Consider the following 57,671-nt stretch of genomic DNA (forward strand, 5'->3'; position numbering starts at 1 on the left):
TACGGGTGGACTTGAAATCTACAGGGCCTGAAGCATGCCGCAACCGTTCATATTCCGCACCGTCGATCTGGATGGCCAGACCCTTCGCACGGCGGTGCGTCCCGGCAAGCCTCATTTGACGCCTCTGCTGATTTTCAACGGCATCGGCGCCAACCTGGAGCTGGTGTTCCCGTTTGTCGCGGCGCTCGACCCGGATCTGGAAGTGATCGCCTTCGACGTCCCCGGGGTCGGCGGGTCGTCGACGCCGAACCGACCGTATCGCTTCCCCGGCCTGGCCAAACTGACGGCGCGGATGCTCGACTATCTCGACTACGGTCAGGTCAATGTGATCGGCGTGTCGTGGGGCGGCGCCCTGGCGCAGCAGTTTGCCTACGACTACCCCGAGCGCTGCAAGAAACTGGTACTGGCGGCGACCGCGGCCGGTGCGGTGATGGTCCCGGGCAAGCCGAAAGTGCTGTGGATGATGGCCAGCCCGCGCCGCTACATCCAGCCATCCCATGTGATCCGCATCGCGCCGATGATCTACGGCGGCTCGTTCCGCCGCGACCCGACGCTGGCGGCCAGCCATGCGGCGAAAGTGCGCTCGGCGGGCAAGCTCGGCTACTACTGGCAGCTGTTCGCAGGCCTCGGCTGGACCAGCATCCACTGGCTGCACAAGATCCATCAGCCAACGCTGGTGCTGGCCGGCGATGACGACCCACTGATCCCGCTGATCAACATGCGCATGCTCGCCTGGCGCATTCCCAATGCGCAGTTGCACATCATCGATGACGGCCATCTGTTCCTGATTACCCGCGCCGAAGCGGTGGCGCCGATCATCATGAAGTTTCTCGAAGAGGAGCGTCTGCGCGCAGTCATGCACCCGCATCCGACCCCGCTGGGCGGCTGATCGCGGCGGCCTGCTTTATGCAGCACTTTCCAAATCAAGCGCGCGGCAGGACGCCGCGCAGGCAGCAACCGGTAACAGCGTCTATGGTGTTCTGGTTCGGTGAGTGTGTTTTTGCCCTGAAGACGAAGGAGTGTTGAGTCATGCGCGAAAAACCAGCGACGGGCGTGGTGCCCAGCCCCGCCGTGTTTATCAACGCCCAGAGTGCGATCGCCGGTCTGCGTGGCAGGGACCTGCTGTCGACACTGCGCAGCGTCGCCGCCCACGGCTTGCGCAATCCGTTGCACAGCGCAAAGCATGCGCTGAAGCTTGGCGGACAGTTGGGCCGCGTACTGCTCGGCGAAACCCTGCACCCGACCAATCCGCAAGACAGCCGCTTCGCCGATCCGGCGTGGAGCCTCAACCCGTTCTACCGACGCAGCCTGCAGGCTTATCTGGCCTGGCAGAAACAGGTCAAGAGCTGGATCGATGAAGGCGACATGAGCCCTGAAGATCGTGCCCGTGCGCACTTCGCTTTCACCCTGCTCAATGACGCTGTGGCGCCGTCCAACACTCTGCTCAATCCGCTGGCGGTCAAGGAGTTGTTCAATTCCGGCGGGCAGAGTCTGGTGCGTGGCCTGAGCCATCTGTTCGATGATCTGCTGCACAACGACGGCCTGCCACGGCAAGTGACCAAGCAGGCGTTCGAGGTCGGCAAAACCGTGGCGACCACCAGCGGATCGGTGGTGTTTCGCAATGAAATGTTCGAGCTGATCCAGTACAAATCGATGAGCGAAAAGCAGTACGCCAAACCGCTGCTGGTGGTGCCACCGCAAATCAACAAGTACTACATCTTCGATCTGAGCCCGCAGAACAGCTTCGTCCAGTACGCCCTGAAAAACAGCCTGCAAACCTTCATGATCAGTTGGCGCAATCCTGATGTGCGCCATCGCGAGTGGGGCCTGTCGAGTTACGTCGAAGCGGTCGAAGAAGCGATGAACATCTGCCGGGCGATTACCGGCACCCGCGAAGTCAACCTGATGGGAGCCTGCGCCGGCGGCCTGACCATCGCCGCCCTGCAAGGGCATTTGCAGGCCAAACGGCAACTGCGCCGGGTCGCCAGCGCGACGTATCTGGTCAGTCTGCTCGACAGCCAGATCGAAACCCCGGCCACGCTGTTCGCCGACGAGCAAACACTGGAAGCGGCCAAGCGTCGCTCGTATCAGCGAGGCGTGCTCGAGGGTCGCGACATGGCCAAAGTCTTCGCCTGGATGCGCCCCAACGATTTGATCTGGAGCTATTTCGTCAACAACTACTTGCTGGGCAAGGAGCCGCCCGCTTTCGACATTCTCTACTGGAACAATGACAACACCCGCCTGCCGGCGGCGCTGCACGGCGATCTGCTGGACTTCTTCAAGCACAACCCGCTGATCCACGCAGGCGGTCTAGAAGTGTGCGGTACGCCGATCGATCTGCAGAAGGTCAATGTCGACAGCTTCAGCGTCGCCGGCATGAACGACCACATCACGCCATGGGACGCGGTGTATCGCTCGACCCTTCTGCTCGGTGGCGAACGACGTTTCGTGCTGTCCAACAGCGGCCACGTGCAGAGCATCCTCAACCCGCCGAGCAACCCGAAAGCTGCCTACGTCGAAAACGCCAAACTGAGCAGTGACCCGCGCGCCTGGTACTACGATGCCAGACACGTCGACGGCAGCTGGTGGCCGCAGTGGCTGGAATGGGTCGCGCAGCGCTCCGGCGCCCTTAACGAGACCCGCACAACACTGGGTAACCCGAACTATCCACCGATGGAAGCGGCACCCGGCACCTATGTGCATGTGCGCTGACGCTCAACCGAAATTTTCTAAGAAGACTGGATGAAAACCCGCGACCGGATTCTCGAATGTGCACTGCAACTGTTCAACGAAAAGGGTGAGCCGAACGTTTCCACCATGGAGGTGGCCAACGAAATGGGGATCAGCCCGGGCAATCTCTACTACCACTTCCACGGCAAGGAACCGCTGATTCTCGGTCTGTTCGAACGCTTCCAGCACGAACTCGCACCCCTACTCGACCCGCCGCCGAACGTGGAGCTTGCACCGGAGGATTACTGGCTGTTTCTGCATTTGATCGTCGAGCGATTGGCGCAATACCGGTTCCTGTTCCAGGACCTGTCGAACCTCGCCGGGCGCCTGCCGAAGCTGGCCAAGGGAATTCGCAATCTGCTCAATGCGCTGAAGCGGACGCTAGCGTCGTTGCTGGCGCGCTTGAAGGCTTCGGGGCAACTGGTCAGCGATACCCAGGCGCTGGGGCAACTGGTCGAGCAGGTGACCATGACGCTGCTGTTCTCGCTGGATTACCAGCGGATTATTGATCGTGAGGGAGAGGTCAGGTTGGTGGTTTATCAGATCATGATGCTGGTGGCGCCGCATTTGCTGCCGCCAGTGAAGGTGGCGACAGAGCGGATGGCGCTGCAATACCTTGAGGATCACGACTGACCCGAAAAGCCCCTCACCCTAACCGTCTCCCGGAGGGGAGAGGGGACTGATTGGGGGATGTTCGCTAGCTACGCCGACCTGAGCGAGCTTCTTTGAATCGATAATCGACTCGATTTGTTCAGGTCGACGTATGACGCAGGAGACCTCGGTCGGCTCCCTCTCCTTGGGGAGAGGGCTGGGGTGAGGGGCCGCTTGGAATGCACAAACAAAAAACGCCCGACCTTCACAGGCCGGGCGTTTTTGATTTGCCCTGAAATCAGGACTGACTGGATGGCGTCGACGGTGTCGATGCTGCAGTCGGGGTAGCGGCTGCCGTAGGTGCCGCAGCGGAGTTTGCCGCGTTGGCCGGAGCTGTTGGAGCAGTCGACGGCGCGGCGGCCGGTTTCGGCGCAGCGGCTTTCGGCGCGGCCGGCTTTTTCACTGCAGGCTTTTTCGCCGCAGCCGGTTTGGCCGCAGGCTTCGCCGCGGGTTTGGCGGCAGCGGTCTTCGCTGCTGGCTTGGCCGCTGGTTTCGGCGCAGCCTTAGCCGCAGGTTTTGCTGCTGCTTTGGTTGCCGGTTTGGCAGCGGCTTTGGCGGCAACCGGTTTGGCTGCCGCTTTGGCCGCAGGCTTGGCTGCTGCAGTTTTGGCCGCAGCTTTCGCAGCCGGTTTTGCCGCCGCTTTGGCCAGTGGCTTGGCCGCGGTTTTCGCCGCAGGTTTGGCCGCTGCAGTTTTAGTGGCAGGCTTCGCCGCAGCGGTTTTCGCCGCCACAGGCTGAGCTTTCAGACCGGTGAGTTTTTCGATCTGCTTGGTCAGCGTGTCGACCTTGGCGTTGAGTGCCTTGACCTCATTGCGGCTCGGCACACCCAGGCGCGAAATCGCGCTGTTCAGGCGCTTGTCGAACGCGCCTTCCAGCTCGTCCCACTTGCCCATGGCGCGGTCTTTCACGCCGCTGATGCGCGACTTGGCCGAGGAGGTCGAGTCCTCGACTTTCTTGCCGACGGCAGTCTTGGTGAGCTTCTCGGCTTTCTCGCCGTCTTTGACCAATGCATCGAAGAGTTTGCTGCCGTCAGTGTCGATCTTCGAGTACACGCCTAAACCAGCCAGCCAGATTTTGCGGGAGTAGGACTCGACCTTCCCGACCCACGAGCTGCTTTCTTTATCGGTGTTCTTTTTGCCAGCCATCCCGTTCTCCTTAAGATTTTCGCGCGACGCGTTCGAGCAATGCCGTCAGCTCATCGAGCTTAGCAGAGAGTGCCTCAACGTCATGTTTAGACGGAATGCCGATCCGATTCAAGGCGCTGGCCACACGGTTGTCGAAGGCCTTCTCAACCTTGTCGAGCTGAACTTCAACGCGCCCCTTGAACGAGCTGACCTGAGTGGCCGCGTCATCGATCTCGGCGTTGGCCGCGAGGAGTTTTTCACTGACGGCTTTTTTGCCTTTCTTTTCAACGGTTTGACCGGCGGCGACGAGTTCTTGAAAGTACTCGCTGCCCTCCTGGCCAACCTTGGTGTAAGCGCCCAGGCCTGCCAGCCAGATCTTGCGGGCATAGGATTTGACGTCGCTCAGAGTGGAAGTCGGAGCGTCGATTTTTTTCTTCAAAATGACTTTGGCCATGGTGCACCTCACGCGCAGAAGGTTTGAGGAACTGCCGGACGAGTGTCGGGCTCAGGCACAAAGTAGGGAGAAAAATTAGAAAGGGCACCCTAACAACTGATGTGAATCGGTGGTGCCTGAATGAAAAGATCGCAGCCTTCAGCAGCTCCTACAGGGGTACGCATTCCCATGTAGGAGCTGCCGAAGGCTGCGATCTTTTGCTGTTCAGGCCAGGGCTTTGTCTAGGGCCTTCTCGATCTCGGCTTTGATCATGCCGCTCATGGCCGACATCATCAGGCCCAGTTCGACGTCGACCCTGATCGAATCGTCCGCCACATGCACTTCACCTTTCACGCCAGAGCGCTTGAGGTTCAGGGTGTCGCCCGACCACTGCGGCTCAAGGCCGTATTGTTCGTTGAGCTTTTTGGCCAGTTTGTCGGCCTTTTCGCGGGCGGCGTCCTTGCCCAGGGTGTGGGCGCGCTCAACACTGATTTTGGCCATGGAATGACTCCTGATGATTGAATGGCTGACGTTGAATCTTGACCGCATCTGCGGCAAATCGTCCCGAAGGTTGCCCATCTTACCTTTAGCCATTCCAAGACAAAGCATGGCTTGGGGATTAGAATGTCGCGCATTCTCTTTTGGTGACAGCGATATGACTGATCAGCGCAAAGGCAGCGATGCCGAACCCACCACTCACTTCGGCTTCAAAAACGTTCCGGAAAGCCAGAAAGCGGAAAAAGTCGCTGAGGTTTTCCATTCCGTAGCCGCTAAATACGACCTGATGAACGACCTTCTGTCGGGCGGCATGCACCGTCTGTGGAAGCGTTTCGCGATCGAGCTTTCCGGCGTGCGCAGCGGCAACCGCGTGCTCGACATCGCCGGTGGCACCGGCGACCTGACCCGCAAGTTCTCGAACCTCGTCGGCCCGACCGGCCAGGTCGTGCTGGCCGACATCAACGAGTCGATGCTCAAGGTCGGCCGTGATCGTCTGCTCGATCTGGGCGTTGCCGGCAACGTCGAATTCGTTCAGGCCGACGCGGAAAAACTGCCATTCCCGGACAACCATTTCGACTGTGTGACCATCGCCTTCGGTCTGCGCAACGTGACGCACAAAGAGGACGCGCTGCGTTCGATGCTGCGCGTGCTCAAGCCCGGCGGACGCCTGCTGGTGCTGGAATTCTCCAAGCCGACCAACGCGCTGATGTCGAAAGCCTACGACGCCTACTCGTTCGCCTTCATGCCGCTGATGGGCAAGCTGATCACCAACGATTCGGAAAGCTATCGCTACCTTGCCGAATCGATCCGCATGCACCCGAATCAGGAAACCCTGAAGTCGATGATGGTCGAGGCCGGTTTCGACCGCGTGACCTATCACAACATGACCGCAGGCATCGTCGCCCTGCATCGCGGCATCAAGCCCTGATGTTGCTTACCGGGCTGCTCGCCAGCGTCGAACTCGGCCTCAACCGGGTGCTGCGTCTCGACAGCACGGCGCTGCCGCGCCTGGCGCATTTGGCCGGCAAGGTGATTGCCGTTGACTGCCGCAGCCCGGCGCTGCAACTGTTCATCCTGCCCAGCGACGAAGGCTTGATGCTCGCCTCGCAGTGGGCAGCGGATGTCGATTGCACGTTGCGTGCACCGGCCTCAAGCCTGGTGAAACTGGCCCTGAGCAAAGACAAGACCGCGGTGCTGCACGCACCCGAAGTCGAGCTCGATGGCGACAGCGGTGTGTTGCTGGAGCTGGCCGGCGTGCTGCAGGATCTTGAGCTGGACTGGGAGTACGAACTCTCGCGCTGGCTCGGTCCGGTCGCCACGCAATTGCTCGGTGGTCACCTGCGCAGCCGCGCGCGCTGGTATCAACAAGGATTTGCCAGCCTCAACCAGAATCTTGCCGAATACCTCGCCGAAGAATCGCGCACCCTCGTCGGGCAGCGCGAAGCGGAAGCGCGATTCAGCGAACTGGACCGGATCAAACTTGATCTGGAACGACTCGAGGCGCGTTTCGAGCGCCTTTCCCGATCCCTCGACCCAAGCGATAACGCATGAAGCTGCTTGCCGTCCGCCGTCTGTTGCGCATCCAGCGCGTCGTGATCCGCTACCGCCTCGATGACCTGCTGTTCGATCTGCCGCTGCCCTGGTTTCTTCTGGCCGTGCGCTTTTTGCTGCCGTGGCGCTGGCTGCCGCGCAAGCCGCTGGAGCTCAACCGTGGTGCGCGCTTGCGTCTGGCGTTGCAGGATCTGGGGCCGATCTTCATCAAGTTCGGGCAGATTCTTTCGACCCGCCGCGACCTGTTGCCGGAAGACATCGCCGATGAGCTGATGCTGCTGCAGGACCGCGTGCCGCCGTTCGATTCGCAAGTGTCGATCAAGCTGATCGAAGAACAGCTGGGCAAGAAAATCAGCGAAGTGTTCAGCCGTTTCGACGTCGCCCCGCTGGCCTCGGCCTCGGTAGCGCAGGTGCATGCGGCGCAGCTCAAAAGCGGCGAAGAAGTCGTGGTCAAGGTCATTCGCCCGGGCCTGAAACCGATCATCGCGCAGGATCTGGCATGGCTGTTCATCCTCGCCCGCGCGGCGGAAAAATTCTCCGCTGACGCGCGCCTGCTGCACCCGGTCGACGTGGTGCAGGATTACGAAAAGACTATTTACGACGAACTCGATCTTTTGCGCGAGGCGGCCAACGCCAGCCAGTTGCGCCGCAACTTCGAAGGCTCGCAGCTGCTTTATGTACCGCAAGTCTATTGGGACTGGTGCCGGCCGAAAGTGCTGGTGATGGAGCGCATCTACGGCATCCAGGTCACCGATCTGGCGACCCTTGCCGACCAGCGCACCGACATGAAGATGCTCGCCGAGCGCGGCGTGGAGATTTTCTTCACTCAGGTGTTCCGCGACAGTTTCTTCCACGCCGACATGCACCCGGGCAACATCTTCGTCAGCACAGTCAATCCGTGGAGCCCGCAGTACATCGCGATCGACTGCGGCATCGTCGGCAGCCTGACCCCGGAAGACCAGGATTATCTGGCACGCAACCTGTTCGCTTTCTTCAAGCGCGACTACCGCCGTGTGGCGCAGTTGCACATCGATTCGGGCTGGGTGCCGGCGGAAACCAAACTCAACGAATTCGAAGCGGCGATCCGTACGGTGTGCGAACCGATCTTCGAAAAACCGTTAAAAGATATTTCATTTGGCCAGGTGCTGATGCGCCTGTTCCAGACCGCTCGCCGTTTCAACATGGAAGTGCAGCCGCAACTGGTGCTGTTGCAGAAGACCTTGCTGAACATCGAAGGCCTCGGTCGTCAGCTGTACCCGGATCTGGATCTGTGGAACACCGCGCAACCGTTTCTCGAGCGCTGGATGCGCGAACGCGTCAGCCCGAAAGCCTTGCTGGGCAACGTGCAGAGCCAGCTGGAGCAGATTCCGCACCTGTCGAACATGGCCCGCGATCTGCTCGAACGCATGTCGCAACCCCACGCCAAAGACCCACCGCCGCCGTGGCGCAAACGCAAGGACGACTGGTTCCTGCGCCTGCTCGGCTGCGCGCATCTGGCCGGCGGCGCGATCCTCGCTGCGGGTGGTCCGCTGACCGAGTGGGCGCACTGGCCCGCCGGAATCATGATCGCGGTCGGTTTGTATCTGGTCGTTCGCCGATAGCACGAATCAGCTGCAAGTTATAAGCTGCCAGCTGCAAGCTTGACGACACCGGAACACCGCAACCTGCTTTTACTTGCAGCTTGAAGCTTGAAACTCGAAGCTGCTTTTCAGGAATTGAAGATGAAAAACTGGCTGGACGAGATCAAGTGGGATGCTGACGGCCTGGTGCCGGCGATTGCCCAGGATCACAAGACCGGGCGCGTATTGATGATGGCCTGGATGAACCGCGAAGCGCTCGAACTGACCGCTGCGGAGAATCGTGCAATCTACTGGTCACGTTCCCGTGGCAAGCTGTGGCGCAAGGGCGAAGAGTCCGGTCATGTGCAGACACTGCATGAGATGCGCCTGGACTGTGACGCCGACGTGATCATCCTGATGGTTGAACAGATCGGCGACATCGCCTGCCACACCGGCCGTCAAAGCTGCTTTTACCGGGTCTTCGAAAACGGCGACTGGAAAACGGTCGACCCGGTACTGAAAGATCCGCACGCTATCTATTCCGCAGGACACACACATGAGTGACACCCTGACCCGCCTCGCTCAGGTACTTGAAGAGCGCAAAGGCGCAGCCGCCGACAGTTCGTATGTCGCCAGCCTGTATCACAAGGGGCTGAACAAGATTCTGGAGAAAGTCGGCGAAGAGTCGGTCGAAACCATTATTGCCGCCAAGGATGCCGCGATCAGCGGCGATTGCAGTGATGTGATCTACGAGACCGCCGACCTGTGGTTCCACAGCATGGTCATGCTCGCCCAACTGGGGCAGCATCCGCAGGCCGTGCTGGATGAACTGGACCGTCGCTTCGGCCTGTCCGGACACGTCGAGAAAGCCTCGCGTCCGTCCGCCTGAACAACTTTTAGAGAGGAATCGCCACATGGGCATTTTTGACTGGAAACACTGGGTCGTCATTCTGATTGTCGTGGTACTGGTGTTCGGTACCAAGAAACTGAAAAACCTCGGCACCGACGTTGGCGAATCGATCAAGGGCTTTCGCAAAGCCATGAACGACGACGAAAAACCGGCCGAACCGAGCGTGACCCCGCCGGCCCAGCCTGTGCCACCGGTGCAGCCGCAAACCACCGCTCAGGCCAACCCGCCGCACACCATCGACGTGCAGGCGCAGAAAGTCGAAGAGCCGATCCGCAAAGACGTGTGAGCACTGACTAATGTTTGGTATCAGCTTCTCTGAACTGCTGCTCGTCGGCCTCGTCGCCCTGCTGGTGCTCGGCCCCGAGCGTCTGCCGGGCGCTGCGCGCACCGCCGGTCTGTGGGTCGGCCGCCTGAAGCGCAGCTTCAACGCGATCAAACAGGAAGTTGAACGTGAAATCGGTGCCGACGAGATCCGTCGGCAACTGCACAACGAACATATTCTGTCGCTGGAGCAAGAGGCGCGGAAGATTTTCAATCCGAACCAGCAGGAGCCGACGCCGGTCGAGCCTGTGGGCGAGCAGACGATTCACAGCGCTGCCGTTCCCACTGCACCTGCACCTGTTGTAACACCGCCAGGACCTTCGCCGGTTACCACAGACACATCGGTTGAACACGTAGCGCCCTCCGCCGCGCCGACTACACCAGCGCCTCAAGACCCTACACTGCCGCCGCGAGCCCCATGAGCGATCTTCCGGAAAACGACCAGCACATGCCGCTGGTTTCGCACCTCACCGAGTTGCGCACCCGCCTGCTGCGTTGCGTGGCGGCGATCTTCATTATCTTTGCCGGGCTGTTCGCGTTTACCCAGCAGATCTACACCTTCGTCTCGACGCCGCTGCGCCAGTACCTGCCGGTCGGCGCGACGATGATCGCCACCGACGTGTCGTCGCCGTTCCTGACGCCGCTGAAACTGACGATGATGGTTTCGCTGTTCCTTGCGATTCCAGTGATCCTGCATCAGATCTGGGGCTTTATCGCACCGGGCCTGTACAAGCATGAAAAACGCGTTGCGGTACCGTTGCTGATCTCCAGCATCCTGCTGTTCTACATCGGCATGGCGTTCGCCTATTACTTCGTTTTTCCGCTGATCTTCAAGTTCTTCGCCGCTGCCACCCCGGCCGGCGTGGAAATGATGACCGACATCGCCAGCTACCTCGATTTCGTCATGACGCTGTTCTTCGCCTTCGGCGTGGCGTTCGAGATCCCGGTGGCCGTGGTCCTGCTGGTGTGGATCGGCGTGGTCGACGTCAAATACCTGAAGAAGATCCGCCCGTACGTGATCATCGGCTGCTTCGTGGTCGGCATGATCCTGACCCCGCCGGACATCTTCTCGCAGACCCTGCTGGCTGTGCCGATGTGGATGCTGTTCGAGATCGGCATTCTCTTCGGCGCGCTGGTCAGCAAGCGCGAACGCCCGGACGAAACCCCGGCCGACGACCACAACGACCAGCCGCCAGCGACCCAGGCATGAACCTGCTGCTGCTCGAAGAGGCCGACTTCATTGCGGCCGACCGCGTGATCCTGCGCGACCGGCGCCTTACGCACATGCAGGAAGTGCATCGTTCGGAAGTCGGCGACAGCCTGCGCGTCGGGCGCATCAACGGGCTGATGGGTTCGGCCGAGTTGCTGCGCCTCGAAGCGGGCGAAGCGGAGCTGCGCATCAGCCTCGATCAGCCACCGCCGGCCAAACTGCCGCTGACCCTGGTGCTGGCCCTGCCCCGGCCGAAAATGCTCCGCCGCGTGTTCCAGACCGTCGCGACCATGGGCGTGGCCAAGGTGATTCTGGTCAACAGCTATCGCGTGGAGAAAAGCTTCTGGCAGACGCCGTTTCTGGAGCCGGAAGCGATTCGTGAGCAGTTGATTCTCGGGCTGGAGCAGGCTCGCGATACGGTGCTGCCAGAGATCGTCATCGAAAAGCGCTTCAAGCCTTTCGTTGAAGATCGCTTGCCGGCGATCGCCGAGGGCACCCTCGGCCTGGTAGGCCACCCCGGCAACTTCCCGCCCTGCCCGCGCGCTCTGAGCGAACCGGTGACCCTGGCCATCGGCCCCGAGGGTGGCTGGATTCCCTACGAAATCGATCTGCTGGCCAGATCCGGCCTGCAACCGGTGCAACTGGGCGAGCGCATTCTGCGCGTCGAAACCGCCGTCACCGCCCTGCTTGCACGCCTGTTCTAGCGCGACACCGATCCTGTGTAGGAGCTGCCGAAGGCTGCGATCTTTTGATCTTGTTTTAAAAGCAAGATCAAAGGATCGCAGCCTCGTTGCACTCGTCAGCTCCTACAAGCTTCTACGGTCGCGGACAAGTGGCGTTACAGATTGCCATCACCCAGCCGATACAACCCCTATAAGTCCAATTTAGTGGTCCGAAGGGAGTGGTCGCATGTACCGTTGGTTAGCCGAGAGTCTTGGAAACGTCAGCGTCAAACGCAAGCTGGGCATCGGTTTCGGCCTGGTGCTGTTGCTGACGCTGTTGATCACTTTCACCGGCTGGACCGGCATGAGCGGCATCATCAGCCGTGGCGACAAGCTCGGTTTCATTTCCAGCCTCAATGAGCTGACCAAAGACCTGCGCCTGGCGCGCATGGACTACGACATGCGCCGTGGCGAACAGGGCCCGGGCGCGGTCAATGGATACCTCAACCAACTTGAAAGCGGTCTGCAATCGGCACGCGGCATGATCGAGCAGCCATCCGATGTGGCGATGGTCGACCAACAGCTTGCTGCGGTCGCCGAATACAAACGCGCCTTCGGCGAAATGACCCAGGCCACCGTCCAGCGTGAAGACGCGCGGAGCAAGCTTGGCGCCAACGCCGATAATGCCGTGGCCAAGGTTGGCGAAGTTGAAAGTGCGCTACTGCAAGGCGACAGCGTCGCCCAATACAACGCGGTGATCGAGCTGAGCAAACTGTTGCAGCAGGCGCGCTATCAGGTGCGCGGTTACACCTATAGCGGCAAGGCCGATGCCGAGCAACCGGCGCTGACTGCCATCGACAACGCCCTAAAAAATCTCGAGAGCCTGCCGACCCGCGTGCCGGAGCAACACATCGCCAACCTGCAGCAAGCCACCGACTCGCTCAAGGCCTATCGCGCCGCCGTCGCTCAGTTCCGTGATTCACAGGTGAAGAACGCCGCTGCACTGGCCAGCATGTCGGCTCAGGGCGACATCCTGATCATGGCCAGCAAGAAGCTCACCGAATCGCAAACCGTGGTGCGCGACACCGACGCCGCCCACGCCAAGAACATGCTGCTGATCGCCACTGTGTTGGCGCTGATGTTCGGTTTGCTGGCAGCGTGGATCATCACTCGGCAGATCATCATTCCGCTGACCCAGACCCTCAAAGTAGCCGAGCGCGTGGCCGCCGGTGATCTGACCCACAACCTGGTTTCCCTGCGCCGCGATGAGCTCGGCCAATTGCAGCGCTCGATGCAGAGCATGACTCAAGGCCTGCGCGAATTGATCGGTGGCATCAGCGACGGCGTCACGCAGATCGCCAGCGCCGCTGAAGAGCTATCCGCGGTGACCGAGCAGACCAGCGCCGGGGTCAATAATCAGAAGGTCGAGACCGATCAGGTCGCCACCGCCATGAACGAAATGGCTGCTACCGTGCAGGAAGTCGCGCGCAACGCTGAAGAAGCTTCCGAGGCCGCTGTCGCCGCTGATCAACAGGCCCGCGAAGGTGACAAGGTCGTCGGCGAAGCCATCGCCCAGATCGAACGTCTGGCGGTCGAGGTGGGGCATTCCACCGAAGCCATGGGCGAACTCAAGCGCGAAAGCGACAAGATCGGCAGCGTCCTCGACGTGATCAAGTCGGTGGCCCAGCAAACCAACCTGCTGGCCCTCAACGCCGCCATCGAAGCGGCCCGCGCCGGTGAAGCCGGACGTGGTTTCGCCGTGGTTGCCGATGAAGTGCGCAGCCTCGCCCAGCGCACGCAGAAGTCCACCGAAGAGATCGAAGAGCTGATCGTCGGTCTGCAAAACGGCACTCAGCAAGTGGCGACGATCATGGACAACAGCCGCAGCCTGACCGACAGCAGCGTCGAACTGACCCGGCGTGCCGGTGGCTCACTGGAGAGCATCACCCGCACCGTCTCGGCGATCCAGGCGATGAACCAGCAGATCGCCGCAGCCGCCGAGCAGCAGAGCGCCGTGGCCGAAGAGATCAACCGCAGCGTACTGAACGTGCGCGATGTGTCCGATCAGACCTCGGCGGCGAGCGAGGAGACTGCCGCATCCAGCGTTGAACTGGCGCGACTGGGCACGCATCTGCAGATGCTGGTAGGCCGTTTCAAAGTCTGAGTTGATGCACAACCTCGGTTCGCCTGTAACCGAGGTGATGCCATTCGCGAGCAGGCTCGCTGCCACCTTGGAATGCGTTTCCCTGTGGGAGCGAGCCTGCTCGCGAAGGCAGCGGCGCGGTCTGCGCGTCGTAGGTAACGGGCGCGCCAATTCGGCGACGGATGCTTTGCACTGGTTTTAGGTTTGATCGGTGTTTGTTCGCAGCTCAACAGCGGACATAAAAAAACCCCGCTGAATCAGCGGGGTTTTCTCATCAGGCCGGCTGAGTCTGCAGGCTCACCGGTCGCAGCGGCAGCAACGGCGCGTGCGGATCGGCTTTCACCGAAGCGCGCCAGGCGTCCAGCCACTCAGCGTGACCTTCGGCCCAGACCTGCTCGTGCAGGCGTGCCAGTGCAACAGGGTCGCTGAGCAGTTGCAGGCGATCATGGTTGTTCAGCCCGGCCGGGCCGACCTTGATCGCGTGACGCACACGTTCCTGACGCAGCCACTCGATCGGCTCGGCCTGGCCATGACGCGAGGTCGCCAGCGAGCACGCCAGGGCGTTCTGCTGAGGATCGACCACGGCGCGGACGAAGCCGTCGTTGAGGGCGTGGTAACGGTTCTCGTGGGTGTACTGATCGGTTGCCAGCAAGGCCTGTGGCGGATTGTATTCCTCAGGGATGAGGAACAGACTCTCGTCACGGGTCTTCAGGCCCAGGCCGACACGGCTGGAGATCACCGATACCGGGATCGACAGCATCAGCGAACCGACGATCGGCACCAGCCACCAGAGGAAGCTCGGGTTCAGCCAGATCACCAGCAGCGCCCACAAGAAGCCCAGCAACGTCTGCGGACCGTGGCGCTTGACCGCTTCGCTCCACGGCGTCGAGTCGTCGTCACGCTGCGGCGAGTTCCAGGTCGCGGCCCAGCCGAGGAACGCGGCGAGGACGAAGCGGGTGTGGAAAATCATCCGCACCGGCGCCAGCAGCATGGAGAACAGCATCTCCAGCAGCATCGACAGGGTCACCTTGAACTTGCCGCCGAACTCTTTCGCGCCCTTGGCCCAGATCAGGATGATGCTCAACAGCTTCGGCAGGAACAGCAGCACGATGGTCGTCGAGAACAGCGCGATGGCCTTGTCCGGGTGCCATTGAGGCCACAGCGGATAGAGCTGACGCGGTTCGAGGAAGTACTGCGGCTCCATCAGCGTGTTCACCGCCAGCAGCGCGGTCGACAACACCAGGAAGAAGAACCACAACGGCGCCGACAGGTAGGACATCACGCCGGTGAGGAACACCGCGCGGTGCACCGGGTGCATGCCCTTGACCAGGAACAGGCGGAAGTTCATCAGGTTGCCGTGGCACCAGCGGCGGTCACGCTTGAGTTCGTCGAGCAGGTTCGGCGGCAACTCTTCGTAACTGCCCGGCAGGTCGTAGGCAATCCACACGCCCCAGCCGGCACGGCGCATCAGCGCAGCTTCGACGAAGTCGTGGGAAAGGATCGCACCGGAGAACGCGCCCTTGCCCGGCAACGGCGCCAAAGCGCAGTGGTCGATAAACGGCTTCATGCGGATGATCGCGTTGTGACCCCAGTAGTGGGATTCACCCAACTGCCAGAAGTGCAGACCGGCGGTAAACAGCGGGCCGTACACGCGGGTCGCAAACTGCTGCATCCGCGCATACAGGGTGTCCATGCCCGACGCACGTGGCGCGGTCTGGATGATCCCGGCGTCCGGCGTGGCTTCCATCAGACGTACCAGACTGGTCAGGCACTCGCCGCTCATCACCGAGTCGGCGTCGAGCACGACCATGTACTTGTAGTCACCACCCCAACGACGGCAGAAGTCGTCGAGGTTGCCGCTCTTGCGTTTTACACGACGGCGACGACGGCGATAGAAGATCTTGCCGAAGCCCTTGGCCTCGCGGCAGACATCCAGCCAGGCCTGTTGCTCGGCGACGCAGATATCGGTGTCGTTACTGTCGCTGAGGACGAAAAAGTCGAAGCGATCCAGATCACCAGTGGCCGCTACCGATTCGAACGTCGCACGCAGACCGGCGAATACACGCGGCACGTCTTCGTTGCAGATCGGCATTACCAGCGCAGTACGCGCATCTTTGGGAATCGGCTCGTTACCGGCGCTTTTCCCGGAGATACGGTATTTATCGTGGCCGGTGAGCAACTCGAGGAAGCCCATCAGCGCGGTCCAGAAACCCGCCGAGACCCAGCAGAACAGAATCCCGAACAGAATAAGGATGCTGGTTTGCAGCGCGTACGGCAGCACTTGCGTGGCGGTTTGCAGCAGCGGCTGATGCAGGACTTCATCGAGATCGACGAACGACCAGCCCTGGTACGGCATGATGCCTTTCATGTACCAACCGGCAACGATGGTCTGGCCGAGCATCAGCAGCAACAGGATATAGCGGCGGATCGAACCGACGGTGCGCCAGCGCGCGGCCGGCAGGACATTGGCGTCCTTCGGCGGCTGCGGCGGGTTGGTGCGCCCGGTCAGACGGCGCCAGCCACGCACCAGGATATTGGTGCGCCATGGCTCCGGCACGACCTTGGTGCGGCGGATCGGCGGGGTCGCCTTGAGGCTGACCCGACCACTGGCGTCGAGCACCAGCATTTCCGCTTCAGCGAGTTCTTCGGCAGTGCTCAGGGTCAGACGCTTGCCCACCGAAGCCTGGGCGGCTTCGGCAGGAGCGTCGAATGTCGAGGACGACAGGCGTTCATGCAGCTCGCTGAACGACTGGCAACCCGCGAGTTCCGCGCGTTGCTCGTCGGTCATCGGCAGATGCGCCAGATACTCGGACAGAGTCTCTGGCTGTACTGGTGAATTACTCATCGGCAGGCAACTGATAGCTCCAGGTCTCGGTCAGGACTTCTTCAGTCGGCGCCGATTCCGGTGTGGCTGGGGCCGCGTCGGCAGCGACTGGCTGCTTGGCGTCTTTGTTGGCCTTGTCCTTGGCGTCGGCTGCAGGCTTGGCTTCAGCCTGTTTGGCTTCGGCGGCCTTGGCTTCCTTGTCGAGTTTTTCCTGTTGCTTGGCGGCAACCTTGTCAGCCTTGGCGACCGACGAATTGGACGCCGGCACCGATTTGCCCAGATCTGCTGTGACCACTGGCTGAACCAGGGCGGCACGCATTTCGGTCGCTTTGCTCGGATCCTTGATCTTCATCCGCAGGGTCAAGCGCCAGCCCTTGGTTTCCGGGTTGTAGCGCACGCTGTTCTCGACCAGTTCGGCGTTGTCACCGACGCTGACCTGACTGCGCACGTCGGCATCCGGCGTCAGTGCCGCCAGCGATGGACCTTCGAAGTCGACCAGATAGGCCACGCTGCCATCGGGCTGACGGATCAGGTTCGATTGCTTGACGTCACCGGTCGAACGCAGGGTCTGTGCCACCCAGGCGCTGTCCGGCGCGTGGAGTGCTGCTTCGTCCATGGTCCAGTGCATGCGGTAGGCGAAGTCCAGCGGCTGGCCTGGCTCCGGCATTTTTTCCGGGCTCCAGAACGCAACGATGTTGTCGTTGGTTTCGTCAGCGGTCGGAATCTCTACCAGATCGACAGTGCCCTTGCCCCACTCGCCCTTCGGCTCGATCCAGGCGCTTGGGCGCTTGTCGTAGCGGTCGTCGAGGTCTTCGTAGTGGCTGAAGTCACGGCCACGCTGCAGCAGACCGAAACCACGCGGGTTCTCGACGCTGAAGTTGCTCACGGCCAGATGTTTCGGGTTGTTCAGTGGGCGCCAGATCCACTCGCCGTTGCCGGCATGAATCGACAGACCGCTGGAGTCGTGCAGTTCACGACGGTAGTTGAGCACTTTCGACGGCTGGTTGGCGCCGAACAGGAACATGCTGGTCAGCGGCGCGATACCCAGTTTGCCAACCTTGTCACGCAGGAACATCTGCGCTTTGACGTCGACGATGGTGTCGCTGCCCGGACGCAGGATCAGACGGTAGGCACCAGTGGCACGCGGCGAGTCGAGCAGAGCGAAGATCACCAGGTGCTTGTCGCCCGGCTTGGGCTGCTGAATCCAGAACTCGCGGAAACGCGGGAACTCTTCACCCGACGGCAGCGCAGTATCGATCGCCAGACCACGGGCCGACAGACCATAGGTATGGCCCTTGCCGACGACGCGGAAGTAACTCGCGCCGAGCATGGTCATGATCTCGTCTTGCTTGTCGGCCTTGTTGATCGGGTACAGCACACGGAAACCGGCATAGCCCAGTTGCTCGGTGGCTTTCGGATCGAATTTCAGATCGCCGAAATCGAAGCGGCTCGGATCGTATTTGATCTCCGAGACGGTGTTCGCAGTGATTTCGTTGATTTTCACCGGTGTATCGAAGTGCATACCCTGGTGATAGAAGGAGAGCTTGAACGGCGTCTTCTGATCGGCCCACTCAGCCTTTTCGGTGAGGAAGCGGATCTTCTGGTAGTCCGCGAACTTCATTTCGCGGAATTCGTTCGGCAGGTTGCTGCGCGGGGCTTCGAACTTCTGCCCGGCCAGCTCTTTGGCCTTGGCCGATACGTCGTCAAGATTGAACGCCCAAAGCTGACCGGCGCTGAGCAGGCACAGGAGCGCCGAACCCGCTACCAGAGCACTTCGCATGCGTTTGGCAGACATTTTTGCTGCATTACAGGGACTAACAATCACGAGCAACCCTCGCCGAAAACAGATCAATAAACCAACGGCCAGCTATCTTTATGCCAGGTTGGCGAGCAATGTTCCGACTCCGCCGGGGCAAAATGATTCCCCAATCGGATCCAGACAAGTCTCTACCTAAGTCAAAACGGATCAACGAATGTCGATCCCCGCAGCGCGCGATTATCTAGTAGCCCGGATGACAACGCATCAGGGGTAACAAAGTATTTATCGCGAAAACAGCCTAAAAACAGTCGAAATTGCCGAAAAACATGTTTCAGGCACTGTCAGGTCTGTAACAGGAAGGTTACCGGGCCATCGTTGACCAGGTGCACCTGCATATCGGCGCCGAATCTACCTGATGCCACAGTGCCATGCACCTGTTTCGCCTGACTCAATAAATAGTCGAACAATTCTTCACCCAGCGCCGGCGGTGCGGCCGTGGAAAAGCTCGGACGCAGGCCGCTTCTGGTGTCTGCGGCGAGGGTGAACTGAGAGACCAGCAGCAACCCGCCACCCACATCCGCCAGGGACAGATTCATCTTGCCCTCGGCGTCACTGAATACCCGATAGTTAAGCAGCTTATGCAGAAGTTTGTCGGCGCTGGTACGCGTGTCGTCGGGTTCTACCGCCACCAGCACCAGCAAACCCTGATCGACCGCGCCGACTACCTCGCCGGCGACCTCTACCCGCGCGCCGCGTACGCGTTGCAACAGCGCCTTCATGCTTCTTCGAGCGGCAGGTCGAGCAGGCGCTGGGCCATTTTGCTCGCGGCGCGCACCAGCGCATCGGTGATGCCTGGCTCGGATGCGGCGTGGCCGGCGTCGCGGATCACCTGCAATTCACTGTTCGGCCAGGCCTGGTGCAATTCCCAGGCGTTGTCGAGCGGGCAGATCACGTCGTAGCGACCGTGAATGATCACGCCGGGCAGATGAGCGATCTTGCCCATGTCGCGAATCAGCTGGTTAGGTTCAAGGAAGGCATTGTTGGTGAAGTAGTGGCATTCGATCCGCGCGATCGACAGCGCGCGTTGCGGCTCGGAGAAACGATCGACCACCAGCGGGTTCGGGCGCAGGGTCGCGGTGCGCCCTTCCCAGGTCGACCACGCCTTCGCTGCATGCATCTGGGCGATCTGATCGTTGCCGATCAGGCGTTTGTGGAAAGCGTTGAGCAGGTCGTCGCGCTCGTCCAGCGGGATCGGCGCGATGTAGTCCTGCCAGTAATCGGGGAACAGACGGCTGGCGCCGGCCTGATAGAACCATTCGATTTCCTGCGGACGGCAGAGAAAGATCCCGCGCAGAATCAGGCCATGCACCCGCTCCGGGTGGGTTTGCGCGTAGGCCAGCGCCAGGGTCGAACCCCAGGAGCCGCCGAACAACACCCATTTTTCAATGCCAAGGTGTTTGCGGATGCGCTCCAGGTCCTCGACCAGATCCCAGGTGGTGTTGTTTTCCAGGCTGGCGTGCGGGGTGGAGCGACCGCAGCCGCGCTGGTCGAAGGTGACAATGCGATACAGATTCGGATCGAAATAGCGCCGGCTCTGGGCGTCACAGCCGGCGCCGGGGCCACCGTGGATGAACACCACCGGTAAACCCTCCGGCGAGCCGCTTTCATCGACGTACAGCGTATGGGTGTCATCGACAGCCAGATCGTGCCGGGCGTGGGGTTTGATCTGCGGAAACAAAGTCTGCATTGCGCGCTCCGTAAGGGGTCGAGGTCATCCCTGGGGGGACTCGTATTATTCTGCCGTTGGGCATCATAAACCCGATTTGCGTCAATGAGCATGCCTGTGCGCTGTCACCGTTTGTCAGCCATCACCCTCACGGGCTGAGCGCGATCCTGTGGGAGCGAGCCTGCTCGCGAACGCGGTGTGACATTCGGCCTGGTTGTCGGCTGAACGGACGCCTTCGCGAGCAGGCTCGCTCCCACAGCGGTCAGGCGCTGTAGTGAGATTTTGCCCAGGCCAGATAGCCCTGCAGCAATTCCCTGAGCACCACCCGCGTCGGTTCGGCCAGATCGGCGCGGTAGCGGAACGGTTCGAACTCTTCCATGTAGGTGGACTGACACAGTTCCAGCTGCACGGCGTGGATGTTCTGCGCCGGATCGCCGTACTGGCGGGTGATGTGCCCGCCTTTGAAGCGACCGTTGAGCACATGAGTAAACTGCTCGTGCCGCGCGCAGATCACTTCCAGTTCAGCAGCCAGTTGCGGATCACAACTGGCGCCATTGAAGGTGCCGAGGTTGAAGTCCGGCAGTTTGCCGTCGAACAGGTGCGGGATGATGGAGCGGATCGAGTGCGCATCGAACAACAGCGCGTAGCCGAATTCGGCTTTCAGTCGCGCCAGCTCTTGCTGCAAGGTGCGATGGTACGGCGTCCAGATCTGCTCCAGGTAAGTCGCGCGCTCCTCTTTCGACGGTTCCAGACCTTGCTGAAACAACGGAATGCCGTCGAACAACGTCGCCGGGTACAAACCGGTGGTTGCCCCGGCATACAACGGCTTGTCGTCGGACGGCCGGTTGAGGTCGATGACGAAACGCGAATACTCGGCGGCCAGGGTGCTGGCGCCCAGCTCCTCGGCAAAATCGTAGAGCTGCGGGATATGCCAGTCGGTGTCCGGCAGACTCTTCGCAGCGGGGATCAGCCCGGCTTCGACCGCCGGGGTCAGACGCAAACCGGCGTGGGGCATGCTGATCAGCAGCGGCACGCGCCCTTGTTTGAAATTCAGTACTTTGTCCACAACCGCTCTCCTACAGATTCGATTCGACGCCGTGACGCACGACACGCTTGTCCAGATCGCCACCGAGCCAATAGGCCAGATCCGCCGGACGCTCGATGTCCCACGCCACGAAATCAGCGACCTTGCCGACCTCCAGCGAGCCGTGGGTGTCAGCCATGCCCAGCGCCTGCGCGGCATGAAGGGTCGCCCCGGCCAGGGCTTCTTCCGGAGTCATGCGGAAACAGGTGCAGGCCATGTTCAGCATCAGACGCAACGACAGCGCCGGCGAGGTGCCGGGGTTGAGGTCGCTGGCGATGGCGATCTTCACCTTGTGCTTGCGCAGCGCGTCCATCGGCGGCAATTGGGTTTCGCGCAGGAAGTAGAACGCGCCCGGTAGCAGCACAGCGACGGTGTCGGCGGCGGCCATGGCGATGGCATCGTCCTCGTCCATGAATTCCAGATGATCGGCGGACAAGGCTTTGTAGCGTGCGGCGAGGCTGGAGCCGTGCAGCGAGGACAATTGCTCGGCGTGCAGCTTCACCGGCAGTCCGAGTTGTTGCGCGGCGACGAAGACCCGCTCGACCTGCTCCGGCGAAAACGCCAGGTATTCGCAGAACGCATCCACGGCATCGACCAAACCTTCGGCGGCAAGGGCCGGGAGCATCTGCTCGCAGACCAGATCGATGTATTCGTCGGCGCGATCCTTGTACTCCGGCGGCAACGCGTGCGCCGCCAGGCAAGTGCTGCGCACGCTGATCGGCAGCTCTTCGGCCAGGTGCCGGATGACTCGCAGCAGCTTGCGCTCGTTGGCCAGATCGAGACCGTAGCCCGACTTCATTTCCACCGTGGTCACGCCGTCGCGCATCAGGCTTTTCAGGCGTTTGGCGGCGCTGGCGAACAGCTCGTCCTCAGTGGCTTCGCGAGTGGCGCGCACGGTGCTGGCGATGCCGCCGCCCTGCGCGGCGATCTCGGCATAGCTGACGCCTTGCAGACGCTGCTCGAACTCACCGCTACGGTTGCCGCCGAACACGGTGTGGGTGTGGCAGTCGATCAGACCGGGGGTGACCCACGCACCCTGCAAATCATTGACCGCCGGGTATTCGCCGGAAGGCAATTGAGTGCGCGGGCCGATCCACTCGATGAGCGCGCCGGACGTCACGATCGCGGCATCCTCGATGATCGAATAGGCGCCGTTGGCCATGGTTGCGACGTGGCAGTGTTGCCAGAGGGTTTTCATCCCGGTTCCTCTTATAGTGATCGTTCCCACGCTCTGCGTGGGAATGCAGCCCGTGACGCTCCGCGTCACTGTACGCGGAGCGTCCCTTGAGGCATTCCCGCGCAGAGCGTGGGAACGATCAGTGGGTAGGGTTAAAGGCTCGGCAAAAGCTTCGCCGGCACCAGCTCGGTCAAGCACCGCGACGCCAGCAATTGCGTCGCAGCATTGATGTCCGGCGCAAAGAAGCGGTCCTTCTCATAGAACGGCACTTCCTTGCGCAAAATCGCCCGTGCCTGTTCAAGCTTCGGCGAGGTCTTCAGACCGTTGCGCAGATCCAGGCCCTGCACCGCCGCCAGCCATTCCACGGCGAGAATGCCGCGAGTGTTCTCGGCCATTTCCCACAAACGCTTGCCGGCGGCCGGGGCCATCGATACGTGATCTTCCTGGTTGGCCGAGGTCGGCAGGCTGTCCACCGAATGTGGATGGGACAACGCCTTGTTTTCGCTGGCCAACGCCGCAGCGGTGACCTGGGCGATCATGAAACCGGAGTTCACCCCGCCATTGGCCACCAGGAACGGTGGCAGTTGCGACATGTGCTTGTCCATCATCAGCGAGATGCGCCGCTCGCTCAGCGAGCCGATTTCGGCGATGGCCAGGGCCATGTTGTCGGCGGCCATGGCCACCGGTTCAGCGTGGAAGTTGCCGCCGGAAATCACGTCGCCTTCGGCGGCGAATACCAAAGGGTTATCGGAAACCGCGTTGGCTTCCACTGCCAGCACTTCAGCGGCCTGACGAAACTGGGTCAGGCAGGCGCCCATGACTTGCGGCTGGCAGCGCAGCGAGTACGGGTCCTGGACCTTGTCGCAATTCTGGTGCGAGGCGGAGACTTCGCTGCGCTCACCGAGCAGATCGCGGTACGCGGCAGCGGCATCGATCTGACCTTTCTGCCCACGTGCGGCATGAATGCGCGCGTCGAACGGCGAGCGCGAACCGAGCACGGCTTCAACAGTAAGACTGCCCAGCGCCACTGCACCGGCAAACAGATCCTCGCCTTCGAACAAACCGCGCAGCGCAAACGCCGTGGAAACCTGGGTACCGTTGAGCAGCGCCAGACCTTCTTTAGCCGCTAACGTCAGCGGCGCCAGGCCGGCGACTTTCAGCGCTTCGGTGGCCTCAAGCCATTCGCCCTTGTAGCGGGCCTTGCCCTCGCCCAGCAGCACCAGCGACATGTGCGCCAACGGCGCCAGATCGCCCGACGCACCGACCGAACCTTTCAACGGAATATGCGGATAGACCTCAGCATTGATCAGCGCGATCAGCGCATCGATCACCTGCCGACGGATCCCGGAAAAACCACGGCTGAGACTGTTGACCTTGAGCACCATGATCAGTCGCACAAGGTCATCACTGATCGGCTGGCCGACGCCGGCCGCGTGCGAGAGCACCAGCGAACGCTGCAGGTTCTCCAGGTCTTCGCTGGCGATGCGCGTCGAGGCCAGCAGACCGAAACCGGTGTTGATGCCGTAGGCGGTGCGGTTCTCGGCAAGGATCTGCTCGACGCAGGCGACGCTGGCCTCGATCTGCGCGCTGGCGCTGTTGTCGAGAGTCAGTGTGACCGGATGCTGGTAGACGTCACGCAGTTGGGCCAGGCTCAGTTGGCCGGGGATCAGGTTCAGCGCAGTCATTAAAATGCTCCTGTTAGGCATTGTTATTAACTACCAGTCGCTCCGGAGCATTCCGTTATCCGTCGCTTCTCGTCTTGTGAACGATCCACGCCTTGGCACGCTGGTATGGGTAGTTGTCAGTGCAAATTCGGGAGAACGTTGTGCGGCAGATTCGGGTTTTTCAACACGGTCGCAGCGGCAGCGATATCCGGCGCCAGCCAGCGATCCTGATCGTAGGCCGGGACCGTTTCGCGCAGCAGTTTCCACGCGCGGTCAGTGCCCACGCCAAAGCGCTGTTCCTTGAGGAATTCAAACGCCTGCGCCGCCAGCAGGTATTCAATTGCGAGGATCTGCGTGCAGTTTTCCAGCGCACGATGCAGCTTCAGCGCGGCGTTGGTGCCCATGCTCAGGTGATCTTCCTGCAGGCCCGAGGTGATGTAGTTGTCGAGCACCGCCGGTTGCGCCAATTGACGGTTTTCCGCACACAGCGAGGCGGCGACATATTGCACGATCATCATCCCCGAGTTGACCCCGGGATTGGCCACCAGAAACGCCGGCAGACCGCTGACGTGCGGATTGACCAAACGGTCCAGACGGCGCTCGGCAATCGAGCCGATTTCGGCCATGGCAATCGCCAGCAGATCCGCCGCCATCGCCACGGATTGACCGTGGGGGTTGGCCTGCGACATCACCCGGAAATTGTCCGGCGTGCCCAGCAGTAACGGGTTGTCGGTGCAGCCGTTGAGTTCGGCTTCGACCTGTTTGATCGCATGCTCCAGTTGATCACGGGCGGCGCCGTGAACCTGCGGGATCGAACGAATGCTCAGCGCATCCTGAGTGCGAATGCCTTTGCTCGCGGCGATCACTTCGCTGCCATCGAGCAAGGCGCGCAGGTTGTTGCCGACCTGCTGCATGCCCGGATGCGGCTTGAGCGCAATGATCTCGGCATCGAAGGCATCGATCTGGCCGCGCTGGGCTTCGAAACTCATCGCACCAATGACATCGGCCCATTGCAACAGCCGCGTGGCATCGGCAATCGCCAGACAACTGAGGCCGGTCATGCACGGCGTGCCGTTCACCAGACACAAGCCATCCTTCGCACCGAGTTGCACTGGTTGCAGGCCTTCTTCGGCCAACGCCTGTAGCGCCGAGGTGATCTTCCCGCGATAGCTGACGTTACCGACGCCGAGCAACGCGATGCCGATGTGCGCCATGTGCGTCAGATAACCCACCGAACCCTGCGACGGCACCTGCGGAGTGATGCCGCGATTGAGCAGCGCCAGCAGCCCTTCGACCACGCGCCGATGCAGGCCGGATTTGCCGTGGTTGTAGTTGTGGATCGCGGCACAGATGATTGCGCGGGTCTGTTCATCGCTGAGCACCGGGCCGACACCACAGGCATGGGTGAGCAAGGTATTGCGCGAGAGTTGGCTGAGCTGTTCGTCTTGCAGCGATACGTTGGACAGACCGCCGAGACCGGTGTTGACACCATAGGCGCGCTCGCCGCTGGCGACGATGCGCTGAACGATGGCCTGAGCGTTGTCGATGCGCGCCCAGGTGTCGCTGGAAAGATCCAGCGGCGCACCGTGACGGGCGACAGCGACCACGTCCTGCCAACGTAGAGGGCTGCCTGTGATAACGATTTTTTCAGCCTGGGACATCTCTAACCTCATACCAATTCTGTTGATGCCGGTAACCCTGTGGTGAGGGGATTTATCCCCGTTGGGTGGCGAAGCCGCCCCAAACCATGCCCGCAAATCCGTCAGACAGACCGCAGTGGCCGGTTTTACGACTGCTTCGCAGCCGAACGGGGATAAATCCCCTCACCACAACGGCCACTCAGCGTCACACCACCGCCGCGCGCCGCTGCACAAACCGGTCGACATACTCATCCGCCGGCGAATGCAGGATCTCTCTTGGCGTGCCCACCTGAATCAACCGGCCATCCTTGAGAATCGCGATGCGATTGCCGATGCGCACGGCTTCGTCGAGGTCGTGGGTGATGAAGACGATGGTTTTGTGCAGGGTCTTTTGCAGCTCCAGCAACTGGTCCTGCATCTCGGCGCGGATCAGCGGGTCCAGCGCACTGAACGCTTCGTCCATCAGAATGATGTCGGTGTCCGCCGCCAATGCACGGGCGAGGCCGACGCGCTGACGCATGCCGCCGGAGAGCTGGTGCGGGTATTTGTTTTCGTAGCCTTTGAGGCCGACGGTATTGATCCAGTGCAGCGCGCGTTCGGCGCAGACCTGCTTGCTCTCGCCGCGCACTTTCAGGCCATAGGCGACGTTATCGAGCACGGTCTTGTGCGGCAGCAGGCCGAAGCTCTGGAACACCATGCTGATCTTGTGTCGACGAAATTCGCGCAGGGCGTCCATGTCGTACTGCAGGATGTCCTCGCCATCGACCAGAATCGCCCCGCTGGTGGGGTCGATCAGGCGATTGAAGTGCCGTACCAGGGTGGATTTGCCCGAGCCGGACAGGCCCATGATCACAAAGATTTCGCCGGTGCCGATGCTCAGCGACAAGTCGTTCACGCCGACCACGCAACCGGTTTCGTTGAGCACCTGATCCTTGCTCTTGCCCTGGCCGACCATGGCCAGCGCGTCCTTGGCGCGGTTGCCGAAAATCTTGAAGACGTTGCGTACTTCGATCTTGCTCACGCTTGCATTGCTCATTTGCTCACCTCATGGCGTGGCCGACCGTACGCTTGAGTGATGCGGTCGATGACCACCGCGAGAATCACGATCGCCAGCCCGGCTTCGAGGCCACGGCCGACGTTGAGGGTCTGAATCCCCACCAGTACGTCTTCACCGAGGCCACGGGCGCCGATCATCGAAGCGATCACCACCATCGACAGGGCCATCATCGTGGTCTGGTTGATCCCGGCCATGATGCTCGGCAGCGCCAGCGGCAGTTGCACGCCAAACAGTTGCTGCCAGCGATTGGCGCCGAAGGCGTTGATCGCCTCCATCACTTCACCGTCGACCTGGCGAATACCCAGATCGGTCAAGCGAATCAGCGGCGGCGCGGCGTAGATCACTGTGGCGAAAATCGCCGGCACCTTGCCCAGGCCGAACAGCATCAGCACCGGAATCAGGTACACGAAACTCGGCATGGTCTGCATGATGTCGAGCAGCGGCATCAGCACCGAACGCAGGCGATTGCTGCGCGCCGAGAGAATCCCCAGCGGGATGCCGATCAGCACCGAAATGATCGTCGCGACCATCATCAGCGCCAGGGTCTGCATGAGTTTGTCCCACAGGCCAACGGCGCCGACGAGGAACAGCAGACCGACAATGACTGCCGTGGTCACGACTTTGCGCGTGGCGTGCCAGGCGATGACACCGACGATTGCCAGCATCAACCACCACGGCGCCGCACGCAGCAAACCTTCGAGACTGACGATGGCCCACAGCAGCGTGTCGGAGATATGCCGGAACACATCGCCGTAATTGGTCACCAGCGAATCGACCCAACCGTTGACCCAGTCGGCGATGGAAAAGGTAAAGCTTTCGGGAAACATAAGGGACTCTCAATCAAGGGGTTGCGATCAAGCGTCCGGCTGCCGTACTGGCAGCCGGGAAACCTGACCTACAAGGCCGCGTCGATTTTCTTGGCTGCGTCGTCGCTCACCCATGCGTGCCAGACTTCAGGATGTTCCTTGAGGAAGATTTTCGCCAGTTTTGCCGACTCGATACGTTCCTTGGCCATGCGCCCGAGGTTCTGATTAAGCAGATCGATCGGCAGGTTGACCTTTTCCAGCACGGCGACCAGTTCCGGGGCTTCGTCGTGGAAGGTTTTCGACAGGCCGACCTTGATGCTAATGGTCTTGTTGCCCTGCGCCTGGTCTTCAAGCCTGACCGCGTCGATCTGGCCCATCAGCGGCGTCGGCGACCAGTAGTAGAAAAGGATCGGCTCGCCACGCTTGTAGCTCGACAGCACTGCCGCATCCAGCGCAGGTCCTGTGCCTGGGCGGAAGTTGGTGTAACTGTTTTCCAGGCCATAACTCTTGAGCATTTCGCTGTTGTCGAGCTCGCAGGTCCAGCCGGCCGGGCAGTTATAGAAGCGGCCCTTGGACGGCTCTTCGGCGTCCTTGAACACGGCGGAATACTTGCCCAGGTCAGCGATATTTTTCAGGTCCGGGGCTTTCGCCTCGAGCTTGCGCTTGGCGTCGCCTTCGATCACGTAACGCGGCACGTACCAGCCTTCGACAGCACCCACCACTGGCGCGCCGACACCGATGACCTTGCCGGCCTTCTCGGCCTTGTTCCAGACCTCGCTACGGCCGACCCACTCTTCGGCGAACACTTGAATATCGTTGCTGCTCAGGGCGTTTTCCATGGTGATGGAATTGCCCGGCAGGCTGTCGGTCTTGCAGCCGTAACCTTTCTCCAGCACCACTTGCAGCACGTCGGTCAGGAGCATGCCGCTCTCCCAGTTCAGCCCGGCGAATTTCACCGGTTTGCCCGATTCGCACCAGCCGGCGGCTTGCGTCGCACCGGCACTGGCCAACAGGCCCATGGACAGCAATGTGGTCAGCAGGGTCTTGTTCGATTTCATTGTCGTGACGCTCCTAATCATGAATGGGCTTACGGCAGTTCAAGAGGCATCCAGCCTGGTCCACGTCCAGATCAGGCCTGCGCCGCAGCGCGACCGGCCCCGCTCGTTTTTGCTTGTTGGGTGCTGTTCTGCTCGACCGGCAGAATCAGGCGATCGGGCACTGCGCTGTGCCATTTCTTTGCGCAGAAGTAATAGACGGCGGCCGGGAGAACCAGGCCGATGATCCAAGAGATATCCACATCCCCCAGCGCTGCTACCAGCGGCCCGGTGTAGAACTTGGTCGAGATGAACGGCAGCTGCACCAGCACGCCGAACACATAGACGCTGATGCCGAGCAGGTTCCAGCGGCCGTAGCGGCCGTTCGGATCGGCCAGCGCCGGCACGTCGTAACGCTCGCGGGTGATGCAGTAGTAGTCGACCAGATTGATCGCGCTCCACGGGGTGAAGAAGGCGAGCAGAAACAGGATGAACGACTTGAACGCACCGAGGAACGAGTGCTGCCCAAGCAGGGCAATCAGTGTCGCCGCGCCGACGATGAACAGCACGAAGATCAGCCGCTGCATGCGGGTAACCGTCAGGTGCCCTTTGAAGCCACTGATGATGGTGGCGATGCACATGAAGCTGCCGTAGGAGTTCAGCGTCGAAATGGTCACCTTGCCGAACGCGATGCTGAAGTACAGCAGCGCGGCGGTGGCGCCGGTGCCGCCGAGGCCGACGATGTAGGCGACTTCATGGCCAGCGAATTGACCGTTGGCCGATGCGGCGGCAAACACGCCGAGGATCATCGCCACCTGCGCGCCGATCACCGAGCCTGCGCCAGCGGCGAAAAAGGTTTTCACCGATGAAGTGGCGCTCGGCAGGTAGCGTGAATAGTCCGCCACATACGGGCCGAAAGCGATCTGCCAGGACGCCGCCAGCGACACCGCCAGGAGGAAACTGCTCCAGCTGAAATGACGAATCTGCAGGAGCGCACCAACGTCGGTCTGGCTCATCAGCCGCCAGAACAGGAACACAAAAGCGATCACGCCAATCACGCTGGCGACGCGGCCGATCCAGTGGATTACCCGATAACCGAGCACCGTGACCAGCACGATGACACTGGCGAAAATCAGGATGCCGACACTGTCGCTGACACCGAACAACTGCCCCAACGCCTGCCCGGACAGCACTGTCCCGGTTGCGGTGAAACCCAAGTACATCAGGCATACCAGCACGATCGGAATCGCTGCGCCATAAACGCCGAATTGCACACGGCTGGAGATCATCTGCGGCAAGCCCAGTTTCGGCCCTTGCGCGGCATGCAGCGCCATCACACCACCGCCGAGCAGTTGGCCGATCAAAAGACCGATCAACGACCAGAACACATCACCGCCAAGCACCACGGCCAGGGCCCCGGTGACGATCGCGGTGATCTGCAGGTTGGCGCCCATCCACAGGGTGAACTGGCTGAACAGACGACCGTGTCTTTCCGCTTCCGGGATGTAGTCGATCGAACGCCTTTCGATCAACGGTGTACTGCCTGCACGTTCGTTGTTAACCGCCATGATTCAACCTCTGTGGATTGCTATTCGGGTTCACTGAAATTCCTCTGTGGGAGCGAGCCTGCTCGCGAATCGGGTGTATCAGGCACAGCAGTAGCGACTGACACGACGCCTTCGCGAGCAGGCTCGCTCCCACATAAACCAGAGCGTGTTACCCGCCAGTAATCATCGGCAGATTCAGCCCCTGCTCTTTCGCGCAGTCGATGGCGATCTGGTAACCGGCATCGGCATGGCGCATGACGCCAGTCGCCGGGTCGTTGTGCAGCACGCGCGCGATGCGCTCGGCCGCTTCGTCAGTACCGTCGCAGACGATCACCATCCCCGAATGCTGCGAGAAGCCCATGCCGACGCCGCCGCCGTGGTGCAGCGACACCCAGGTCGCGCCGCTCGCGGTATTCAGCAAAGCATTGAGCAGCGGCCAGTCGGAGACGGCGTCGGAACCGTCCTGCATCGATTCGGTTTCGCGGTTGGGACTGGCCACCGAGCCGGAGTCGAGGTGGTCGCGGCCGATCACCACCGGGGCCGACAGCTCACCGCTACGGACCATTTCGTTGAAGGCCAGGCCGAGCTTGGCGCGCTGGCCCAGACCGACCCAGCAGATACGCGCCGGCAGACCCTGGAAGCTGATGCGCTCGCGGGCCATGTCCAGCCAGTTGTGCAAATGCGCGTCGTCGGGGATCAACTCTTTGACCTTGGCGTCGGTTTTGTAGATGTCCTGTGGATCACCCGACAGCGCCGCCCAACGGAACGGGCCGATGCCACGGCAGAACAGCGGACGGATGTAGGCCGGCACGAAGCCCGGGAAATCGAAAGCGTTTTCGACGCCTTCTTCCTGAGCCATCTGGCGGATGTTGTTGCCGTAGTCGAAGGTCGGGATACCCTGCTTCTGGAACTCCAGCATGGCTTTCACATGCACCGCCATCGACTGCTTGGCGGCTTTGATCACAGCGGCTGGTTCGGTCTTGGCGCGGGCGCGGTATTCATCCCAGCTCCAGCCGGCTGGCAGGTAGCCGTTGAGCGGATCGTGGGCGCTGGTCTGGTCGGTGACCATGTCCGGGCGCACGCCACGCTTGACCAGCTCCGGCAGAATTTCCGCCGCGTTGCCGAGCAGGGCGATGGAAATCGCTTTGCCTTCTTTGGTGTATTTGTCGATGCGCGCCAGAGCGTCGTCGAGGTCTTTGGCTTGCTCATCGACGTAACGGCTTTTCAGGCGGAAATCGATGCTGACCTGCTGGCATTCGATGTTCAGCGAGCAGGCGCCGGCCAGGGTGGCGGCCAGCGGTTGTGCGCCGCCCATGCCACCGAGGCCGGCGGTGAGCACCCAGCGCCCCTTGAGGTCGGCGTTGTAATGCTGGCGCCCGGCTTCGACGAAGGTTTCGTAGGTGCCCTGAACGATGCCCTGGCTGCCGATGTAGATCCAGCTGCCGGCGGTCATCTGGCCGTACATGGCCAGGCCTTTGGCGTCGAGTTCGTTGAAGTGTTCCCAGCTCGCCCAGTGCGGCACCAGGTTGGAGTTGGCGATCAGCACGCGCGGCGCGTTGCTATGAGTCTTGAATACGCCGACCGGCTTGCCCGACTGCACCAGCAGGGTTTCGTCGTCATTCAGGTTGGTCAGGCTCTCGACGATCTTGTCGTAGCACTCCCAGTTGCGCGCGGCGCGACCGATGCCACCATAGACCACCAACTCTTTCGGGTTCTCGGCGACTTCCGGGTCGAGGTTGTTCATCAACATGCGCAGCGGCGCTTCAGTCAGCCAGCTCTTGGCGGTCAGCGTGTTACCGCGTGCGGCGCGGATCTGCACGTCACGAAACTTGTTGCTGTTCTGGGTATTGTCAGTCACGAAAAAGACTCCTCAGCGATCAATTCAAACCAACCCTGGCAGTGGGCAGCAGCCTGCGCGCTGTGCTGCGCGACAAGCGAATCAGTGGACGCTGCGGAGAGTCTCGGACGACTCATACGCATACGTCTTTACTTGTACATACAAGCATATGCAATCGAGCGGCCAACTTGCTGGAGGAGTGTTCAGGAAAAATCACGGGCATGGCTGGAGAGCGCCTGAATCGAGGGTTCTGGCGGGGATGAAATTTTTACGGGGTGTGATTGAGGACGGTGGGGCCTGGCTGGGTGGGCCGGGTTTTGCGCCACGCTGGGGCGTTCGGTAACAAGTTGGTGCGTGGAGGGAAACAAGAGTGGGGATGGATTTTGTGGCGAGGGGATTTATCCCCGCTGGGCTGCGCAGCAGACCGCTTTTTTTAATCAGGAATGGGGCCGCTTCGCGACCCAGCGGGGATAAATCCCCTCGCCACAGGGGTCAGCTTTGGAGAAGTTCGACTATGCAGCAAGCGCCATGGGTGGAGACTTCGACCAGCCCGCTGTTGCCGTCCAGTTGCAGACAATCATGCCGCCCGAGCTGCGAAACGCCGTCGCCAACACGCACGTCCATCCGCTCACTGACACTGAACACCAGCACCGTCGATGCCGAGCTGAAGAACCGCTGCTCGCCGTCCAGCCACTGCAATCGCGCGCTGTAACGTTGCGGCGCGTAGATCAGATTGAAATCGCGAATCGCACCGCCGAGCAAGATGCAGGACACTTGGCTTTCGCCGCTGAAAGCAAACGGGTCCAGGGGTAACAATGGCCGGGTATCGTCACCGTCGACGCACAAGGTCATGCCGTCGCCCTGCAACACAGTGATGACTCGCTGGTAACCGGCGAATGTCGAGAAACCGCCCGATTCGGTGATGTCGGCAATCGACAGACGCCAGCCGAAACCGTCCAGGCCAGCGCCGGCATCACGGGTGATTTCCTCGGTACTGCCGCCGCCGTTTTTCCACGGCATGCGCGGGTAGCCTTCGGCGCGTAGAACCTTCACTTGATAATTCATTTATGAAAGCGCCCTTCCAGACGATGACGCGAGCCCGGGTGGATCAAACGCGCCGCCGTCACCGGTTGACGCCCCGACCAGGTTCGCCGGCGGATCAGCAAGCACGGCTCGCCCTTTTCGATCTGCAGCAACTTGCACTCCGACGGCTCGGCAAGGATGGCTTCGACCACATGTTCGCCCTCGGTCAGCGGCGCGACCTGATTGAGATAGGCATAAGGCGTTTGCAGGGTGAAATCCTGCTTGAGGTATTCCGGCGCGACCAGGGCGTTGACGAAACGGTCTTCGATTTGCACCGGAATGTCGTTTTCGTAATGCACGATCAGCGAGTGGAAGACCTTCTGACCTTCGCGCATGTCCAGCGCCAAGGCGCGTTCGGAGCCGGCAGCTTCTTCTTCGAGGGTGATGACCTGGCAGGTGTGGCGATGGCCGCGCGAGGCGATTTCGTCGGCAATGTTATGCACCTCGAACAGCGCAGACTGGCTCTTCGGTTCGGCGACAAACGTGCCCACGCCTTGCATGCGCACCAACAGGCCGTCGGCGGTCATCTCGCGCAGGGCGCGGTTGATGGTCATGCGGCTGAAGCCGAGCTGGCTGACCAGTTCGCTTTCGGACGGCACGCGGTAGTGCGGCGGCCAGTTACCGCTGTCGATCTGCTGGGTAATCATCTGTTTGACGCGGGCGTACAAAGGCGCCGGACTGTCGCCCATGTTCGCGGCCAACGGAGAAACTGGAGGCGGAGTCGGCACGGTTGATCCCTGTTCATTGGATGAAAGTGACTAGCTTGCCGGAGTTTACCGGGCAGGCAAACGTCTGTATATGTATATACAAATAACACACGATGGGGTGCCGAACGATGTCCGCCTTCTTTGCCGAACGCGCACTGCTGCCTGAGGGATGGGCCAACAATGTACGTCTCGAGGTCAGCGCCGATGGCCTGTTGACCCGAATCCAGGCCGATTCCAGCGCAGACGGCGCCGAACGGCTGCGCGGGCCGTTGCTGCCGGGAATGCCCAATCTGCACTCCCACGCCTTCCAGCGCGCCATGGCTGGACTGGCCGAAGTGGCCGGCAACCCCAACGACAGTTTCTGGACCTGGCGCGATCTGATGTACCGCCTCGTCGGAAAAATCAGCCCCGATCAGCTCGGCATCATCGCCCGTCAGCTGTACATCGAAATGCTCAAGGCCGGTTACACCTCGGTCGCCGAATTTCACTACGTGCACCACGACAGCAACGGCCAACCGTACGCCGATCCGGCGGAACTGGCGTTGCGCATCAGCCAGGCCGCCAGCGAAAGCGGAATCGGTCTGACCCTGCTGCCAGTGCTCTACAGTCATTCCGGTTTCGGTGGCCAGACGCCAAATGATGGCCAGCGCCGCTTTATCAACAGCACTGAAAACTATCTGAATCTGCAAGCGCGGTTGCAGCCGTTACTGGCGCAGCAAAAGGCGCAATCGCTGGGCCTGTGTTTCCACTCGTTGCGTGCGGTGACGCCGCAGCAGATCAGCGAAGTGTTGGCGGCCAGTGACAAACAATGCCCGGTGCACATCCATATCGCCGAGCAGCAGAAAGAAGTCGACGATTGCCTGAGCTGGAGCGGTCGCCGTCCGTTGCAATGGCTGTATGAAAATACTGAAGTCGATCAGCGCTGGTGTCTGGTCCACGCCACCCACGCCAACCCGGAAGAAGTCACGCTGATGGCCAACAGTCGCGCGATCGCCGGGCTGTGCCTGACCACTGAAGCGAATCTGGGTGACGGGATTTTCCCGGCGGTGGATTTTCTTGCCCAAGGCGGGCGCATGGGTATCGGTTCCGACAGCCATGTGTCGCTGAGCGTAGTGGAAGAGTTGCGCTGGCTGGAATATGGCCAGCGCCTGCGCGATCAGCGGCGTAATCGCTTGTATGGCGCGCAGCAGCCGATGGTCGGGCGCACCCTGTATGACGCGGCGCTGGACGGCGGTGCACAGGCACTGGGTCAGCCGATCGGCGCGCTGGAAGTGGGCAAGCGCGCGGACTGGATTGTGCTCGATGGTAACGATCCATATCTGGCGACTGCCAATGGCGACGGCATTCTCAATCGCTGGTTGTTCGCCGGCGGCGATCGCCAGGTGCGCGATGTGCTGGTCAATGGTCAGTGGGTGGTGCGCGATGGCCGGCATGCTGGCGAAGAGCACAGCGCCCGAGCCTTCACCCAGGTCCTGCGTGATCTTTTAGGGTAAGAAAAGCAAAAGATCGCAGCCTTCGGCAGCTCCTACACGAATGCATTCTCATGTAGGAGCTGCCGAAGGCTGCGATCTTTTCGCTCTTAATTAGAGGTCTTGGCCATCTGCCGGTCCGACGCCCGCCAGATCAGGCGTGTGGTGTCGTAACCCTGCTGACGCGCCTTGCTCAGCAATTCTTCGCGCACTACACCGTTGACGGTCGGAGTGCGTGACAGCAGCCACAGGTACTTGCGACTCGGATCGCCGACGATGGCGGTCTTGTAATCGTCGCTGACGTACAACACCCAGTACTCGCCCTTTGCCACACCCGGCACCAGGCGCGAGAACCAGTTATCGAATTCGACCCAGAGCTTGTCGGTCTTGCCCGGCACTTGTGGGTAAGCCGTGCCCTTTGCCTCTTCCCACTGCCACTCCGGGGTCAGGCAACGATTGAGCACGCCGACATTGCCGTCAGGCTTGAGTGTGTAATGGGCTTCGGATTGCGCGCAGTGGCGCTGGAAGTACATCGGCAAGCGTGCCAGTTCATACCAGGTGCCCTGATAACGCTTGAGATTGACGCTGTTGACGGTCTTGGGCGCCAACGGGTCGACGCCGGAAGTGGCGCAGCCAGCCAGTACCAGGCCAGCAAAAAGGATCAGCAATAACCGCTTCATTTTTTTCTCCGTGGGCGCGAAGCCCCGGTTTACTTCAGGCCTTGGCCGGAAAACATCAGCACTTTGTCACCGGCGTATTGCACGCTGATAAAGCTGTTCTTGTCGCCCCAGGTGCAGCTGGACATACCGAGCGCGCCCGAGCAATCAGTGGGCTTGCCGAGAAGGGTTTCCACTTCGGACTTGGCCATGCCGGCCGAGAGCTTGGAGTAGTTTTCCTGATTGACCTTGCTGCATGCGGCCAACAGCACGCAAAACGACAGCAGGGCGATAGATCGCAGCGACATGGTGAAACTCCTGGAACGAGGGGGGATGGCATGGTGCCAACCAGAAGCTTAGAAGAGAAAAGTGTCATCTGGTTCCGTGACCGAACGCCTATTTATCAGCCCGCCCGTCCGGCTTTTGTCGGTAAATCAAAAACTTTGTGAAGCCGACGAGCATTTCGTCGACTTTCCCTGCAAGCGCCTAATCTTTGGCGCGGCGCGGTCGAAATAAGAGCAGCGCAACGCTGCCGATTATGGCAAATTGCCGCCCTTTCCTGACCAGCCCCTTCGCGGTAGTTCATTCGATGACCAGAAACATGAAATTCAGCCACAAGATTCTGCTGGCTGCTGCCCTTGTGGTGGCCGTTGCGTTCGCCTGTTTCATCTTCTTCAACGACTATCGCCAGCGTCAGGCCTTGAGCAGCAGCACCGAAGCGACCATGCAGGAGCTGGGCAGCCTGACCACCAGCAACATTCAGACCTGGCTGGAAAGCCGCATTCAGCTGCTGCAATCGCTGTCGCAGCAAGTCGCCGTCGATGGCAATGCGCCCGCCAGCCTCAAGCGCATCATTGACCTGCCCGCCTACACCGGCAATTTCCAGCTCAGCTATTTCGGTGGCGCTGACGGTGTGATGTTCTCGGTGCCGGCCGGCAACCGTGCGCCGGACTACGATCCACGGGCGCGCGGCTGGTACAAAGCGGCCAACAGCGCGCAGCAGACCATCGTCACCGAACCGTACATTGCCGCTTCGTCGGGCAAGCTGGTGATCACCGTCGCCACGCCGGTGCAGCGTCAGGGCCAGATGCTCGGCGTGGCCGGGGCCGACATTGACCTGACCAGCGTCAGCGCGATCATCAACTCGCTGAACTTCGGCGGCCACGGTCATGCGTTCATCGTCAGCGCCGAAGGCAAGATCCTGATTCACCCGGACAGCAAACTGGTGCTCAAGACCCTCGCCGAGGCCTATCCGAACGGCGCGCCTCAAGTCAGTCCGGGTTTGAAAGAAGTCGAGTTCGACGGCAAGACCCAGTTGATTTCCTTCACTCGCGTCAACGGCGTGCCATCGGCTGACTGGTACGTGGCGCTGGTGCTCGACAAAGACACCGCGTTCTCGATGCTCAGCGAATTCCGCACCTCGGCGCTGATCGCCATGGTCATCGCCGTGCTGATCATCATCGGCCTGCTTGGCATGCTGATTCGCGTGCTGATGCAGCCACTGCTGACCATGGGCCGCGCGATGCATGACATCGCTGAAGGCGAAGGCGACCTGACCAAGCGTCTGGTGATTCACGGCAACGATGAATTCGGCGCGCTGGGCACTTCGTTCAACCGCTTCGTCGAACGCATTCATACGTCGATCCGCGAAGTGTCCTCGGCCACCGGCCAAGTCAACGAAGTCGCCCTGCGTGTGGTCGCTGCCTCGAACTCGTCGATGTACAACTCAGACCAGCAGGCCAGCCGCACCAACAGCGTCGCCGCCGCGATCAATCAGCTAGGCGCCGCCGCTCAGGAAATCGCCCAGAACGCCGCCCTCGCCTCGCAGCATTCCAGCGATGCGCGCAGCCTCGCGGTCGACGGCCAGCAGGTGGTGGATAAAACCATCAACGCCATGCAACAGCTGTCGGCAAAGATCAGCGATTCTTGCGGCAACATCGAAACGCTTAACAGCAACACGGTGAACATCGGTCAGATTCTCGAAGTAATCACCAGCATCTCCCAGCAGACCAACCTGCTCGCACTCAACGCCGCCATCGAAGCCGCGCGCGCCGGTGAAGCCGGACGCGGATTCGCCGTGGTCGCCGACGAGGTGCGCAACCTCGCGCACCGCACCCAGGATTCGGCGCAGCAAGTGCAGAAGATGATCGAAGAGTTGCAGGTCGGCGCACGTCAGGCAGTAACCATCATGACCGAGAGCCAGCGTGAGAGCGAAAGCAGCGTCGGCATCGCCAACCAGGCCGGCGAGCGTCTGGGCAGCGTGACCCAGCGCATCGGCGAAATCGACGGCATGAACCAGTCGGTGGCCACCGCGACCGAAGAACAGACCGCCGTGGTCGAGTCGATCAACGTTGATATCAACGAGATCAACACGCTGAATCAGGAAGGGGTAGAGAACTTGCAGGCGACGTTGCGCGCCTGTTCGGATCTTGAGCAGCAGGCGGCGCGGTTGAAGCATCTGGTCGGCAGCTTCAGGATCTAAGCTGCGGCCTCAGGCCTCTTCGCGAGCAGGCTCGCTCCCACAGGTATCTCCGGTGGTTACACAATTTGAGTGCACCACCAAATCCTGTGGGAGCGAGCCTGCTCGCGAAGGCGGCCTGCATCACGCAGAATGTCTTCAATACAAACATCGGGAATTTGCCAGATGAACAAGAAACACAACGGGGTTCATCCAGATCAAATCACATTATTGGCAATCCTTGCGCTGGGTAGCGAGGAAATCGATCGCGGAAACTATACAAACGCTGAAGACGTATTTCTTGCGCTAGATGAACTGGATCCAGCCCAGCAAACTAGAACCGTGATCCAGGTTCGGAAAGAAATACCAACTCTTCAGCCGTAGACTCCCGCCCCAACACCGCATTGCGATGCGGAAATCGGCCAAACCGGGCAATCACCTTCCGATGCCGCTCGGCATAGTCCAGGTTATCGGCAAATACCGCCCGCTCCGACTCTGGCTGTTCAGCCACCAATTCAATAAATCTGGAAACGGCTTCATTCTGCACCGCGAGGTTTTCGCAGTGTTCGAATACCAGATAAATGAATACCCGCTGAATCGGTTTCAATTGCCGATCGAAATCCGCTGCAATGCCTTGGGCGACGAGCTTCTGTGCGCGCAGATCACCGGAAAACGCTTTGGGGGTTTCGCGATAGATCATGCGTGGCAGTTGATCGAGCAACAGCACCACCGCCAGCAAGCCTTCGGGACATTGCGTCCACTCGGTCAATTCGCCGGCAAGGGCCTGATCGACAAAGACCCCGAAACGCGTCTGCGCTTCGAGGTCTTGGCTGTTTCGCTTGCCGAACCACAACTTGCCCTTTTCGGCCGCTACTTCGCTGGCTGATTCGGCGTGTCCGAACCACCAGTCGAGCAACGGCTGCCAGGGCGCGTGCATGGTTTATTCCTTGTGGTAAGCCGTGGCGCGGGCGACTTCTTCTTTCGAACCGAGGAACACTGCAACGCGCTGGTGCAGGCCTTCCGGCTGGATGTCGAGAATACGCTGGTGACCGTCAGTGGACGCGCCGCCGGCTTGTTCGACGAGGAACGACATCGGGTTGGCTTCGTACATCAGGCGCAGCTTGCCCGGTTTCGACGGCTCGCGGCTGTCGCGCGGGTACATGAACAGACCACCACGGGTCAGGATGCGGTGGACGTCGGCAACCATCGCCGCGACCCAACGCATGTTGTAGTTCTTCTTCAACGGGCCTTCTTCACCGGCCAGCAGCTCGCCGACATAGCGCTGCACCGGGGCTTCCCAGTGACGCTGGTTGGACATGTTGATGGCGAACTCCTGAGTGGTTTCAGGAATGGTGATGTCTTCGTGAGTCAGGACGAAGCTGCCCATTTCGCGATCGAGGGTGAAGCCTTTGACGCCGTCGCCCAGGGTCAGCACCAGCATGGTCTGCGGGCCGTAGATGGCGTAACCGGCGGCCACTTGCTGAGTGCCTGGCTGCAGGAAGGCTTTTTCGTTCAGCGGCTCGTTCTGGCTCAGGTACTCGTTCGGGCAACGCAGTACCGAGAAGATCGTGCCGACCGGGGCATTGATATCGATGTTCGACGAGCCGTCCAGTGGGTCGAAGACCAGCAGGTATGCGCCTTTCGGGTATTTGCCCGGGATCTGGTAGGCGTTGTCCATTTCTTCGGACGCCATGCCGGCCAGGTGACCGCCCCATTCGTTGGCTTCGAGGAGGATCTCGTTAGAGATCACGTCGAGCTTCTTCTGCACTTCGCCTTGCACGTTCTCGGTGCCCATGCTGCCCAGAACACCACCCAGGGCGCCTTTGGACACGGCGTGGCTGATCTCCTTGCAGGCACGCGCTACCACTTCGATCAAAAAGCGCAGATCGGCAGGAGTGTTGTTGCTGCGGGTCTGCTCAATCAAATAGCGACTCAAGGTAACGCGGGACATGGACGGCTCCGGTGGAATGGGGGGCGGAAAACCCGCGCAGTTTACAGGGAGTCTGAAAACCTAGCGAGCGAAGACGCCGGCTAACGTGCGCCTGGGTGTATTTGCCTGTATGAGACGTGATTGTTGGTGGAGAGTTCAGGTGTCGGATTGAGCGTAGTTCGGTTCGGCATGAGCGATTGAAGATTTTCAGTGTCTGCCCGGGCGCTTTCGCGAGCAGGCTCGCTCCCACAGGGCAATGCATTCCATTGTGGGAGCGAGCCCGCTCGCGAATGGCGCAAAGCGCCGCCATGCTCAGGTATTGGCTGGCGGCTTGCGCAACAGGCTGAACGCCATCGCCCCGAGAAACACCACACTGAGCAGCAACACCGCCCACAGCCCGAACTTCTTCCAATTGGTTCCGGCCACCGCAGCCGTCGTCGCCGTTGAGGTTTGCGTGGCCACTGCTTCGTCCTGCACCGTCGCCTTGCCCAGGCTCGCCAGCTTCTCTGGCTTGAAATCCGGAATCAACGTTGCCAGCGGCAGGTTCGCGGTTTTCACCGTGGCATTGCCCAAGGCCAGGCTGTAAGGCCCTTCGCCCCGGGCGAGGAAAATCACCTGCGTGGCGCGCACCGCGTATTTCAGGTCCGGCGCCTGCTCACCCAACCCGCCGCCGCGCTCATCCACGGTCAGCTTGAGTTGCTGCACGGTCTGCGCGGACAGCGGGATTTCGTTCTGCACCACGTCCTGATTGTTCTGGCTCAGGCGATACAGCAAACCGCTGCTCAGCGTCTGCCACGGCAAGTTGCTCTCCCTCCGGCCGGCCAACGTGACTGGCGCCAGACTGTTCGGCTGTTTCAGCTCAACCTGCACCCGCTCGACATTCAGCCCCATCGGCAACTGCCAGATATATTCCCCGGATTTGCTGCTGCTGCCGGCCACACTGGGCGACCACACCAAAGGCAGCGGCAGGTTACGCGGGTCGCTGCTTTTCAATTGCGCCGACGTCAGGACGGGCGCCGAACCCGGCGACTCCCACAACAGGCGCACATAGCGCGCGGTCTGCCCCGGCAGGGTCACTTCGTGCTGTTCGATGCGCTCATCGGAAAAGGTCAGCCGTGCCACCTGGCCCTCGCCCCATGACTGCCAGTGCTGCAGATCGTCGCTGGCCTCGATGCTGAAACGCTGGAAACCGTCGCGCTCGCTGGTCCAGTCGAGGATCAACTGCTGCAACGGTGCCTTGATCGCACTGGCATCGAGCAGCCAGCCGCGCAGCACTTCTTCGCCCGCCTCCAGTTGCGAGGACGGTTGCACTTCGACCAGGGTGCCGTTGGTGGTCGACTGCACGCGCACATTCGGCGCACGCTCGCTGGCGTCGGCAGCGTTGTACAGCGGGAACCACTTGACCTCGTGCAGCTTGCCGTCGTCGCGGGTCTGCGCCGATTCGCGAGCCAAGGCATAGGCCTGCGCTTCGCCGGCGGCGTTGAACACACGCAGGTCGCTGAGATCGGTCTGGCGCGCCTGCAATTGCGCGCTCAGCGGCAGGTCGAGGCGATACCACGGGCCATTGCCGCTCACCGTCAACGGCACTTGCGTGGCGAAGTCCGCCGGTTTTTCCTGAGCGCCAGCGACCATCACCACGCCCAGCGCCAACCAACCCAGATTCAGCATGCGACTCAAGATGCAACTCCTTCGGTTTCCGGCGCAGGTTTGTCCGCCACCGGTTCAGCCTCGACGCGTTTCGGCGGCAGCGGCGCGAAGTAGCCGACCACCAGCAGCAATACGCCGACACCGATAAACGAGACGATCCGGGCGAGGCCGCCACGGTTGCTCAGTTCGACAAAAATCAGTTTGGCCACCACCAGCGCAATCAGCGCCGCGCCGATCAGCCACACTTCGCGGCGATGGCGCAGATGGCCGCCGATCATCAGCCCCAGCGCCATCAACGTCCAGACGATCGACAGGCCGGCCTGCACCAGCATCGACGCGAGCAGTTGATCAAGCTCGAACGGGATGCCGGCCCAGTGATGCGCCGCGCGGGTGACCAGCGCAGTGCAGAAGGCGAACAGCGAAACCCCGGCGATCAGTTGCGTGGCGTGGTCGGCATGATCCTGACGGATCGACAACTGCGCAACGGCGCTGCGTGACCAGATATAAACGCCGAACAGCGCAAACAGCAGACCCAACTCCAATGGGTTAAGTAGCGGCACGTAAGGCAATGGTTCGGCATTGCCATCGCTGACGCCATTGGCCAGCCAGAACCACGCCAGCATCAGCACCGCCAGCGGTGCCGCCGCATACAAGCGGTACTCCCGAGCAAATGCGGCCACCGGCCACGGCCACGTTCGGGGTGCAGCCATCAGCAACAGATAGAGGCTCGGCAGAATCGCCCAGCCCAGCCAGCGCCACGCGTTGTACTGCTCGGACAACAACAGCAGGCCGTAACGCAACTCCAGCGCCAGCACGCCAATCAGCAGCCAGCAACCGAGCACATGGGCCACGCTCAATGCGCGCGCCGGCAACATCGACGCCAAGCGGCGCAGGCTGAAGAAATGCACCGCGAACAGCGCCGGCCACGCCAGCCAGCCGAAGTCGGCGGCCGGGTGATAACGCGCATGCCACGCGCCGAGCAAAACCAGCGCCGCCACCGGAATCAGCAAGGTGCAGAGCAACCCCAGCGCCGGCCATCTCAGGCGCAACGACAACAGCGTCCACAGCGCCACACTGATCGCAGCGACCAGCAGCAACAATGTGCCTTGCAGGTTCGGCGAGGCGAAACGCAGGATTTCGCTGACCCACGCCAGCGTCCACCAACCGGCGCCCCAGACCAGCAGCACTTGCGACAAGCGTTGCAAACTCAAGGCATCAAAAGCCGTGGCATGGTTGCCCAATTGCAAGCGCCACGCTCCGATCAGCGCGGCCAGCCCCAGCACCAGCGGTGTCCAGAAGCCGCCATGGGCCAATGGTTGCAATCCTTCGCTAGACAACGGCCCGAGCCTTTCGGGGCCGGCGAGCAGAAACGCCGCGCCGCCGACCACCTGCAACAGCAGCCCGAAAACGAAACTCAGACGCTGTTGCAGGTACAGGCTCAGCCAGATGATCAGCAAGCCGCTGGCCGCCCACACTGCACTCGCGATTTGCCACGGCAGCACGAACAGCACCGCCAGATTGATCAGCACCAAGCCGGCCAGCAGCACCACCGACAAGCCGTGCAGCAGGCGCACATCACCGCGCACCATCTCGTCCCGCGCCGCCAGCAGCATGCCGCCAATCAAGGCCAGCCCGATCAAGGACGCACTGAGCAAACCGCTCCAGCCAGCGCTGAACACCGCCGTCGAATCTTCGCCGGCCGTTTGCAGGCGCAGCAGGAACAACGCGCCGCCCAGCAACTGCACGGCGAACGCGGTAAACAGGAATGTGCGCGATTGAATTCGCAAGCCAACAAACAAGGTCGCCAACCCGGCCAAGGCCCAACTGATCGCCGTGCCCTGGATGAACAGGAACAACGGCGCCAGCAGATACAGGAACGTCAGGCCCAGACACGCCAGCACTGGCAGGCCTTGCCTTTCCCACGGCGATGTCTGTTCTGGCGCGGCCTTGCGCAGATGGAGGAAACTGAACAGCAGTGCCGCACCGAGCATCAGCGCGCCCAGCGGTGCGCCGTCGAGCAGGCTGCTCTCGCCGGGCTGCAACTGGCTGAGAAACGCCAGTGCCGAACCCAGTTGCAGCAGTAAGGCAAAGGCCCGGGCAAACGGCCGATGCTGACGCAACCCGAGCCAGAAAATTCCCGCGCCTTCCACGGCCCACGCCGCAGAAGTCCAGCGCGCATCGAGCCCCAGCGGAATCGCCAGGCTGGCGAAAATCACTCCCAGCGCCAGGCAGGTTTCGCCCAGCAGCATCGCGCGCCCGCCCATCAAAACTTTGGCCAGCGCCATATAGATCATGCCCAGCGCCAACGCACTGAACGCCGCCGCAAATTCGAGGTGCTGGACCAACGCAAACTGCAAACCGAAGCCAATGATCGGCGGGCCGAACAGCAGGGTGCCGTCGACATAATTACCCTTGCGGGCCGACCATTGCAGCAGCGCCTCGCGATCAGCCTCCGCCGGAGCATCCTGCAGGTCGCGCAATTTGCGCCGGGCGAACAGCAGGCCGATGGCGAGGTACATGAGGAAAAACACAATCAGGAACGGCTCGGTGCTCCACAGCAGCTCCGGCGTGTAGGAACGCAGGCCCCAGGCGAAACCGATACCGAAGGTGCCGACGAAACCGATCAGGTTAAGCAGGCGCCAGGCCTTGAACCAGGCGATAGCAAGAATGCCCGCGTTGAGCAGAGCGAAATAGCTGAACAGTGCGACGTGATTGCCTTCGCCTGTAGAGGTGAGAATCGGCGCGGCGAAACCGCCCAACGCTGCCGCTGCGGCCAATCCCAGCGCGTCCTGAGTAATCGCCAGAATGGCCGAGAACACCGTCACCGCGACCAGCAAACCGAGTGCAGCGGACGGATCAAGCAACGGATGCAGACGCATCGCCGCAAACACCGTCAGGTACAACACCGCGATCCCGGTGCCTTGCAGCATCAATGCATAGTTGCTGTTGCGTCGGCGCAACCACCAGCCCAGCGCAAGCAGAGCCAACGCCGCTGCCGCGACGCCGGCGTACCGCAACTCGATCGGCACCACCATGCCTTCGGTGGCGTAACGCAGTAAAAATGCCAGACCGAAAAACAGCAGCACCACACCGACGCGCAGCACTGTATTGCCGCCAAACAGCCAGTTGCGCGCAGCGCCGATGCCGCGTTCGATCAGGTTCGGGCCACGGGGTTCGGCGGGTTTTTGCGGTGGTGCAACGGGGGCCGGTTCGGCGCGCCAGACATCCGCCGGCAACGGCTGGCTGGTTTCGCGGGCGACGGCGGAGATCGGTTCGAGTTCGGGGGGCAGTTCCCAGATCAGTTCAGGGGTCGGGGCAGCCTGCTCAGCTACGTCGACGGGTGCGGCGACTGGCTCGGCTTCAGGTGACGGCACGGGCGCATGCGAGGGCGAACCCTCCAGCACAAACAGCCGCTGAGCCACGCCTTGCAAGGCTTCGCGCACCTGCTCGAGTTGACGCTGTTGCTCCGCCGCCTGCGAGCCAAGGCGCGCAATGCGCAGCGCCTGGCCGATGACCAGCCCCAGCAGCGCACCCAACAGCGCGCCACTGAACGACTCGTCGAGCAGTCCACCGAGCACCAGCCCGATCAACATGAACATCCATTGCATGGTCGATATCCCTAAGCAGCCCCGGGGCGGGGCGAGTCCGGCGATGGCTTCAGTCTAGGCACAAACCGTGTGGGAGCGAGCCTGCTCGCGAAGGCGGATTGTCAGCCAACATTTCTGTTTAAGTCGACGATCGCTTCGCGAGCAGGCTCGCTCCCACAGGGAATGGCGATGATTGATGCCTTTTAACCGGCGCTCAGTATATCGATCCGGCCCAACAAACGTTGGGCCTTGCGCAGATTTGTCGGGGAAAGTTACTCCAGCGCTTTCCAGATATCCGTGGCGTACTCGCGAATCGTCCGGTCGGAAGAGAACCAGCCCATCCGCGAGGTGTTGAGCACCGCCGAACGCCACCAGTTCTGCGAGTCGTGCCAGTGCGCATCGACACGTTTCTGCGCCTCCCAATAGGAGTCGAAATCGGCGCAGACCAGAAAGCGGTCATAGTCGATCAACGAGTCGATCAGGCCGGTGTAACGCGAGGTATCGTCCGGCGAGAACACACCGCTGCGAATCGCTTGCAGCACATCGTTCAAACGATGGGAGGCGGCGATGTCGGGTACGGCGCTGAACTCGTGGTTCTGCTTGCGCGCCTCAACCTGTTGCGCACTGAGACCGAAGATGAACATGTGCTCGGCACCGATGCGCTCGCACATTTCCACGTTGGCACCGTCGAGGGTGCCGATGGTCAGCGCGCCGTTGAGGCCGAACTTCATGTTACTGGTGCCCGACGCCTCGAAACCGGCGGTGGAAATCTGCTCGGACAGGTCCGCCGCCGGGATGATGCTTTCAGCCAGGCTGACGTTGTAGTTGGGCAGGAACACTACTTTCAGCAGGCCGCGCACAGTCGGATCATTATTCACCACCCGAGCGATGTCATTGGTCAGCTTGATGATCAGCTTGGCCTGGTGATAACTCGCCGCCGCTTTACCGGCAAAGATCTTCACCCGTGGCACCCAGTCGACTTCCGGCTCGGCACGAATCGCCTGGTATAACGCCACGGTGTGCATCAGGTTGAGCAACTGACGCTTGTATTCGTGGATACGTTTGACCTGCACGTCGAACATCGCCGCCGGGTTGACCGCGATCCCGAGGCGCTCGTGAATCAGATAGGCCAGCGCCTTCTTGCTGTGCAAACGCTGCTCGGCGAAGGCTTTGCGGAACGCGGTTTTCTCGGCGAACGGCTCGAGTTCGAGCAGGCGCTCTTCAGGATGATCGAGCAGGTCCGGGCCGAGGGCATCGACCAGCATCGAAGTCAGTTCCGGGTTGGCCTGATACAGCCAGCGGCGGAAGGTGATGCCGTTGGTTTTGTTGTTGATCCGCTCAGGGTAGAGCTTGTGCAGTTCGGCGAATACGGTTTTGCGCATCAGCTGCGTATGCAGACCGGATACGCCGTTGACGCTGTGCGAACCGAGGAACGCGAGGTTGCCCATGCGCACCCGGCGGCCGTTGTCTTCTTCGATCAGCGACACCGCGCGCAGCACGTCGAAGTCATGAATGCCCTTGGCCCGCAGTGAGTCGATGTGCTGCGCGTTGATCAGATAAATGATCTGCATGTGCCGTGGCAGCATGCGTTCCATCAGCCCGACCGGCCAGGTTTCCAGCGCTTCCGGCAGCAGCGTGTGGTTGGTGTACGACAGAGTGTCGACGGTGACTTGCCATGCTGCGTCCCACGCGACGTCGTAGACGTCGACCAGTTGGCGCATCAGTTCTGCCACGGCGATTGACGGGTGAGTGTCGTTGAGCTGGATCGCCGCGTGATCACCCAGGGTCAGCACCGAGGTGTGCATGTTGCGATGACGGCGCAGCAGATCCTGCAGCGAAGCGGCGACGAAGAAGTATTCCTGACGCAGGCGCAGTTCTTGCCCGGCTTCGGTGCTGTCGGCCGGATAAAGGACGCGGGAGATACTTTCGGCGCGGGCCACTTCCGCCACGGCGCCCAGGTGGTCACCGGCGTTGAAGCGCTCCAGGTGCAGATCTTCCATGGCGCGGGCACGCCACAGACGCAGAGTGTTGACACTCGCTCCGCGCCAGCCGACCACCGGCGTGTCATAAGCAATTGCGCGCACGGTTTCCGCCGGCGACCAGACCTGACGAGTCTTGCCGGAGGCATCGGTGACGGTTTCGACGCTGCCGCCGAAGCCGATCGGGTAGGCCACTTCCGGCCGTTCGAATTCCCAAGGGTTGCCGAAATCCAGCCAGTGTTCGGTCTGCTCCTGTTGCCAGCCATCGACGATCGCCTGACGGAACAAGCCGTGCTCATAACGAATGCCATAGCCATGGCCGGCGATGCCGAGGGTCGACATGCTTTCCATGAAACACGCGGCGAGCCGACCGAGGCCGCCGTTGCCGAGCGCCGCGTCGGGCTCCAGCAGGCGGATGCGCTCCAGATCGACGCCCAGTTCGGTCAGCGCTTCACGGGCGACGTCGAGCAGGCCGAGGTTGCTCAGGCTGTCGTAGAGCAAACGGCCGATGAGAAATTCCAGCGAGAGGTAATAAACCCGCTTCTGGCCTTTGCGATAGATCTGTCGGGTGTGGTCCATCCAGTGTTCGACCATGTGATCACGCGCAGCCAGGGCGATGGCTTCGAACCAGTCATGGTCGAAGGCGTGATCGGGGTCTTTGCCCACGGCGTAGGTGAGTTTGGTCAGGACGGCGTCGCGGAATGCGGCCACCTCTGCTTCGCGAACTAGTGGTTCTTGAGTCATCAACAGGACCTCGAGCGAGCGGGAATTTTCTGAGCCTAGACGGTCTGACCGGCGCTAACGGCTCTGGTTCGGCAGTATTTGCGCGGACTGTGCGCCAGTGCGACATAACCCTGGCGGATGAGCCAATGAATGCAGGGGCCGTGCCGTCCTGTCGGGCAAAATGCGGCCGCTGCGAAAATATCCGGCGAAAGGTTGTTCAAAATTCCACCGCTCCCGGTATGATCGCGCGCCCTGATGCATACATGCCTGGTAACTCCCGATGATGAAGCCCAACCTGATCGCCGCCGCCGAGATTGATCGTCTCGATACGTGGGCCAAATTTTCGGCACCGATGTGCGGCTCGTGCATGTCCAGCTGCTGCACGCTGCCGGTCGAAGTGAAGATCAAGGATCTGGTGCGCATCGGCGTGGTCGACGAGTTCGAACTGGGCGATCCGCCAAAGAACATCGCCAAGCGCCTGCAAAAGGAAGGTCTGGTCGAGCGCTTCAATCAGAAGTCGGGAATCTTCACCCTCCAGCGCATGAGCAACAACGACTGCTATTACCTGGATCGTAAAACCCGCCTGTGCACCATTTATGACAAGCGCCCGGACACCTGCCGCAACCACCCGAAGATCGGCCCGCGGCCGGGGTATTGCGCTTATAAGCCGAAAGAAGTCGAGCGGGTGCAGAATTTCCGGGCCATCGACAAATTTTGATCGCTGCTGAAGTTTACGGCGGCTGATCGGCCGCCTTCGCGAGCAGGCTCGCTCCCACAATAGAGATCAGTGAACACAGATTTTCTGTTCACCCGAAATCCCTGTGGGAGCGAGCCTGCTCGCGAAGAGGCCAGCGCAAATACCGAATAAAAGCCAGACAAACAAAAACGCCCCCGGTCTCGCGACCGGGGGCGTTTTTTATTCCAGGGCTGAATTACGCCTTGGCTTTCTTGGCAGCGCGGGTACGCTCGCTTTCGTCGAGGATCTTCTTGCGAAGACGGATCGACTTAGGCGTGACTTCGCACAGCTCGTCTTCCTGGATGTATTCCAGAGCCTGTTCCAGGGTGAAGCGAACAGGTGGGACCAGAGCGATGGTTTCGTCTTTACCCGAAGCACGCATGTTGTCGAGCTTCTTGCCTTTGGTTGGGTTGACACCCAGGTCGTTGTCGCGGCTGTTCTGACCAACGATCTGACCGTTGTAGATCTCCTGGCCGTGTTCTACGAACAGCTTGCCACGAGCCTGCAGGGTTTCCAGCGAGTAGGTCAGAGCCTTGCCGGTTTCAACCGAAACCAGAACGCCGTTCTGACGGCCGGACATGTGGCCCGACTTCACTGGAGCGTAACGGTCGAAGATCGAGGTCAGGATGCCAGCACCGTTGGTCAGGGTCAGGAACTGGTTACGGAAACCGATCAGACCGCGAGCAGGGATGTTGTATTCCAGACGAACACGGCCCTTGCCATCCGGCACCATGTTGCTCAGGTCGCCCTTACGCAGACCCATCTCTTCCATGACCTTGCCCTGGGATTCTTCAGGGATGTCGATGGTGACGTTTTCGAACGGTTCCTGCTTCACGCCGTCAACTTCACGGATGATCACTTCAGGACGGCCCAGGGCCAGCTCGAAGCCTTCGCGACGCATGGTTTCGATCAGTACCGAGAGGTGCAGCTCACCACGGCCGGAAACCTTGAACTTGTCAGCCGAGTCGCCTTCTTCAACGCGCAGTGCAACGTTGTACAGCAGCTCTTTGTCCAGACGATCCTTGATGTTACGGGAGGTCACGAACTTGCCTTCTTTACCGCAGAATGGCGAGTCGTTTACCTGGAAGGTCATGGAAACGGTTGGCTCGTCAACGGTCAGCGGCTTCATCGCCTCGACGGTGTTGATATCGCACAGAGTGTCGGAGATGAACAGCTCGTCGAAGCCGCTGATGCAGACGATGTCGCCGGCAGCTGCTTCGTCAACGTCGATGCGGTGCAGACCGTGGTGACCCATCAGCTTCAGGATACGACCGTTGCGACGCTTGCCGTCGGCGCTGATAGCGACAACCGGGGTGTTCGGCTTGACGCGACCGCGAGCGATACGGCCAACACCGATAACACCCAGGAAGCTGTTGTAGTCCAGAGCGGAGATCTGCATCTGGAACGGACCGTCACGGTCAACGGCCGGAGGCGGAACGTGGTCGACTACCGCCTGGTACAGCGGAGTCATGTCTTCCGCCATGGCGGTGTGGTCCAGACCGGCAATACCGTTCAGGGCCGAAGCGTAAACAACCTGGAAGTCCAGTTGTTCTTCGGTAGCACCGAGGTTGTCGAACAGGTCGAAGATCTGGTCCAGAACCCAGTCCGGACGTGCGCCTGGACGGTCAACCTTGTTGATCACCACGATTGGACGCAGGCCGGCTTCGAAAGCCTTCTTGGTCACGAAACGGGTTTGCGGCATAGGGCCGTCTTGAGCGTCAACCAGCAGCAGAACGGAGTCGACCATCGACATTACGCGTTCAACTTCGCCGCCGAAGTCGGCGTGGCCCGGGGTGTCCACGATGTTGATGTGGTAGCCGTTCCAGTTGATGGCGGTGTTCTTCGCCAGAATGGTAATACCGCGCTCTTTTTCCTGGTCGTTGGAGTCCATCACGCGCTCGTCGTTGAGCTCGTTGCGCTCCAGGGTGCCGGATTGACGCAGGAGTTTGTCTACCAGGGTGGTTTTACCGTGGTCAACGTGGGCAATGATGGCGATGTTGCGTAGATTTTCGATCACTTGTGTATCTCGATCAGAGGATTCGGTTTGCTGACAAGTCATGGCAGCGATTAGCAGTAGTGTCCGGCATGGCCGTTACAGCTTGACGGCGGTGTCGGGGGGCCGGTGACGCAGGCCACAGGCAAACAGCCCCGGGCACTTAGCTCGGTCGATAAACGCGCACATTGGCATGCCCCTCACTGAGCAAATGGTGGGCATGCAGGCGACTCATCACGCCTTTGTCGCAATACAGCAGGTACTGGCGAGTAGGGTCCAGTTCCTTGAAACGTGCGTTCACTGCATAGAACGGCATCGTCTGTACCTCTATGCCGGCGAGTTCCAGCGGGTCATCCTCGGCGGCATCCGGGTGGCGGATGTCGATGACGATCTGACCGGCCAGCGCTTCGCTGACTTCTTCAATCTGCAAATCCTGGCCCAACTCGTCGATTACCCGATCGATCGGCACCAGTTTGGCGTTGGCGAGCGCACGCTCGAGTACCGCCATGTCGAATTCTTTCTCTTCGTGCTCAACCCGGCCACGCTTGGCGGCGGTCTTGGGGTTGACCGAAATCACGCCGCAATATTCCGGCATGTGCCGGGCGAAATCGGCGGTGCCGATCTCGTTGGCGGTGTCGATGATGTCCTGCTTGTGCGCGACGATCAGCGGCCGCAGCACCAGCTTGTCGGTCACGCAGTCGATCACCGACAGGTTCGGCAGCGTCTGGCTCGACACCTGGGAAATCGCTTCACCGGTCACCAGTGCATCGATGTGCAGGCGTTCGGCGATCTCGGACGAGGCGCGCAACATCATACGCTTCAAAACCACGCCCATATGACTGTTATCGACTTTGCCGAGAATTTCGCCCAGCACTTCCTCGAACGGCACACTGACAAATAGCACGCGTTGCGAGCTGCCGTACTTCTTCCAGATGAAGTGCGCGACTTCCATTACGCCCAATTCGTGGGCACGCCCGCCGAGATTGAAGAAGCAGAAGTGCGCCATCAGGCCGCGACGCATGATCTGGTAAGCCGCCACGGTCGAATCGAAGCCGCCGGACATCAATACCAGCGTCTGCTCCAGCGCACCCAGCGGGTAGCCGCCGATGCCGTTGTGCTGGCTGTGGATCACGAACAACCGTTTGTCGCGAACTTCGATACGGACTTCGATTTGCGGCGCTTTAAGGTCGATTCCGGCCGCACCGCACTCGCGACGCAGCTTGCTGCCGACGTATTTTTCCACGTCCATCGAGCTGAAGGCATGCTTGCCTGCGCGCTTGCAGCGTACCGAGAAAATCTTCCCGGCCAGCGCATCGCCGTAGTGCTGTTTGCACTTCTCGGTGATGTCGTCGAAGTCGCCCAGCGGGTACTCGTCGATCTGCAGAAAGTGCGCGATACCCGGCATGCAGGTCAGGCGCTCGCCCATCTCTTTCAAGGCTTTGGGGTCGGTAACGCGGGTTTCCAGCTCGAGGTTGTCCCACACGCCGTTCACCACCACGGCCGGGTCCAGGTCACGGAGCACGGTGCGGATGTTCTTGGCCAACTGGCGGATGAATTTCGTCCGGACAGGTCGGCTTTTGATGGTGATCTCGGGGAAGACTTTTACGATAAGTTTCATGAAAACAGCGCGCGAACGGCCAGCCGAAAAAGGGGGGCGCGGATTATAGCGGAAATTGCTCAAGGTTTAACCAGTTAATGTGCAGAAGGTTTTCGCTGCACCAAAACAGGTCATTTCTGAATTTAAACGCAACATTAAGGGGCGGGATTTGTCGATTCAGTACGTCAAGCATCTTAATAAGCGTGAATTTGGGGCAAAAAACCCATGCTGGGGCACTGGCATGCAATTTGCTCCCTTGTGAGGCAGGTTGCCTTGGCAGAGTATTCGCGCCGGCATCACCATTATTAAGGGCATCCACTACCCGCCCTAATTCACCCGGAGGACACTATGTCGAAGTCGGTTCAACTCATCAAAGATCATGACGTCAAGTGGATTGATCTGCGCTTCACGGACACCAAAGGCACTCAGCACCACGTGACCATGCCGGCTCGCGATGCGCTGGATGACGACTTCTTCGAAGTCGGCAAGATGTTCGACGGTTCCTCCATCTCCGGCTGGAAAGGCATCGAAGCCTCCGACATGATCCTGATGCCGGTCGACGAAACTGCCGTGCTCGATCCGTTCACCGAAGACCCAACCCTGATTCTGGTCTGCGACATCATCGAGCCTTCGAGCATGCAGGGCTACGATCGCGACCCACGTGCGATCGCCAAGCGCGCCGAAGAGCACCTGAAAGCCACCGGTATCGGTGACACCGTATTCGCCGGTCCAGAGCCTGAGTTCTTCATCTTTGACTCGGTGAAATTCAAGTCGGACATCTCCGGCTCGATGTTCAAGATCTACTCCGAGCAAGGTTCGTGGATGTCCGACCAGGACATCGAAGGCGGCAACAAGGGTCACCGTCCAGGCGTGAAAGGCGGCTACTTCCCGGTTCCACCGTTCGACCACGACCACGAAATCCGTACCGCCATGTGCAACGCACTGGAAGAAATGGGTCAGTCGGTTGAAGTTCACCACCACGAAGTGGCAACTGCCGGCCAAAACGAAATCGGCGTCAAGTTCAACACGCTGGTGAAGAAGGCCGACGAAGTTCAGACCCTGAAATACGTTGTGCACAACGTTGCCGACGCTTACGGCCGCACCGCGACCTTCATGCCGAAGCCACTGTACGGCGACAACGGTTCGGGCATGCACGTACACATGTCGATCTGGAAAGACGGCAAGAACACCTTCGCAGGTGAAGGCTATGCCGGCCTGTCCGATACCGCTCTGTACTTCATCGGCGGCATCATCAAGCACGGTAAGGCCCTGAACGGCTTCACCAACCCGGCGACCAACTCCTACAAGCGTCTGGTGCCAGGCTTCGAAGCGCCGGTAATGCTGGCCTACTCGGCGCGCAACCGTTCCGCTTCGATCCGTATTCCTTACGTGTCGAGCCCGAAAGCCCGCCGAATCGAAGCACGCTTCCCGGATCCGGCTGCCAACCCGTACCTGGCTTTCGCAGCGCTGCTGATGGCCGGTCTGGACGGTATCCAGAACAAGATCCACCCAGGCGATGCTGCCGACAAGAACCTGTACGACCTGCCGCCTGAAGAGGCGAAAGAGATTCCACAGGTTTGCGGCAGCCTGAAAGAAGCCCTGGAAGAGCTGGACAAGGGCCGCGCATTCCTGACCAAGGGCGGCGTGTTCTCCGACGACTTCATCGACGCTTACATCGCGCTGAAATCGGAAGAAGAAATCAAGGTTCGCACCTTCGTACACCCACTGGAATATGAGCTGTACTACAGCTGCTGATCCGGTAGCGCTGCGTAAAGCGGCGTGACAAAAGAGGCCTCCTTCGGGAGGCCTTTTTTATTGCCCGGCGCAGTTCATTTACCCTGTGGGAGCGAGCCTGCTCACGAAAGCGGTGTGTCATTGATCGTTCCCACGCTCCGCGTGGGAATGCAGCCCGTGACGCTCTGCGTCAATGGACGCGGAGCGTCCCAGGAGGCATTCCCACGCAGAGCATGGGAACGATCAGTGTTTTGGCTACCAGTCTTTTCAATTCCAGTTATTAACGGTTTTGGCCAACCGCCCCACCTGTCCTATGCTGCTACCCATCGCTTCCAACCCCGGTCGATTTCATGGGTCGCACGTTCCTCTACATTCTGCTGCTGATCGCCCTGCCCGCCGCCGCGCAGATCTACAAGTACACCGACGCCAACGGCAACACGGCGTACAGCAATCAGCCGCCGGACGGCGTGCAGGCGCAACCGGTCGAGCTGCCACCGCTCAATCGGGTCGAGCCGCAGGCACCGAGTGCGCCGCAAGCACCCACCCCAGAACAACCGCAACCACCGCGCAACGCCTATGAAATCCTCGAGCTCGCCGGTCTGCCCTCTGACGAGGCGCTGCGCGCCAACAACGGCACCTTCACGGTCAACGTCCTGATCAAGCCGCGCCTGCAACCGCCGCATCAATTAAGGCTGCTGCTCGACGACCAGCCCTATGGCCAGCCGAGCAACGTGCCGGTTCTGCAACTGGTCAACATCGATCGCGGCGAGCATCGCCTGGCCGTGCAGGTGATCGACGGTCAGACCGTCATTCAGCAGAGCCCGCCCGCGGTCTTCACCGTGCAACGGGTGCACACGCCATGATCCGCGCGGGGCTGGTACTCGTCCTGGCACTGATGTCGATGCGCACCTCGGCGGAGGTCTTCACCTACATCGACGCACAGGGCAACCGCGTCTACACCGACCAGCCACGCGCCAACGCCAAGCGAGTGCCGATCGCGACGAGCAACCGCATGGCGGTCCCTGCCAACACCGCAGCGCCGGTCAGCACGGCGAAAACATCTGCCGAACCAGCGCCCTTTCATTACGACATGCTGCGCATTCTGATCCCGGAGCCCGATGCCACTTTGCGCAGCAGCGCCGGCGAGCTGATCGTCAGCGTCACCAGCGAACCGGGCCTGCAAAGCGGCCATCGTTATCGCCTGCTGCTGGATGGCAAGGCCACCGGCGAACCCGGCGTCAGCCCGGTATTTGCGCTGAGCAATATCGATCGCGGCAGCCACAGCCTTTCGATCGAAATCCTCGACGCCGCCGGGCGTACCGTGGAACGCACCGCCAATCAGCCGTTCCACATGCTGCGCATTTCCCTGGCGCAGAAACGTCAGGTCAAACCCTGTGTCGCCGACGACTATGGTGTGCGCCCGGAATGCCCGCTCAAGGACAAACCTGACGAACCGAAAAACCCATTCCTGCGCTTCTTTTAACGTCTGCCGGGCATGCGCACCCTATTGGTGCACTAAACTGCATCTCGCCCACAACCCAACCCATTTTGGTTCGAAACTTCCCGTTTGAGCTGGCTTCGTGCCATACAAACGCGCGTCAAACGCCTGTTTCAGGGGTTAAACGCTTCTTTTCGGAGCCTTGGTTTGGTTTTTGCATTTTCCCGACATCAGCGCTTTGTTCTCGCGCACGCCTTGCTCCAAAAGGGGTCCAGATGACCATAAGCGACGCTATACACCGTTTGCTGCTCGACAACCTGACCACGGCGACCATCCTGCTCGACGCCGAGCTGCGCCTGGAGTACATGAACCCGGCGGCGGAAATGCTGTTGGCGGTCAGCGGTCAGCGCAGTCACGGCCAGTTCATCAGCGAGCTGTTCACCGAATCCCCCGAGGCGCTCAATTCCCTGCGTCAGGCGGTGGAGCAGGCGCACCCTTTCACCAAGCGTGAAGCGATGCTCACCGCCCTCACCGGCCAGACGCTGACCGTGGATTACGCGGTGACGCCAATCCTCAGCAACGGCGAGACTTTGCTTTTGCTTGAAGTGCACCCACGTGATCGCCTGTTGCGGATCACCAAGGAAGAGGCCCAGCTGTCCAAGCAGGAAACCAGCAAGATGCTGGTGCGCGGCCTCGCCCACGAGATCAAGAACCCCCTCGGTGGCATCCGCGGCGCTGCGCAATTGCTCGCTCGCGAATTGCCCGAAGAAAGCCTGCGTGACTACACCAATGTGATCATCGAAGAGGCCGACCGCCTGCGCAATCTGGTCGATCGCATGCTCGGCTCGAACAAACTGCCGTCGCTGGCCATGTGCAACGTCCACGAAGTGCTCGAACGCGTCTGTCATCTGGTCGAAGCCGAAAGCCAGGGCTGCATCACCCTGGTGCGTGATTACGACCCGAGCATTCCCGACGTATTGATCGACCGCGAGCAAATGATTCAGGCGGTGTTGAACATCGTGCGCAACGCGATGCAGGCGATCAGCAGCCAGAACGAGCTGCGTCTGGGCCGCATCAGCCTGCGCACCCGCGCCATGCGCCAATTCACCATCGGCCACATCCGCCATCGTCTGGTGACCAAGATCGAGATCATCGACAACGGCCCGGGCATCCCGGCGGAACTGCAGGAAACCATTTTCTTTCCCATGGTCAGCGGCCGCCCGGACGGTACCGGGCTGGGCCTGGCCATTACCCAGAACATCATCAGTCAGCACCAGGGCCTGATCGAGTGTGAGAGCCATCCAGGCCACACCACCTTCTCGATCTTCCTGCCACTGGAACAAGGAGCCACATCGACATGAGCCGTAGTGAAACCGTGTGGATCGTCGATGACGACCGTTCTATCCGTTGGGTCCTGGAAAAGGCCTTGCAGCAGGAAGGCATGACCACCCAGAGCTTCGACAGCGCCGATGGCGTGATGAGTCGTCTGGCCCGGCAGCAGCCGGACGTGATCATTTCCGATATCCGCATGCCCGGTGCCAGTGGTCTGGATCTGCTGGCGCGGATTCGCGAACAGCACCCACGGCTGCCGGTCATCATCATGACCGCTCACTCCGATCTGGACAGCGCTGTCGCCTCCTATCAGGGCGGCGCTTTCGAGTACCTGCCCAAGCCTTTCGACGTCGATGAAGCGGTATCGCTGGTCAAACGCGCCAATCAACATGCGCAGGAACAGCAAGGCCTGGAGGTTGTGCCAGCCCTGACGCGCACCCCGGAAATCATCGGCGAAGCGCCGGCGATGCAGGAAGTGTTTCGCGCCATCGGGCGTCTGAGCCACTCCAACATCACCGTGCTGATCAACGGCGAATCCGGTACCGGTAAAGAACTGGTGGCCCACGCCCTGCACCGCCACAGCCCACGCGCGGCTTCGCCGTTCATTGCCCTGAACATGGCGGCAATTCCCAAGGATCTGATGGAATCCGAGCTGT

At 60.9% G+C, this 57,671-nt stretch carries 48 protein-coding genes and 1 pseudogene (1 of these 49 only partly in view); 22 read left to right on the forward strand and 27 right to left on the reverse strand.

Features of this window, described 5'->3' with window-relative positions:
* Nucleotides 1–34: 34 nt before the first annotated feature.
* From phaZ to AB4N47_RS21145, 3 genes are all read left to right on the forward strand, one after another.
* Nucleotides 35–889, forward strand: coding sequence for a poly(3-hydroxyalkanoate) depolymerase (gene phaZ, locus AB4N47_RS21135; protein ID WP_016772063.1), 855 nt, complete (start codon nt 35–37; stop codon nt 887–889).
* A 140-nt stretch (nt 890–1,029) separates the two neighbouring features.
* Nucleotides 1,030–2,712 (forward strand): class II poly(R)-hydroxyalkanoic acid synthase, encoded by a 1,683-nt coding sequence (gene phaC, locus AB4N47_RS21140; protein ID WP_341638414.1) that lies wholly within the window; start codon nt 1,030–1,032, stop codon nt 2,710–2,712.
* A 30-nt stretch (nt 2,713–2,742) separates the two neighbouring features.
* Nucleotides 2,743–3,363, forward strand: coding sequence for a TetR/AcrR family transcriptional regulator (locus AB4N47_RS21145; RefSeq protein ID WP_016772065.1), 621 nt, complete (start codon nt 2,743–2,745; stop codon nt 3,361–3,363).
* 256 nt (nt 3,364–3,619) lie between these two features.
* On the opposite strand, the gene AB4N47_RS21150 is transcribed toward AB4N47_RS21145, so the two are convergent.
* The 3 genes from AB4N47_RS21150 to AB4N47_RS21160 all read right to left on the reverse strand — a co-directional run bounded on the left by AB4N47_RS21150 (nt 3,620) and on the right by AB4N47_RS21160 (nt 5,438).
* Entirely contained in the window at nt 3,620–4,525 is a 906-nt protein-coding gene (locus tag AB4N47_RS21150; protein ID WP_341638413.1) for a phasin family protein, read from the reverse strand.
* Between the two features lie 10 nt (nt 4,526–4,535).
* Nucleotides 4,536–4,958: a phasin family protein gene (locus tag AB4N47_RS21155; protein WP_016772067.1), complete on the reverse strand. Its 423-nt coding sequence runs from the start codon at nt 4,956–4,958 to the stop codon at nt 4,536–4,538.
* A 204-nt stretch (nt 4,959–5,162) separates the two neighbouring features.
* The gene (locus AB4N47_RS21160; protein ID WP_016772068.1) at nt 5,163–5,438 is read right to left on the reverse strand and encodes a polyhydroxyalkanoic acid system family protein; all 276 of its coding nucleotides are present in this window, start codon (nt 5,436–5,438) and stop codon (nt 5,163–5,165) included.
* Nucleotides 5,439–5,592: 154 nt separating this feature from the next.
* Here AB4N47_RS21160 and ubiE point away from each other — a divergent pair, with 154 nt between their 5' ends.
* From ubiE to AB4N47_RS21215, 11 genes and pseudogenes are all read left to right on the forward strand, one after another.
* Complete coding sequence (gene ubiE, locus AB4N47_RS21165; protein ID WP_016772069.1) at nt 5,593–6,363, forward strand: bifunctional demethylmenaquinone methyltransferase/2-methoxy-6-polyprenyl-1,4-benzoquinol methylase UbiE; 771 nt, start codon at nt 5,593–5,595, stop codon at nt 6,361–6,363.
* Complete coding sequence (locus AB4N47_RS21170; RefSeq protein ID WP_122601422.1) at nt 6,363–6,986, forward strand: ubiquinone biosynthesis accessory factor UbiJ; 624 nt, start codon at nt 6,363–6,365, stop codon at nt 6,984–6,986. The genes ubiE and AB4N47_RS21170 overlap by 1 nt, the downstream gene beginning before the upstream one ends.
* On the forward strand, nt 6,983–8,587 hold the full coding sequence (ubiB, locus tag AB4N47_RS21175; RefSeq protein ID WP_024011256.1) for a ubiquinone biosynthesis regulatory protein kinase UbiB: 1,605 nt from the start codon (nt 6,983–6,985) through the stop codon (nt 8,585–8,587). The genes AB4N47_RS21170 and ubiB overlap by 4 nt, the downstream gene beginning before the upstream one ends.
* 120 nt (nt 8,588–8,707) lie before the next feature.
* On the forward strand, nt 8,708–9,109 hold the full coding sequence (gene hisI / locus AB4N47_RS21180) for a phosphoribosyl-AMP cyclohydrolase (protein ID WP_007899278.1): 402 nt from the start codon (nt 8,708–8,710) through the stop codon (nt 9,107–9,109).
* Nucleotides 9,102–9,434: a phosphoribosyl-ATP diphosphatase gene (locus AB4N47_RS21185; RefSeq protein ID WP_003220849.1), complete on the forward strand. Its 333-nt coding sequence runs from the start codon at nt 9,102–9,104 to the stop codon at nt 9,432–9,434. The genes hisI and AB4N47_RS21185 overlap by 8 nt, the downstream gene beginning before the upstream one ends.
* Before the next feature lie 25 nt (nt 9,435–9,459).
* Nucleotides 9,460–9,741, forward strand: a complete 282-nt coding sequence (locus AB4N47_RS21190) for a twin-arginine translocase TatA/TatE family subunit (RefSeq protein WP_016772073.1) — start codon at nt 9,460–9,462, stop codon at nt 9,739–9,741.
* A 10-nt stretch (nt 9,742–9,751) separates the two neighbouring features.
* Nucleotides 9,752–10,198 carry a Sec-independent protein translocase protein TatB gene (tatB, locus tag AB4N47_RS21195; protein WP_341638411.1) on the forward strand — a complete coding sequence of 149 codons (447 nt, stop codon included), beginning with the start codon at nt 9,752–9,754 and terminating at the stop codon, nt 10,196–10,198.
* The gene (gene tatC, locus AB4N47_RS21200) at nt 10,195–10,986 is read left to right on the forward strand and encodes a twin-arginine translocase subunit TatC (RefSeq protein ID WP_016772075.1); all 792 of its coding nucleotides are present in this window, start codon (nt 10,195–10,197) and stop codon (nt 10,984–10,986) included. Before tatB ends, tatC begins: the two co-directional genes overlap by 4 nt.
* A complete protein-coding gene (locus AB4N47_RS21205) occupies nt 10,983–11,690 on the forward strand; it encodes a 16S rRNA (uracil(1498)-N(3))-methyltransferase (RefSeq protein WP_110644828.1) in 708 nt (235 codons plus the stop codon). The genes tatC and AB4N47_RS21205 overlap by 4 nt, the downstream gene beginning before the upstream one ends.
* 322 nt (nt 11,691–12,012) lie before the next feature.
* Nucleotides 12,013–12,957: pseudogene (locus tag AB4N47_RS21210) on the forward strand (methyl-accepting chemotaxis protein); the annotation flags it as partial.
* 141 nt (nt 12,958–13,098) lie between these two features.
* Complete coding sequence (locus tag AB4N47_RS21215; protein WP_371262571.1) at nt 13,099–13,812, forward strand: methyl-accepting chemotaxis protein; 714 nt, start codon at nt 13,099–13,101, stop codon at nt 13,810–13,812.
* 253 nt (nt 13,813–14,065) lie between these two features.
* Here AB4N47_RS21215 and mdoH read toward each other — a convergent pair whose 3' ends face one another.
* The 15 genes from mdoH to hutC all read right to left on the reverse strand — a co-directional run bounded on the left by mdoH (nt 14,066) and on the right by hutC (nt 33,718).
* Nucleotides 14,066–16,636, reverse strand: coding sequence for a glucans biosynthesis glucosyltransferase MdoH (gene mdoH, locus AB4N47_RS21220; protein WP_341638409.1), 2,571 nt, complete (start codon nt 16,634–16,636; stop codon nt 14,066–14,068).
* Complete coding sequence (locus tag AB4N47_RS21225) at nt 16,629–18,410, reverse strand: glucan biosynthesis protein G (protein ID WP_160768503.1); 1,782 nt, start codon at nt 18,408–18,410, stop codon at nt 16,629–16,631. The genes mdoH and AB4N47_RS21225 overlap by 8 nt, the downstream gene beginning before the upstream one ends.
* Before the next feature lie 305 nt (nt 18,411–18,715).
* Entirely contained in the window at nt 18,716–19,153 is a 438-nt protein-coding gene (dtd, locus tag AB4N47_RS21230) for a D-aminoacyl-tRNA deacylase (protein WP_073471585.1), read from the reverse strand.
* On the reverse strand, nt 19,150–20,121 hold the full coding sequence (gene pip / locus AB4N47_RS21235) for a prolyl aminopeptidase (protein ID WP_024011249.1): 972 nt from the start codon (nt 20,119–20,121) through the stop codon (nt 19,150–19,152). Before pip ends, dtd begins: the two co-directional genes overlap by 4 nt.
* Nucleotides 20,122–20,362: 241 nt before the next feature.
* The gene (gene hutG / locus AB4N47_RS21240; RefSeq protein ID WP_341638408.1) at nt 20,363–21,166 is read right to left on the reverse strand and encodes an N-formylglutamate deformylase; all 804 of its coding nucleotides are present in this window, start codon (nt 21,164–21,166) and stop codon (nt 20,363–20,365) included.
* Between the two features lie 10 nt (nt 21,167–21,176).
* On the reverse strand, nt 21,177–22,382 hold the full coding sequence (hutI, locus tag AB4N47_RS21245) for an imidazolonepropionase (protein WP_341638407.1): 1,206 nt from the start codon (nt 22,380–22,382) through the stop codon (nt 21,177–21,179).
* Nucleotides 22,383–22,513: 131 nt separating this feature from the next.
* A complete protein-coding gene (gene hutH, locus AB4N47_RS21250; protein ID WP_341638406.1) occupies nt 22,514–24,046 on the reverse strand; it encodes a histidine ammonia-lyase in 1,533 nt (510 codons plus the stop codon).
* Nucleotides 24,047–24,162: 116 nt separating this feature from the next.
* Nucleotides 24,163–25,686 carry an HAL/PAL/TAL family ammonia-lyase gene (locus AB4N47_RS21255; RefSeq protein WP_460154334.1) on the reverse strand — a complete coding sequence of 508 codons (1,524 nt, stop codon included), beginning with the start codon at nt 25,684–25,686 and terminating at the stop codon, nt 24,163–24,165.
* A gap of 184 nt (nt 25,687–25,870) precedes the next feature.
* A complete protein-coding gene (locus AB4N47_RS21260; protein ID WP_016772086.1) occupies nt 25,871–26,701 on the reverse strand; it encodes a quaternary amine ABC transporter ATP-binding protein in 831 nt (276 codons plus the stop codon).
* On the reverse strand, nt 26,698–27,549 hold the full coding sequence (locus tag AB4N47_RS21265; RefSeq protein ID WP_016772087.1) for an ABC transporter permease: 852 nt from the start codon (nt 27,547–27,549) through the stop codon (nt 26,698–26,700). Before AB4N47_RS21265 ends, AB4N47_RS21260 begins: the two co-directional genes overlap by 4 nt.
* A gap of 68 nt (nt 27,550–27,617) precedes the next feature.
* Nucleotides 27,618–28,586, reverse strand: coding sequence for an ABC transporter substrate-binding protein (locus AB4N47_RS21270; RefSeq protein WP_123444029.1), 969 nt, complete (start codon nt 28,584–28,586; stop codon nt 27,618–27,620).
* A gap of 71 nt (nt 28,587–28,657) precedes the next feature.
* Complete coding sequence (locus AB4N47_RS21275; protein WP_122747968.1) at nt 28,658–30,130, reverse strand: purine-cytosine permease family protein; 1,473 nt, start codon at nt 30,128–30,130, stop codon at nt 28,658–28,660.
* A 148-nt stretch (nt 30,131–30,278) separates the two neighbouring features.
* Complete coding sequence (gene hutU / locus AB4N47_RS21280; protein ID WP_016772090.1) at nt 30,279–31,967, reverse strand: urocanate hydratase; 1,689 nt, start codon at nt 31,965–31,967, stop codon at nt 30,279–30,281.
* A gap of 471 nt (nt 31,968–32,438) precedes the next feature.
* Nucleotides 32,439–33,011, reverse strand: a complete 573-nt coding sequence (locus AB4N47_RS21285; protein WP_341638404.1) for a HutD/Ves family protein — start codon at nt 33,009–33,011, stop codon at nt 32,439–32,441.
* Nucleotides 33,008–33,718 (reverse strand): histidine utilization repressor, encoded by a 711-nt coding sequence (hutC, locus tag AB4N47_RS21290; protein WP_162803449.1) that lies wholly within the window; start codon nt 33,716–33,718, stop codon nt 33,008–33,010. Before hutC ends, AB4N47_RS21285 begins: the two co-directional genes overlap by 4 nt.
* Before the next feature lie 146 nt (nt 33,719–33,864).
* On the opposite strand from hutC, the gene AB4N47_RS21295 reads away from it, so the two are divergent.
* The gene (locus tag AB4N47_RS21295) at nt 33,865–35,229 is read left to right on the forward strand and encodes a formimidoylglutamate deiminase (protein WP_341638403.1); all 1,365 of its coding nucleotides are present in this window, start codon (nt 33,865–33,867) and stop codon (nt 35,227–35,229) included.
* A gap of 86 nt (nt 35,230–35,315) precedes the next feature.
* Here the strand turns inward: AB4N47_RS21295 and AB4N47_RS21300 are convergent, their stop codons facing one another.
* Nucleotides 35,316–35,885 (reverse strand): lipocalin family protein, encoded by a 570-nt coding sequence (locus AB4N47_RS21300; protein ID WP_016772094.1) that lies wholly within the window; start codon nt 35,883–35,885, stop codon nt 35,316–35,318.
* Nucleotides 35,886–35,914: 29 nt separating this feature from the next.
* Complete coding sequence (locus AB4N47_RS21305; protein ID WP_016772095.1) at nt 35,915–36,169, reverse strand: hypothetical protein; 255 nt, start codon at nt 36,167–36,169, stop codon at nt 35,915–35,917.
* Nucleotides 36,170–36,450: 281 nt separating this feature from the next.
* Between AB4N47_RS21305 and AB4N47_RS21310 the strand changes: the two genes are divergently transcribed.
* Nucleotides 36,451–38,343: a methyl-accepting chemotaxis protein gene (locus AB4N47_RS21310; protein WP_341638402.1), complete on the forward strand. Its 1,893-nt coding sequence runs from the start codon at nt 36,451–36,453 to the stop codon at nt 38,341–38,343.
* Between the two features lie 310 nt (nt 38,344–38,653).
* Here the strand turns inward: AB4N47_RS21310 and AB4N47_RS21315 are convergent, their stop codons facing one another.
* The 5 genes from AB4N47_RS21315 to AB4N47_RS21335 all read right to left on the reverse strand — a co-directional run bounded on the left by AB4N47_RS21315 (nt 38,654) and on the right by AB4N47_RS21335 (nt 48,206).
* On the reverse strand, nt 38,654–39,256 hold the full coding sequence (locus AB4N47_RS21315) for a DUF924 family protein (RefSeq protein ID WP_341638401.1): 603 nt from the start codon (nt 39,254–39,256) through the stop codon (nt 38,654–38,656).
* A gap of 3 nt (nt 39,257–39,259) precedes the next feature.
* A complete protein-coding gene (locus tag AB4N47_RS21320; RefSeq protein WP_016772098.1) occupies nt 39,260–40,270 on the reverse strand; it encodes a class 1 fructose-bisphosphatase in 1,011 nt (336 codons plus the stop codon).
* Nucleotides 40,271–40,561: 291 nt separating this feature from the next.
* On the reverse strand, nt 40,562–41,926 hold the full coding sequence (locus tag AB4N47_RS21325) for a DUF3999 domain-containing protein (protein ID WP_341638400.1): 1,365 nt from the start codon (nt 41,924–41,926) through the stop codon (nt 40,562–40,564).
* Complete coding sequence (locus tag AB4N47_RS21330; protein WP_341638399.1) at nt 41,923–45,504, reverse strand: DUF2339 domain-containing protein; 3,582 nt, start codon at nt 45,502–45,504, stop codon at nt 41,923–41,925. Before AB4N47_RS21330 ends, AB4N47_RS21325 begins: the two co-directional genes overlap by 4 nt.
* A 251-nt stretch (nt 45,505–45,755) precedes the next feature.
* On the reverse strand, nt 45,756–48,206 hold the full coding sequence (locus AB4N47_RS21335) for a glycogen/starch/alpha-glucan phosphorylase (protein ID WP_016772100.1): 2,451 nt from the start codon (nt 48,204–48,206) through the stop codon (nt 45,756–45,758).
* A gap of 259 nt (nt 48,207–48,465) precedes the next feature.
* Here AB4N47_RS21335 and AB4N47_RS21340 point away from each other — a divergent pair, with 259 nt between their 5' ends.
* Nucleotides 48,466–48,903, forward strand: coding sequence for a YkgJ family cysteine cluster protein (locus AB4N47_RS21340; protein ID WP_341638397.1), 438 nt, complete (start codon nt 48,466–48,468; stop codon nt 48,901–48,903).
* 214 nt (nt 48,904–49,117) lie between these two features.
* On the opposite strand, the gene typA is transcribed toward AB4N47_RS21340, so the two are convergent.
* Entirely contained in the window at nt 49,118–50,938 is a 1,821-nt protein-coding gene (typA, locus tag AB4N47_RS21345; RefSeq protein WP_016772102.1) for a translational GTPase TypA, read from the reverse strand.
* 139 nt (nt 50,939–51,077) lie between these two features.
* Nucleotides 51,078–52,532, reverse strand: a complete 1,455-nt coding sequence (gene thiI / locus AB4N47_RS21350; protein ID WP_024011233.1) for a tRNA uracil 4-sulfurtransferase ThiI — start codon at nt 52,530–52,532, stop codon at nt 51,078–51,080.
* 327 nt (nt 52,533–52,859) lie between these two features.
* On the opposite strand from thiI, the gene glnA reads away from it, so the two are divergent.
* The 5 genes from glnA to ntrC all read left to right on the forward strand — a co-directional run.
* Nucleotides 52,860–54,266 (forward strand): type I glutamate--ammonia ligase, encoded by a 1,407-nt coding sequence (gene glnA / locus AB4N47_RS21355; RefSeq protein WP_016772104.1) that lies wholly within the window; start codon nt 52,860–52,862, stop codon nt 54,264–54,266.
* A gap of 329 nt (nt 54,267–54,595) precedes the next feature.
* On the forward strand, nt 54,596–55,108 hold the full coding sequence (locus AB4N47_RS21360) for a DUF4124 domain-containing protein (RefSeq protein ID WP_341638396.1): 513 nt from the start codon (nt 54,596–54,598) through the stop codon (nt 55,106–55,108).
* A complete protein-coding gene (locus tag AB4N47_RS21365) occupies nt 55,105–55,728 on the forward strand; it encodes a DUF4124 domain-containing protein (RefSeq protein ID WP_341638395.1) in 624 nt (207 codons plus the stop codon). Before AB4N47_RS21360 ends, AB4N47_RS21365 begins: the two co-directional genes overlap by 4 nt.
* A 230-nt stretch (nt 55,729–55,958) precedes the next feature.
* Nucleotides 55,959–57,044: a nitrogen regulation protein NR(II) gene (glnL, locus tag AB4N47_RS21370; protein ID WP_024011230.1), complete on the forward strand. Its 1,086-nt coding sequence runs from the start codon at nt 55,959–55,961 to the stop codon at nt 57,042–57,044.
* Nucleotides 57,041–57,671: the start of a nitrogen regulation protein NR(I) gene (gene ntrC, locus AB4N47_RS21375; protein WP_186533771.1), read on the forward strand. It continues 806 nt past the right edge of the window; the window shows 631 of its 1,437 coding nt (coding positions 1–631); it begins with the start codon at nt 57,041–57,043; the stop codon falls past the right edge of the window. Before glnL ends, ntrC begins: the two co-directional genes overlap by 4 nt.

This window comes from Pseudomonas sp. S3_G06 (assembly GCF_054667565.1).

Bases quoted from the DNA above. Each gene is read 5' to 3' on its own strand.
- AB4N47_RS21205 (WP_110644828.1), top strand. From the start codon at position 10,983: ATGAACCTGCTGCTGCTCGAAGAGGCCGACTTCATTGCGGCCGACCGC.
- AB4N47_RS21295 (WP_341638403.1), top strand. From the start codon at position 33,865: ATGTCCGCCTTCTTTGCCGAACGCGCACTGCTGCCTGAGGGATGGGCC.
- AB4N47_RS21145 (WP_016772065.1), top strand. From the start codon at position 2,743: ATGAAAACCCGCGACCGGATTCTCGAATGTGCACTGCAACTGTTCAAC.
- AB4N47_RS21185 (WP_003220849.1), top strand. From the start codon at position 9,102: ATGAGTGACACCCTGACCCGCCTCGCTCAGGTACTTGAAGAGCGCAAA.
- AB4N47_RS21320 (WP_016772098.1), bottom strand. From the start codon at position 40,270: ATGTCCCGCGTTACCTTGAGTCGCTATTTGATTGAGCAGACCCGCAGC.
- phaZ (WP_016772063.1), top strand. From the start codon at position 35: ATGCCGCAACCGTTCATATTCCGCACCGTCGATCTGGATGGCCAGACC.
- AB4N47_RS21190 (WP_016772073.1), top strand. From the start codon at position 9,460: ATGGGCATTTTTGACTGGAAACACTGGGTCGTCATTCTGATTGTCGTG.
- phaC (WP_341638414.1), top strand. From the start codon at position 1,030: ATGCGCGAAAAACCAGCGACGGGCGTGGTGCCCAGCCCCGCCGTGTTT.
- hutH (WP_341638406.1), bottom strand. From the start codon at position 24,046: ATGACTGCGCTGAACCTGATCCCCGGCCAACTGAGCCTGGCCCAACTG.
- hisI (WP_007899278.1), top strand. From the start codon at position 8,708: ATGAAAAACTGGCTGGACGAGATCAAGTGGGATGCTGACGGCCTGGTG.
- thiI (WP_024011233.1), bottom strand. From the start codon at position 52,532: ATGAAACTTATCGTAAAAGTCTTCCCCGAGATCACCATCAAAAGCCGA.
- AB4N47_RS21225 (WP_160768503.1), bottom strand. From the start codon at position 18,410: ATGTCTGCCAAACGCATGCGAAGTGCTCTGGTAGCGGGTTCGGCGCTC.
- AB4N47_RS21150 (WP_341638413.1), bottom strand. From the start codon at position 4,525: ATGGCTGGCAAAAAGAACACCGATAAAGAAAGCAGCTCGTGGGTCGGG.
- AB4N47_RS21160 (WP_016772068.1), bottom strand. From the start codon at position 5,438: ATGGCCAAAATCAGTGTTGAGCGCGCCCACACCCTGGGCAAGGACGCC.
- AB4N47_RS21260 (WP_016772086.1), bottom strand. From the start codon at position 26,701: ATGAGCAATGCAAGCGTGAGCAAGATCGAAGTACGCAACGTCTTCAAG.
- AB4N47_RS21285 (WP_341638404.1), bottom strand. From the start codon at position 33,011: ATGAATTATCAAGTGAAGGTTCTACGCGCCGAAGGCTACCCGCGCATG.
- AB4N47_RS21330 (WP_341638399.1), bottom strand. From the start codon at position 45,504: ATGCAATGGATGTTCATGTTGATCGGGCTGGTGCTCGGTGGACTGCTC.
- AB4N47_RS21155 (WP_016772067.1), bottom strand. From the start codon at position 4,958: ATGGCCAAAGTCATTTTGAAGAAAAAAATCGACGCTCCGACTTCCACT.
- AB4N47_RS21300 (WP_016772094.1), bottom strand. From the start codon at position 35,885: ATGAAGCGGTTATTGCTGATCCTTTTTGCTGGCCTGGTACTGGCTGGC.
- hutI (WP_341638407.1), bottom strand. From the start codon at position 22,382: ATGAAAACCCTCTGGCAACACTGCCACGTCGCAACCATGGCCAACGGC.
- AB4N47_RS21170 (WP_122601422.1), top strand. From the start codon at position 6,363: ATGTTGCTTACCGGGCTGCTCGCCAGCGTCGAACTCGGCCTCAACCGG.
- pip (WP_024011249.1), bottom strand. From the start codon at position 20,121: ATGCAGACTTTGTTTCCGCAGATCAAACCCCACGCCCGGCACGATCTG.
- ubiE (WP_016772069.1), top strand. From the start codon at position 5,593: ATGACTGATCAGCGCAAAGGCAGCGATGCCGAACCCACCACTCACTTC.
- dtd (WP_073471585.1), bottom strand. From the start codon at position 19,153: ATGAAGGCGCTGTTGCAACGCGTACGCGGCGCGCGGGTAGAGGTCGCC.
- AB4N47_RS21275 (WP_122747968.1), bottom strand. From the start codon at position 30,130: ATGGCGGTTAACAACGAACGTGCAGGCAGTACACCGTTGATCGAAAGG.
- AB4N47_RS21340 (WP_341638397.1), top strand. From the start codon at position 48,466: ATGATGAAGCCCAACCTGATCGCCGCCGCCGAGATTGATCGTCTCGAT.
- AB4N47_RS21305 (WP_016772095.1), bottom strand. From the start codon at position 36,169: ATGTCGCTGCGATCTATCGCCCTGCTGTCGTTTTGCGTGCTGTTGGCC.
- AB4N47_RS21360 (WP_341638396.1), top strand. From the start codon at position 54,596: ATGGGTCGCACGTTCCTCTACATTCTGCTGCTGATCGCCCTGCCCGCC.
- AB4N47_RS21335 (WP_016772100.1), bottom strand. From the start codon at position 48,206: ATGACTCAAGAACCACTAGTTCGCGAAGCAGAGGTGGCCGCATTCCGC.
- AB4N47_RS21315 (WP_341638401.1), bottom strand. From the start codon at position 39,256: ATGCACGCGCCCTGGCAGCCGTTGCTCGACTGGTGGTTCGGACACGCC.
- glnA (WP_016772104.1), top strand. From the start codon at position 52,860: ATGTCGAAGTCGGTTCAACTCATCAAAGATCATGACGTCAAGTGGATT.
- tatB (WP_341638411.1), top strand. From the start codon at position 9,752: ATGTTTGGTATCAGCTTCTCTGAACTGCTGCTCGTCGGCCTCGTCGCC.
- tatC (WP_016772075.1), top strand. From the start codon at position 10,195: ATGAGCGATCTTCCGGAAAACGACCAGCACATGCCGCTGGTTTCGCAC.
- mdoH (WP_341638409.1), bottom strand. From the start codon at position 16,636: ATGAGTAATTCACCAGTACAGCCAGAGACTCTGTCCGAGTATCTGGCG.
- AB4N47_RS21270 (WP_123444029.1), bottom strand. From the start codon at position 28,586: ATGAAATCGAACAAGACCCTGCTGACCACATTGCTGTCCATGGGCCTG.
- AB4N47_RS21310 (WP_341638402.1), top strand. From the start codon at position 36,451: ATGACCAGAAACATGAAATTCAGCCACAAGATTCTGCTGGCTGCTGCC.
- AB4N47_RS21265 (WP_016772087.1), bottom strand. From the start codon at position 27,549: ATGTTTCCCGAAAGCTTTACCTTTTCCATCGCCGACTGGGTCAACGGT.
- AB4N47_RS21215 (WP_371262571.1), top strand. From the start codon at position 13,099: ATGAACGAAATGGCTGCTACCGTGCAGGAAGTCGCGCGCAACGCTGAA.
- AB4N47_RS21255 (WP_460154334.1), bottom strand. From the start codon at position 25,686: ATGTCCCAGGCTGAAAAAATCGTTATCACAGGCAGCCCTCTACGTTGG.
- glnL (WP_024011230.1), top strand. From the start codon at position 55,959: ATGACCATAAGCGACGCTATACACCGTTTGCTGCTCGACAACCTGACC.
- AB4N47_RS21365 (WP_341638395.1), top strand. From the start codon at position 55,105: ATGATCCGCGCGGGGCTGGTACTCGTCCTGGCACTGATGTCGATGCGC.
- hutC (WP_162803449.1), bottom strand. From the start codon at position 33,718: ATGGGCGACAGTCCGGCGCCTTTGTACGCCCGCGTCAAACAGATGATT.
- ubiB (WP_024011256.1), top strand. From the start codon at position 6,983: ATGAAGCTGCTTGCCGTCCGCCGTCTGTTGCGCATCCAGCGCGTCGTG.